At 71.9% G+C, this 56,241-nt stretch carries 55 protein-coding genes and 1 pseudogene (2 of these 56 only partly in view); 39 read left to right on the forward strand and 17 right to left on the reverse strand.

From position 1 onward, the window contains the following. The 3 genes from IEZ10_RS09085 to IEZ10_RS09095 form a co-directional block, all read right to left on the reverse strand. A protein-coding gene (locus IEZ10_RS09085) for an ABC transporter permease (RefSeq protein ID WP_189246026.1) crosses the window boundary here: on the reverse strand, positions 1-653 show its 5' portion. It extends 97 nt beyond the left edge of the window; 653 of the gene's 750 nt are visible here — the first part of the coding sequence; its start codon is at positions 651-653; its stop codon lies beyond the left edge, outside the window. 35 nt (positions 654-688) lie between these two features. Then, complete coding sequence (locus IEZ10_RS09090) at positions 689-1,648, reverse strand: ATP-binding cassette domain-containing protein (protein WP_189246027.1); 960 nt, start codon at positions 1,646-1,648, stop codon at positions 689-691. 202 nt (positions 1,649-1,850) lie between these two features. Beyond that, a complete protein-coding gene (locus IEZ10_RS09095; RefSeq protein ID WP_189246028.1) occupies positions 1,851-2,381 on the reverse strand; it encodes a PadR family transcriptional regulator in 531 nt (176 codons plus the stop codon). A gap of 38 nt (positions 2,382-2,419) precedes the next feature. On the opposite strand from IEZ10_RS09095, the gene IEZ10_RS09100 reads away from it, so the two are divergent. The 6 genes from IEZ10_RS09100 to IEZ10_RS09125 all read left to right on the forward strand — a co-directional run bounded on the left by IEZ10_RS09100 (position 2,420) and on the right by IEZ10_RS09125 (position 8,640). Then, positions 2,420-2,749, forward strand: coding sequence for a hypothetical protein (locus IEZ10_RS09100; protein WP_189246029.1), 330 nt, complete (start codon positions 2,420-2,422; stop codon positions 2,747-2,749). Between the two features lie 112 nt (positions 2,750-2,861). Then, positions 2,862-3,548: an SDR family oxidoreductase gene (locus IEZ10_RS09105; protein WP_189246030.1), complete on the forward strand. Its 687-nt coding sequence runs from the start codon at positions 2,862-2,864 to the stop codon at positions 3,546-3,548. Positions 3,549-3,649: 101 nt separating this feature from the next. Then, the gene (locus IEZ10_RS09110) at positions 3,650-4,813 is read left to right on the forward strand and encodes an allantoate amidohydrolase (protein ID WP_189246148.1); all 1,164 of its coding nucleotides are present in this window, start codon (positions 3,650-3,652) and stop codon (positions 4,811-4,813) included. Then, positions 4,801-6,159 carry a formimidoylglutamate deiminase gene (locus IEZ10_RS09115; protein WP_189246031.1) on the forward strand — a complete coding sequence of 453 codons (1,359 nt, stop codon included), beginning with the start codon at positions 4,801-4,803 and terminating at the stop codon, positions 6,157-6,159. The genes IEZ10_RS09110 and IEZ10_RS09115 overlap by 13 nt, the downstream gene beginning before the upstream one ends. Positions 6,160-6,296: 137 nt before the next feature. Further along, entirely contained in the window at positions 6,297-7,469 is a 1,173-nt protein-coding gene (hutI, locus tag IEZ10_RS09120; RefSeq protein ID WP_189246032.1) for an imidazolonepropionase, read from the forward strand. Between the two features lie 232 nt (positions 7,470-7,701). Then, complete coding sequence (locus tag IEZ10_RS09125) at positions 7,702-8,640, forward strand: sigma-70 family RNA polymerase sigma factor (RefSeq protein WP_189246033.1); 939 nt, start codon at positions 7,702-7,704, stop codon at positions 8,638-8,640. Between the two features lie 401 nt (positions 8,641-9,041). On the opposite strand, the gene IEZ10_RS09130 is transcribed toward IEZ10_RS09125, so the two are convergent. Continuing rightward, positions 9,042-10,220, reverse strand: a complete 1,179-nt coding sequence (locus IEZ10_RS09130) for a cytochrome P450 (protein ID WP_189246034.1) — start codon at positions 10,218-10,220, stop codon at positions 9,042-9,044. A gap of 141 nt (positions 10,221-10,361) precedes the next feature. On the opposite strand from IEZ10_RS09130, the gene IEZ10_RS09135 reads away from it, so the two are divergent. The 3 genes from IEZ10_RS09135 to IEZ10_RS09145 all read left to right on the forward strand — a co-directional run bounded on the left by IEZ10_RS09135 (position 10,362) and on the right by IEZ10_RS09145 (position 12,244). Beyond that, positions 10,362-10,970 carry a TetR/AcrR family transcriptional regulator gene (locus IEZ10_RS09135; protein WP_189246035.1) on the forward strand — a complete coding sequence of 203 codons (609 nt, stop codon included), beginning with the start codon at positions 10,362-10,364 and terminating at the stop codon, positions 10,968-10,970. Continuing rightward, positions 10,970-11,239 carry a nuclear transport factor 2 family protein gene (locus IEZ10_RS09140; RefSeq protein WP_189246036.1) on the forward strand — a complete coding sequence of 90 codons (270 nt, stop codon included), beginning with the start codon at positions 10,970-10,972 and terminating at the stop codon, positions 11,237-11,239. The genes IEZ10_RS09135 and IEZ10_RS09140 overlap by 1 nt, the downstream gene beginning before the upstream one ends. A 183-nt stretch (positions 11,240-11,422) precedes the next feature. Further along, on the forward strand, positions 11,423-12,244 hold the full coding sequence (locus IEZ10_RS09145) for an alpha/beta fold hydrolase (protein WP_189246037.1): 822 nt from the start codon (positions 11,423-11,425) through the stop codon (positions 12,242-12,244). Positions 12,245-12,288: 44 nt separating this feature from the next. Here IEZ10_RS09145 and IEZ10_RS09150 read toward each other — a convergent pair whose 3' ends face one another. Both IEZ10_RS09150 and IEZ10_RS40385 read right to left on the reverse strand, forming a co-directional pair. Next, on the reverse strand, positions 12,289-12,669 hold the full coding sequence (locus tag IEZ10_RS09150) for a TetR-like C-terminal domain-containing protein (RefSeq protein ID WP_229811085.1): 381 nt from the start codon (positions 12,667-12,669) through the stop codon (positions 12,289-12,291). 9 nt (positions 12,670-12,678) lie between these two features. Further along, positions 12,679-12,849 (reverse strand): annotated as a pseudogene (locus IEZ10_RS40385) (TetR/AcrR family transcriptional regulator); the annotation flags it as partial. 89 nt (positions 12,850-12,938) lie between these two features. On the opposite strand from IEZ10_RS40385, the gene IEZ10_RS09155 reads away from it, so the two are divergent. Further along, complete coding sequence (locus IEZ10_RS09155) at positions 12,939-13,400, forward strand: DoxX family protein (RefSeq protein WP_229811086.1); 462 nt, start codon at positions 12,939-12,941, stop codon at positions 13,398-13,400. A gap of 58 nt (positions 13,401-13,458) precedes the next feature. After that, positions 13,459-14,346 carry a VOC family protein gene (locus tag IEZ10_RS09160; protein ID WP_189246038.1) on the forward strand — a complete coding sequence of 296 codons (888 nt, stop codon included), beginning with the start codon at positions 13,459-13,461 and terminating at the stop codon, positions 14,344-14,346. 137 nt (positions 14,347-14,483) lie between these two features. Here IEZ10_RS09160 and IEZ10_RS09165 read toward each other — a convergent pair whose 3' ends face one another. Next, on the reverse strand, positions 14,484-15,131 hold the full coding sequence (locus tag IEZ10_RS09165) for a response regulator (RefSeq protein ID WP_189246039.1): 648 nt from the start codon (positions 15,129-15,131) through the stop codon (positions 14,484-14,486). Next, positions 15,128-16,270: a sensor histidine kinase gene (locus IEZ10_RS09170; RefSeq protein ID WP_189246040.1), complete on the reverse strand. Its 1,143-nt coding sequence runs from the start codon at positions 16,268-16,270 to the stop codon at positions 15,128-15,130. The genes IEZ10_RS09165 and IEZ10_RS09170 overlap by 4 nt, the downstream gene beginning before the upstream one ends. 108 nt (positions 16,271-16,378) lie before the next feature. Here IEZ10_RS09170 and IEZ10_RS09175 point away from each other — a divergent pair, with 108 nt between their 5' ends. After that, positions 16,379-17,527 carry an alpha/beta hydrolase family protein gene (locus tag IEZ10_RS09175; RefSeq protein ID WP_189246041.1) on the forward strand — a complete coding sequence of 383 codons (1,149 nt, stop codon included), beginning with the start codon at positions 16,379-16,381 and terminating at the stop codon, positions 17,525-17,527. A gap of 105 nt (positions 17,528-17,632) precedes the next feature. Beyond that, positions 17,633-18,055 (forward strand): SgcJ/EcaC family oxidoreductase, encoded by a 423-nt coding sequence (locus tag IEZ10_RS09180; protein ID WP_189246042.1) that lies wholly within the window; start codon positions 17,633-17,635, stop codon positions 18,053-18,055. 67 nt (positions 18,056-18,122) lie between these two features. Here IEZ10_RS09180 and IEZ10_RS09185 read toward each other — a convergent pair whose 3' ends face one another. Further along, positions 18,123-19,055, reverse strand: coding sequence for an ABC transporter substrate-binding protein (locus tag IEZ10_RS09185; protein ID WP_189246043.1), 933 nt, complete (start codon positions 19,053-19,055; stop codon positions 18,123-18,125). Between the two features lie 260 nt (positions 19,056-19,315). Between IEZ10_RS09185 and IEZ10_RS09190 the strand changes: the two genes are divergently transcribed. The 7 genes from IEZ10_RS09190 (at position 19,316) to IEZ10_RS09220 (ending at position 27,715) form a co-directional block, all read left to right on the forward strand. Continuing rightward, the gene (locus tag IEZ10_RS09190; RefSeq protein ID WP_189246044.1) at positions 19,316-20,629 is read left to right on the forward strand and encodes an ammonium transporter; all 1,314 of its coding nucleotides are present in this window, start codon (positions 19,316-19,318) and stop codon (positions 20,627-20,629) included. Further along, the gene (locus IEZ10_RS09195) at positions 20,626-20,964 is read left to right on the forward strand and encodes a P-II family nitrogen regulator (protein ID WP_189246045.1); all 339 of its coding nucleotides are present in this window, start codon (positions 20,626-20,628) and stop codon (positions 20,962-20,964) included. Before IEZ10_RS09190 ends, IEZ10_RS09195 begins: the two co-directional genes overlap by 4 nt. A gap of 3 nt (positions 20,965-20,967) precedes the next feature. After that, positions 20,968-23,292, forward strand: a complete 2,325-nt coding sequence (locus tag IEZ10_RS09200) for a [protein-PII] uridylyltransferase (protein WP_189246046.1) — start codon at positions 20,968-20,970, stop codon at positions 23,290-23,292. 130 nt (positions 23,293-23,422) lie between these two features. Continuing rightward, a complete protein-coding gene (locus IEZ10_RS09205) occupies positions 23,423-26,338 on the forward strand; it encodes a sensor histidine kinase (RefSeq protein ID WP_189246047.1) in 2,916 nt (971 codons plus the stop codon). Continuing rightward, the gene (locus IEZ10_RS09210) at positions 26,335-26,757 is read left to right on the forward strand and encodes a roadblock/LC7 domain-containing protein (protein WP_179819113.1); all 423 of its coding nucleotides are present in this window, start codon (positions 26,335-26,337) and stop codon (positions 26,755-26,757) included. The genes IEZ10_RS09205 and IEZ10_RS09210 overlap by 4 nt, the downstream gene beginning before the upstream one ends. A gap of 27 nt (positions 26,758-26,784) precedes the next feature. Beyond that, a complete protein-coding gene (locus IEZ10_RS09215) occupies positions 26,785-27,147 on the forward strand; it encodes a DUF742 domain-containing protein (RefSeq protein WP_179819112.1) in 363 nt (120 codons plus the stop codon). A 10-nt stretch (positions 27,148-27,157) separates the two neighbouring features. Continuing rightward, positions 27,158-27,715, forward strand: coding sequence for a GTP-binding protein (locus IEZ10_RS09220; protein ID WP_189246151.1), 558 nt, complete (start codon positions 27,158-27,160; stop codon positions 27,713-27,715). Between the two features lie 115 nt (positions 27,716-27,830). On the opposite strand, the gene IEZ10_RS09225 is transcribed toward IEZ10_RS09220, so the two are convergent. Then, positions 27,831-28,784, reverse strand: a complete 954-nt coding sequence (locus IEZ10_RS09225; protein ID WP_189246048.1) for an SIS domain-containing protein — start codon at positions 28,782-28,784, stop codon at positions 27,831-27,833. A 125-nt stretch (positions 28,785-28,909) separates the two neighbouring features. Further along, complete coding sequence (locus IEZ10_RS09230) at positions 28,910-29,827, reverse strand: aminoglycoside phosphotransferase (protein ID WP_189246049.1); 918 nt, start codon at positions 29,825-29,827, stop codon at positions 28,910-28,912. 382 nt (positions 29,828-30,209) lie between these two features. On the opposite strand from IEZ10_RS09230, the gene IEZ10_RS09235 reads away from it, so the two are divergent. From IEZ10_RS09235 to IEZ10_RS40260, 4 genes are read left to right on the forward strand one after another with little or no spacing between them, the layout of a single operon-like run. After that, a complete protein-coding gene (locus IEZ10_RS09235) occupies positions 30,210-31,340 on the forward strand; it encodes a polyamine ABC transporter substrate-binding protein (RefSeq protein ID WP_229811087.1) in 1,131 nt (376 codons plus the stop codon). Then, positions 31,337-32,218 (forward strand): ABC transporter permease, encoded by an 882-nt coding sequence (locus tag IEZ10_RS09240; RefSeq protein ID WP_189246051.1) that lies wholly within the window; start codon positions 31,337-31,339, stop codon positions 32,216-32,218. Before IEZ10_RS09235 ends, IEZ10_RS09240 begins: the two co-directional genes overlap by 4 nt. Next, positions 32,211-32,984, forward strand: coding sequence for an ABC transporter permease (locus tag IEZ10_RS09245; RefSeq protein WP_189246052.1), 774 nt, complete (start codon positions 32,211-32,213; stop codon positions 32,982-32,984). The genes IEZ10_RS09240 and IEZ10_RS09245 overlap by 8 nt, the downstream gene beginning before the upstream one ends. Beyond that, on the forward strand, positions 32,984-34,381 hold the full coding sequence (locus tag IEZ10_RS40260) for a polyamine ABC transporter ATP-binding protein (RefSeq protein ID WP_308426254.1): 1,398 nt from the start codon (positions 32,984-32,986) through the stop codon (positions 34,379-34,381). The genes IEZ10_RS09245 and IEZ10_RS40260 overlap by 1 nt, the downstream gene beginning before the upstream one ends. On the opposite strand, the gene IEZ10_RS09260 is transcribed toward IEZ10_RS40260, so the two are convergent. Next, complete coding sequence (locus tag IEZ10_RS09260; protein WP_189246053.1) at positions 34,375-34,983, reverse strand: TetR/AcrR family transcriptional regulator; 609 nt, start codon at positions 34,981-34,983, stop codon at positions 34,375-34,377. The two genes, IEZ10_RS40260 and IEZ10_RS09260, sit on opposite strands and share 7 nt — an antisense overlap. A 127-nt stretch (positions 34,984-35,110) precedes the next feature. Here IEZ10_RS09260 and IEZ10_RS09265 point away from each other — a divergent pair, with 127 nt between their 5' ends. The 7 genes from IEZ10_RS09265 to IEZ10_RS09295 all read left to right on the forward strand — a co-directional run bounded on the left by IEZ10_RS09265 (position 35,111) and on the right by IEZ10_RS09295 (position 43,994). Further along, positions 35,111-36,391: a glycosyltransferase gene (locus IEZ10_RS09265; protein WP_189246054.1), complete on the forward strand. Its 1,281-nt coding sequence runs from the start codon at positions 35,111-35,113 to the stop codon at positions 36,389-36,391. An 82-nt stretch (positions 36,392-36,473) separates the two neighbouring features. After that, complete coding sequence (locus tag IEZ10_RS09270) at positions 36,474-37,880, forward strand: aminobutyraldehyde dehydrogenase (protein ID WP_189246055.1); 1,407 nt, start codon at positions 36,474-36,476, stop codon at positions 37,878-37,880. Between the two features lie 221 nt (positions 37,881-38,101). Then, the gene (locus tag IEZ10_RS39850) at positions 38,102-41,224 is read left to right on the forward strand and encodes a nitrate- and nitrite sensing domain-containing protein (protein ID WP_189246056.1); all 3,123 of its coding nucleotides are present in this window, start codon (positions 38,102-38,104) and stop codon (positions 41,222-41,224) included. Further along, a complete protein-coding gene (locus IEZ10_RS09280) occupies positions 41,221-41,643 on the forward strand; it encodes a roadblock/LC7 domain-containing protein (protein WP_179819103.1) in 423 nt (140 codons plus the stop codon). Before IEZ10_RS39850 ends, IEZ10_RS09280 begins: the two co-directional genes overlap by 4 nt. A 129-nt stretch (positions 41,644-41,772) precedes the next feature. Beyond that, positions 41,773-42,054 carry a DUF742 domain-containing protein gene (locus IEZ10_RS09285; RefSeq protein ID WP_373287382.1) on the forward strand — a complete coding sequence of 94 codons (282 nt, stop codon included), beginning with the start codon at positions 41,773-41,775 and terminating at the stop codon, positions 42,052-42,054. A gap of 7 nt (positions 42,055-42,061) precedes the next feature. Next, a complete protein-coding gene (locus tag IEZ10_RS09290; protein WP_179819101.1) occupies positions 42,062-42,601 on the forward strand; it encodes a GTP-binding protein in 540 nt (179 codons plus the stop codon). Positions 42,602-42,737: 136 nt separating this feature from the next. Further along, complete coding sequence (locus tag IEZ10_RS09295; RefSeq protein WP_189246058.1) at positions 42,738-43,994, forward strand: flavin-dependent oxidoreductase; 1,257 nt, start codon at positions 42,738-42,740, stop codon at positions 43,992-43,994. A 341-nt stretch (positions 43,995-44,335) separates the two neighbouring features. Here the strand turns inward: IEZ10_RS09295 and IEZ10_RS09300 are convergent, their stop codons facing one another. From IEZ10_RS09300 to IEZ10_RS09315, 4 genes are read right to left on the reverse strand one after another with little or no spacing between them, the layout of a single operon-like run. Then, positions 44,336-45,199: an ABC transporter ATP-binding protein gene (locus IEZ10_RS09300; RefSeq protein ID WP_189246059.1), complete on the reverse strand. Its 864-nt coding sequence runs from the start codon at positions 45,197-45,199 to the stop codon at positions 44,336-44,338. A 23-nt stretch (positions 45,200-45,222) separates the two neighbouring features. Beyond that, the gene (locus tag IEZ10_RS09305; RefSeq protein ID WP_189246060.1) at positions 45,223-46,014 is read right to left on the reverse strand and encodes an ABC transporter permease; all 792 of its coding nucleotides are present in this window, start codon (positions 46,012-46,014) and stop codon (positions 45,223-45,225) included. Further along, a complete protein-coding gene (locus IEZ10_RS09310; protein ID WP_229811088.1) occupies positions 46,011-46,787 on the reverse strand; it encodes an ABC transporter permease in 777 nt (258 codons plus the stop codon). The genes IEZ10_RS09305 and IEZ10_RS09310 overlap by 4 nt, the downstream gene beginning before the upstream one ends. Continuing rightward, entirely contained in the window at positions 46,784-47,773 is a 990-nt protein-coding gene (locus IEZ10_RS09315) for an ABC transporter substrate-binding protein (protein WP_189246061.1), read from the reverse strand. The genes IEZ10_RS09310 and IEZ10_RS09315 overlap by 4 nt, the downstream gene beginning before the upstream one ends. Before the next feature lie 359 nt (positions 47,774-48,132). Here IEZ10_RS09315 and IEZ10_RS09320 point away from each other — a divergent pair, with 359 nt between their 5' ends. The 5 genes from IEZ10_RS09320 (at position 48,133) to ffh (ending at position 54,481) form a co-directional block, all read left to right on the forward strand. Beyond that, on the forward strand, positions 48,133-51,261 hold the full coding sequence (locus IEZ10_RS09320) for a sensor histidine kinase (RefSeq protein ID WP_189246062.1): 3,129 nt from the start codon (positions 48,133-48,135) through the stop codon (positions 51,259-51,261). 43 nt (positions 51,262-51,304) lie between these two features. Beyond that, entirely contained in the window at positions 51,305-51,718 is a 414-nt protein-coding gene (locus IEZ10_RS09325; RefSeq protein WP_218912001.1) for a roadblock/LC7 domain-containing protein, read from the forward strand. Between the two features lie 177 nt (positions 51,719-51,895). Further along, complete coding sequence (locus IEZ10_RS09330) at positions 51,896-52,270, forward strand: DUF742 domain-containing protein (RefSeq protein ID WP_229811105.1); 375 nt, start codon at positions 51,896-51,898, stop codon at positions 52,268-52,270. Between the two features lie 10 nt (positions 52,271-52,280). Continuing rightward, a complete protein-coding gene (locus IEZ10_RS09335; protein WP_189246154.1) occupies positions 52,281-52,841 on the forward strand; it encodes a GTP-binding protein in 561 nt (186 codons plus the stop codon). Between the two features lie 83 nt (positions 52,842-52,924). Beyond that, positions 52,925-54,481: a signal recognition particle protein gene (ffh, locus tag IEZ10_RS09340; protein WP_189246063.1), complete on the forward strand. Its 1,557-nt coding sequence runs from the start codon at positions 52,925-52,927 to the stop codon at positions 54,479-54,481. A 259-nt stretch (positions 54,482-54,740) separates the two neighbouring features. Here ffh and IEZ10_RS09345 read toward each other — a convergent pair whose 3' ends face one another. Next, a complete protein-coding gene (locus tag IEZ10_RS09345; RefSeq protein ID WP_189246064.1) occupies positions 54,741-55,079 on the reverse strand; it encodes a hypothetical protein in 339 nt (112 codons plus the stop codon). A 268-nt stretch (positions 55,080-55,347) separates the two neighbouring features. On the opposite strand from IEZ10_RS09345, the gene rpsP reads away from it, so the two are divergent. The 3 genes from rpsP to rimM form a co-directional block, all read left to right on the forward strand. Beyond that, on the forward strand, positions 55,348-55,815 hold the full coding sequence (rpsP, locus tag IEZ10_RS09350; RefSeq protein WP_189246065.1) for a 30S ribosomal protein S16: 468 nt from the start codon (positions 55,348-55,350) through the stop codon (positions 55,813-55,815). Between the two features lies 1 nt (position 55,816). After that, positions 55,817-56,059, forward strand: coding sequence for an RNA-binding protein (locus tag IEZ10_RS09355; protein ID WP_179819091.1), 243 nt, complete (start codon positions 55,817-55,819; stop codon positions 56,057-56,059). Positions 56,060-56,179: 120 nt separating this feature from the next. After that, positions 56,180-56,241: the beginning of a ribosome maturation factor RimM gene (gene rimM, locus IEZ10_RS09360; protein ID WP_189246066.1), read on the forward strand. Its footprint extends 454 nt past the window's final position; only the first 62 of its 516 coding nucleotides appear in the window; the start codon lies at positions 56,180-56,182; the stop codon falls past the right edge of the window.

The following is a 56,241-nucleotide window of genomic DNA, read 5'->3' on the forward strand; positions in this document are numbered from 1 at the left end:
GAGAAGTCCCCGGCGAACAGCGCCCGGCCCGCCTCGACCGCGTAGTACAGCGGGTTGAACTTCGCGGCCGTCTGCATCCAGTCCGGGCCGAGGGAGATCGGCAGCATCAGGCCGGACAGCAGCATCAGCGGCAGCAGGAAGAACTGCACGATCTGCGACATGCCGTTCTCGTCGCGGATCGACAGCGCCAGGCCGTACGACAGGTTCGCGGCGAACAGGCCGGTGACGGCCATGAGCAGCAGCATGAGGCCCATCGCGGCCAGGGAGATCCGCAGGCCCATCAGCGAGGCCACGCCGAGGATCAGGAGCGACTGCAGGACCAGCATGATCATGTCCTTGGCGACCCGGCCGAGGACGATCGAGGGCCGCCACGCCTGGCTGACCGCCAGCCGTTCCAGCACCCCGTTCCGGGTCTCGTTGATCATGCCGAACCCGGTGAACATCGAGCCGAACAGGGCGATCATCACCAGTGCGGCGGGGGTGAACACGATGAGCGCCTCGGAGAGCGTCCCGCCCGGGGTCAGTTTGGTCAGCAGCGGGGCGAACAGCAGGAGGTAGAGGATGGGCTGCATGATGCCGAGCAGCGGCCAGGCGGGGTTGCGGCGGAGGTTGCCGAGTTCGTAGCCCAGAAAGAGCATGGTGTGCCGGAGCATCGGGGGGTTCCTTCTTCGGTCGGGGGTGGCGGGCGTCAGGCGGCGTCGCGCAGGGAGCGGCCGGTGTGCTTGAGGAAGACGTCGTCGAGCGTGGCCCGGTCGAGGGAGATGGAGTCGATCGACACGCCCCCGGCCTCCAGGGCGCGCAGCAGGGCGGGCAGGCTGTGCTCGCCGTCGTCGAGGTAGGCGCGCAGGACCTCCCCCTCCAGGCGCGTCTCGGCGATGTACGGCTGCGCGGCCAGCAGCTCCCGGGCCGCGGCCGGGTCACCGGTCCGCAGCGTGACGACGTCGCCCGCGATCTCCTTCTTCAGCCCGCCGGGGGTGCCCTCGGCGACGATCAGGCCGTGGTCGATGATGACCAGCCGGTCGCAGAGGGCGTCGGCCTCGTCGAGGTAGTGGGTGGTCAGCAGCACGCTGGTGCCCGCGTCGCGCAGGGCGCGGATCTCCTCCCAGAGGTTGGCGCGGTTCTGCGGGTCCAGGCCGGTGGTGGGCTCGTCCAGGAAGACCAGCGGCGGCCGGTTCACCAGGCCGATGGCCAGGGCGAAGCGGCGCTTCTGACCGCCGGAGAGCGTCCGCGCCGGGCGGTTCGCGACCTCGGTCAGGCTGAAGGTCTCCAGCAGCTCGCCGGCGCGGGCCAGCGCGTCCCTGCGGGAGGCCCCCGCGAGGCGGGCGGCCAGCACCAGGCTCTCCAGTCCGGGGGCGTTGTCGTCCACGCCGCCGGCCTGGCTGACGTAGCCGATCCGCTCGCGGACCTTGGCGGCCTCGGTGACCACGTCGTGCCCGGCGACCCGGGCGGTCCCGGCGGTGGGGAGGGTGAAGGTGGCGAGCATCCGGACGGTGGTGGTCTTGCCCGCGCCGTTGGGGCCGAGCGCGGCGAAGATCTCACCTTCGCCGACGCTCAGGTCGATGCCCCGGACGGCCTCGACCTCCTCGGTCTTGCCGCGCCCGCGCCGGGCGGTGAAGGTCTTGCGCAGTCCCTGCGCCTCAATGATCATGATTCTCCGTTCGGGGGATGGGGGGTCGTGCGGTGTCCCGGGGCGTTTCCCGAAGAGGGCGGGCGGGGGGCGCCCGGACACGCCGTTCCGGGGGACGTGCCCGGAAGGTTCGGAAGGCGTATCCGGAGGACGCGCCCGGATGTTTCACGGCGCGTCCGAAGAAGAGGGTGAACCCTCCAGTGGGGGGAGCCTCAACCGGTTTTCACGGCAGCTCGCCGTTCCGGACCTTCTCGACGGCCTCCTCCACCCAGGTGAGCTGGGCCTGGAGCTGGAGGACGTTCAGCCGCAGGCACTCGTCGATGTGCGGGGGGGCGCCGTAGGCCTGCTTGCCGCCCATCGCCCGCCGGACCATCTCGACGGAGAACCGGAGCTGGGCGGCCCTGGCCTCCAGCGCCGAGGTCAGCTCGGCCGGAGACAGCCGGTCCATGAAGGTGAGCGCCACCTGGAACGGGTCGACGATCGGCTTGATCTCCCACCAGTTCGACAGCAGCAGGCGGTTGAACTCCGACCGGCCGGCCTCGGTTATCGCGTAGACGGTCTTGCCGCCCCTGCCCTCCTCCACCCGCTCCAGCAGGCCCTCGTCGGCCATCTTGGCCAGCCCGTGGTAGATCGAGCCGTAGGCCACGTTGGCCCAGTGGTGGGTGCCCATGATTTCGAGGTGGCGCCGTACCTCGTAGCCGTGGAGCGGGCCGTCGAGCAGCACGCCGAGCAGGAGAACGCGGGTGGAGGACATATTCAAATTTGTATTCAAGTTTGTATAAGGTGTCAACCGTGAGAGAGATCAGACGCGACGACGACGGCGCCCTGCTGGGCTACCTGCGGCAGGCCGGGGCCGGCTGGGAGCCGCTGACCGTGTTCGGCTACCCGCTCGGCGAGGCCGGGCCCGAGGACCGGGCGGCCGAGGAGGTGCGGCGGTCCGGGCTGGAGGTGCTCATGGGGCACTGGGAGTTCCTGCGGGACGGCGAGTGGTACCGGTGCGTGATCCTGGAGGCCGCCGCAGAGGAGGTCCGGGTCCGCCCGGACGACCACCGCTACCCGCACGACGGGTACGCCCTGACCCTGGAACGGCCCGGCCCCGCGACCTTCCGCCCGTACCGGTAGCCGCACCGGTACGGGCAGGCGGGCGCCGGCCCCGGCGGCGCCGCGGAACCGGGCCGCTCACGGCCGGGAGGGGGTGACGGCGGGCGGGCGGGCCCGGAGTAACGTGGCCCGCATGTCCGCACGACCGACCGCACTGGTCACAGGAGCCTCCCGGGGAGTCGGGGCCGCCGTCGCCCGTGTCCTCGCCCCCACCCACGATCTGCTGCTCGGCGGCCGCGACGCCGAGGCGCTCGGCAAGCTGTGCGCCGAGCTGCCCGGCGCGCGGCCCTGGCCGGTGGAGCTCACCGCCGTCACCGAGGCCGACGTCGCCGGGATCGACCGGCTCGACGTGCTGGTGCACAGCGCGGGCGTGGTGACCCTGGGCCGGATCGAGGAGACGCCCGCCGAGGTGTGGCGCCGCACGATGGAGGTCAACGTCGTCGCGGTGGCCGAGCTGACCCGGCTGCTGCTGCCCGCGCTGCGCGCCGCCCGCGGCCAGGTGGTGGCGATCAACTCGGGGTCCGGGCTGCACGCCAACCCCACCTGGGGGTCCTACGCCGCCAGCAAGTTCGCGCTGCGCGCCTTCGCCGACGTGCTCCGGCAGGAGGAGCCCGCCCTGCGGGTGACCACCGTCTACCCCGGGCGGATCGACACCGACATGCAGCGCGGGGTGCGGGCCCAGGAGAACGGGGCCTACGAGCCGGAGCGGTACCTGACGCCGGAGTCGGTGGCCCGGGCGGTGCTGGCGGCGGTGACCGCCTCGCCGGACGCGCATCTCACCGACATCACCCTCCGCCCGGCGGTCCGTCCCGTCGCCTGACGTCCCGCGGGCCGCCCGCCGAAGGCTGAAGACTGAAGGCTGAGGGTGAAGGGCTCGCAAATGAATGACTCCATTCACATAATGGAGTGGTGTTCGACGAGATGTGGGGTGCCATCGAGCACCTCGGACGTGACGGCCGGACCGGCGGGTACCTCCGCGACGCGTGGTCGCCCGCCGACCGGGAACTGCGCGAGTGGTTCCGCCAGGAGGCGGAACGGCGCGGCCTCGACCTGCGGGAGGACCGCAACGGCAACCTCTGGGCCTGGTGGGGCGACCCGTCGGGCCGTCCCGGTGTCGTCACCGGCAGCCACCTGGACTCGGTACGGCAGGGCGGCGCCTTCGACGGCCCCCTCGGCGTCGTCTCCGCCTTCGCCGCCCTCGACGCGTTGCGCGCCAGGGGCGCCGAGCCCGCCCGTCCACTGGGCGTCGCCTGCTTCACCGACGAGGAGGGCGCCAGGTTCGGCGTCCCCTGCGTGGGGTCCCGGCTGCTCACCGGCGTCCTCGACCCGGACCGCGCCCGCGGCCTGACCGATGACGAGGGCGACTCGCTGGCCCAGGTGCTGCGGCGGGCCGGACGCGACCCCGGCTCCCTCGGCCGGGACGACGAGACGCTCCGGCACATCGGGGTCTTCCTGGAGCTGCACGTCGAGCAGGGCCGCGGCCTGGTCGACGCCGGAGCCCCGGTCGGCGTGGCCTCGGCCATCTGGCCGCACGGCCGCTGGCGCTTCGACTTCCGCGGGCAGGCCAACCACGCCGGAACCACCCGCCTGGACGACCGCGACGACCCCATGCTGCCCTTCGCCCGCACCGTCCTGCGCGCCCGCGAGGCCGCCGAACGCGCCGGGGTGCTCGCCACCTTCGGCAAGGTGCGCGTCTCGCCCAACAACGCCAACGCCGTACCCGGCCTGGTCAGCGCCTGGCTCGACGCCCGCGGCGGCCGGGAGGACGCCGTCCGGGCGCTGGTCGCCGAACTGGCCGACTCCTCCGGCGCCGAGGTGAGCGCCGAGTCGTGGACCCCCGTCGTCGACTTCGACGCGGACCTGCGCGACCGCCTCGCCGCGGTCCTCGGCGGCGCCCCGGCGCTGCCGACCGGCGCCGGGCACGACGCCGGGATCCTCGCCGCCGCGGGCGTTCCCAGCGCCATGGTGTTCGTGCGCAACCCAACGGGAATCTCACACTCCCCGGACGAACACGCCGAGACGTCCGACTGCCACGCGGGGGTCACCGCCCTCGCCGACGCGCTGGAGGACCTGTGCCGGAGCTGAACTACTGGTGCGAGCTGGCCTGGCTGCCCCCGGGAGAGGCGGTCAAGGGCGTGCTCGTCACCGTCGCCGACTCGATGATCTCCGACGTCGTCCCCGGCGTGGCCGAGCCGCCCGCCGGGGCCGTCCGCCTCACCGGGCTGACCCTCCCCGGCCTGGCCAACGCCCACTCCCACGCCTTCCACCGCGCCCTGCGCGGGGTGACCCAGCGGGAGAAGGGCAGCTTCTGGACCTGGCGCGAGCAGATGTACGCCCTGGCCGCGACGCTCGACCCCGACTCCTACCTCGCCCTGGCCAGGGCGGTGTACGCCGAGATGGCGCTGGCCGGGATCACCTGCGTCGGGGAGTTCCACTACCTGCACCACGCGCCCGGCGGCAGGCCGTACGACGATCCCAACGCCATGGGGCACGCCCTCGTGCAGGCGGCGCGGGAGGCGGGCCTGCGCATCGCGCTGCTGGACACCTGCTACCTGACCGGCGGCATCGGCACCCCGCTGACCGGCGTCCAGCAGCGGTTCGGCGACGGCGACGCCGAGCGGTGGGCGATGCGGGCCGAGGCCCTTCTCGCCGCCTACCGCGGCGAGAAGGACGTGGAGATCGGTGTGGCCGTCCACTCGGTGCGCGCCGTCCCCGCCGAGCAGATGCCGGTGATCGGCAGGTTCTCGGCGCACCACGCGGTCCCGGCCCACGCCCACGTCTCCGAGCAGCGCGGCGAGAACTCCGCCTGCGTGGAGACCTACACCGCCACCCCGGTCGAGGTCCTGTGCGAGCACGACATCCTCGGGCCCCGCTCGACCGCCGTGCACGCCACCCACCTGTCCGACGTCGACATCGCGTTGCTCGGCCAGTCCGGCTCCCACGTCTGCATGTGCCCCACCACCGAACGCGACCTGGCCGACGGCGTCGGCCCCGCCCGGAAACTGCGCGACGCGGGATCGCCGATCACCCTCGGCACCGACAGCCACGCCGTCATCGACCTGTTCGAGGAGGCGCGCGCCGTGGAGCTGAACGAGCGGCTGGTCAGCGAGCAGCGCGGCCACTGGACGGCCGCCGAGCTGCTGTGCACCGCCACCGCCGACGGCCACTCCTCGCTCGGCTTCGCCGACGCGGGCATGCTCGTGCCGGGCGCGTGGGCCGACCTGGTGTCGGTCCGGCTCGACTCGGTCCGTACGGCGGGCGCGCCCGCCCACGACCTGGCGGAGACCGTGGTCTTCGCCGCGTCGGCCGCGGACGTGCACTCGGTGGTGTCTGGCGGCCGCCGCGTCGTCGAGGACGGCCGGCACGCCCTGGGCGACGTCGGCGCGATGCTCGGCGAGGCGATCGCGGCGGTCCGCGGGGAGGGGGCGTGAGCGGCGTGAGCGGCGTGCGCGGTGCGGCAGGTGCGGCCGGTGGAGCGGAGCGGTTGGGCGGTGCGGCCGGTGGAGCCGAGCGGGTGAGCGGTCTGGTGGGGGCCGGGCGGTTGGGCGGTGCGGAGGGAGACGAGCGGATGAGCCGTGCGGAGGGGGAGAGGCGGAGCACGCTTTTCCATCGGATCGGGCTGCTCTACACCGGCGACCCGGAGCGGGAGGAGATCACGGACGCCGCGCTGGTCGTCGAGGACGGCCGGGTGGCGTGGATCGGAGCCTCCGGCGAGGCGCCCGCCGCGGACGAGCGCGTGGACGCCGGCGGACGCTGCGTCGTCCCCGGCTTCGTCGACAGCCACGCCCACCTCGTCTTCGCCGGGGACCGCACCGCCGAGTTCGCCGCCCGCATGTCGGGCGAGCGCTACACCGCCGGGGGCATCCGCACCACGGTCGCGGCGACCCGCGCGGCCACGGACGCCGCGCTGACCGAGCGGACGGCCGCCCTGATCGACGAGATGCTCGCCCAGGGGACCACCACCGTCGAGATCAAGAGCGGCTACGGCCTCACGGCCGGCGACGAGCGCCGGTCCCTGGAGATCGCCCGGCGGTTCACCGCCGAGACCACCTTCCTGGGCGCCCACGTCGTGCCGCCGGAGGCCCCGTCCGCCGACGACTACGTCCGCCTCGTCACCGGGGAGATGCTCGCGGCCTGCGCGCCGTACGCCAGGTGGGTGGACGTGTTCTGCGAGCGCGGCGCGTTCGACGCCGACCAGAGCCGGGAGATCCTGCTGGCCGGGACGAAGTCCGGGCTGCTGCCGCGCGTCCACGCCAACCAGCTCGGCGAGGGCCCCGGCGCGCGGCTCGCCGCCGAGGTGGGCGCAGCCTCGGCCGACCACTGCACCCACCTCACCGACGCCGACGTCGAGGCGCTGGCGTCGGCCGGGGTGGTCGCCACGCTGCTGCCCGGCGCGGAGTTCTCCACCCGCTCGCCGTACCCCGACGCCCGGCGCCTGCTGGAAGCCGGGGTGACCGTCGCCCTGGCCACCGACTGCAACCCCGGCTCCTCCTTCACCTCCTCCATGCCGTTCTGCGTCGCGCTGGCCGTGCGGGAGATGCGGATGACGCCGCTGGAGGCGGTCCGGGCCGCCACGTACGGCGGAGCCAGGGCCCTGCGCCGCGACGACGTCGGCGTCCTGCGGAGGGGAGCCGCCGGTGACCTGGTGATCCTGGACGCCCCGTCCTACGTCCACCTCGCCTACCGGCCCGGGGTGCCCCTCGTGGCACAGGTCTGGAAAGAGGGGCGTCGTCTGGTTTGAGACCCACGGGGAGGGGGCAGCGACGGGGCTTGTGACACCACGCGCGCGGACGTCCCTCTCGGGGACGGCCTCCTCCTTGAGGAGGAAATCCAAAACCATTCTTCTGGCGTACTTCTTTAGGGAATCTTTGCTCCGGTCCGAGCGTTGATCAGACAAGCGGCATGTCCGCGCACGCGGGGCGTTGAGCGAACGCGTGGGCATGCCATAAGCAGGCGGAGCGAGGTGCCATCGGATGGCAAGGCCGACGGGGAATCGGACGCAGGAGCAGCAGGTCTCGGACCGGGACCTGCTCGGAACCTACCTGGCTGAGATCGGGCGGGTCCCCCTGCTCACCGCGGAGGAGGAGGTGGAGCTCGCCAAGCGCATCGAGGCGGGTCTCTTCGCGGAGCAGTTGCTGGACAGCGGGCTGTCGGAACCGCGGATCGGGGACGCGGCCGACGAGGAGCTGGAACGGATCGCCGTTTCCGGGCAGCGGGCCAAGGACGAATTCATCCAGGCCAATCTACGTCTTGTGGTGGCGGTCGCGCGCAAATACTCCGGCCGGGGAATGCCGCTGATCGATTTGGTGCAGGAAGGAAACCTGGGCCTGGTGCGGGCGGTCGAGAAATTCGACTACCGCCGGGGTTACAAGTTCTCCACATACGCCACGTGGTGGATCCGCCAGTCGGTGGGACGCGCCATCCACGAGCAGGCCCGCCCGGTACGGCTGCCCACCCACGCGGGCGAGCAGATGACCCGGCTGATGAGGGTCCGGCGCGACATGCTGGCCGAGTTCGACCAGGAGCCGACCGACGCCGACCTGGCCAGCGTGCTGGAGCTGCCGATCGAGCGCGTCCGCGAGCTGCGCCGCTGGGCCTCCGAGCCGGTTTCCCTGCAGCTCGGCGTGGGTGACGAGGACGAGACCGAGCTGGGCGACATGATCGCCGACGAGACGTGGGCCGACCCCGAGCAGCAGGCCATGGACATCCTGGAGCGCGAGCGCCTGGAGCAGTGGCTGACCGGTCTGGAGGGGCAGACCCGGGAGATGCTCCGCTGGCGGTACGGCCTGATGGACGGCCGCGAGCACACCCTCACCGAGGTCGGCGAGCGCTACGGCATCGGCCGCGACCGCGCCCGCCGCATCGAGCGCGACGCCCTGGCCCGCCTGCGGAAGATGGCCGCGGCGGCCTGACGTTTTTCCACCGGGCCCGGTTCCTTTTGGAACCGGGCCTTTTCGCACCGGGTCGTTGTGAGGCGGGTGTCTCGGATCCGGGCGTTTCTCGGGCTTGGGCGGGTCGGTGGTTGTCGTGCTGGTCGTTTGTGCGCGTCGCGGTGGGTGTTCCGGCTGGGGCTTTTCCGATTGGGGGTGGTTCCCTGTTCGGGCGGGTCGGTGGTCGCCGGGTCGGTCGTTTGTGCGCGCTGCGGTGGGTGGGTGTTCCGGCCGGCGTTGTGGCTGGGCTCTGGTTCCGACCGGCCTCCGGCCTGGCCTCGGGCGCGACGGTTTCCGGCGTTTTGAAGCCGGCCGGAACACCCACCCACCTCCGCGCCATACCTGCCTCGTTCGTACGGCCCGCTCGCCGTAGCCTCTCCCCGTCACCTCCCCCAGGTGACGGGGAGTTCGTGGACTCCGTAGATGATCATGTCGTCGCGCAGGGGGACCTTCTCCGGCGGTACGGCCAGCCTCAGGTCCGGGAAGCGCCGGAACAGCGCGGAGAAGCCGGCCCGGATCTCGACCCGCGCGAGCTGCTGGCCGAGGCACTGGTGGACGCCGTGCCCGAAGGCGAGGTGGCCGGTCGCGGGCCTGGTCAGGTCGAGGGTGTCGGGGTCGGGGAAGCGCTCGGGGTCGCGGTTGCCGCCGGGCAGCGAGACCATGACGCTCTCGCCCGCCCGGACGAGGACGTCTTCGACCTCGACGTCCTCCAGGGCGGCGCGGATCGTCCCCGGGACGACCGGGAGGTAGCGCAGGAGCTCCTCCACGGCGCCGTCGGCGGTCTCCGGGTCGGTGAGCGCCGGGATCCGCCCGGGGTTCAGCAGCAGCGCGAAGGCGCCGAGCCCCAGGACGTTCGTCGTGGTGTCGAACCCCGCGCCCAGCAGCATGAACGCGATGTTGGTCAGCTCCTCGTCGGTCAGCCCGCCGTTCGTGACGAGCCCGCCGAGTATGTCGTCGGCGGGTTCGGCCCGCCTGCGCCGTACCAGCTCGCCGAGGTGGCCGCCGACGTCGGTCATCGCCCGCTGCCGGTCCTCCTGGGTGGCGTCCTGGCGGGTCATCTCCGTGACGTCGGCCTGGAACCGCTCGCGGTAGTCGTACGGCACGCCCAGCAGCTCGCAGATCACCAGCGCGGGAACCGGCGCGGCGTACTCCCGTACCAGGTCGGCCGGAGGGCCGGCCGCCTCCATCCGGTCGAGCTGCTCCTCGGCGATCCGCTCGACGCGGGCGGCGAGCCGTCGCATCCGGCGTACGGTGAACTGCCCGGTGAGCAGGCGCCGGTAGCGGGCGTGGTCCGGGTCGTCCATCCCGATGAACATGCCGGGCAGAGCGGGCGGGATCTCCGCGGCGTTGAACGGGCTGCCGCGCAGTTCCTGCCGGGCGCTGAACCGGGGGTCGGCGAGCACCGCGCGGATGGTCGGGTACCGGGTGACCACCCAGCCGAGCCTGCCGTCCGGATAGCGGACCCGGGCGATCGGCCGCTCACCGCGCATCGCCAGGATCTCCCGCGCCGGGTCGAACGGACCGGAGGCGGTCATCGGGAACGTCAGGGGCTCTGTCGGCATCTTCGCCGTCCTCACCGGGCGACAGGGGTCGCCCACGCCGTCATTCGGGGCCGCGGTGCTCCGGTCCCCGCGCCCTCATAGAACTACACTAAGTGTAAAAATGCAACGTGAGTAAGGATAGTTCTCATGTAAAGTAAGTGCGTGGACGAGTCCCGGCGGGAGCGCAAGAAGCGGCAGACCAGGCGGCTGATCGCGGAGACGGCGATCAGGCTGTTCGGCGAGCGGGGATACGAGCAGACGACCGTCGCCGAGATCGCAGCCGCCGCCGACGTGGCCACGAAGACGTTCTTCAACCACTTCCCCAGCAAGGAGGACGTGCTGTTCACCGGCACGCGGGAGCGCAACGCGGTCCTGCTGGAGGTGATCGCCGGCCGCCGCCCGGGGGAGAGCCTCCCCGACCTGCTGACCCGGATGTACGAGAAGCTGCTGGCCGACTACCGGGCCGAGGGCGTCGAGGCGGAGGACCCCGCCCTGATGAAGACCTACACCCGCCTGGTCATGACCGTGCCCGCTCTCCAGGCGAAGGCGCTGTACATGACGTTCGAGCTGCAGAAGGAGATCGCCGAGACCCTGGTGAAGGTCTACCCCGACGAGCTCGACCCGGTCGGCGCCGCCGCGGTGACCGGCTCCGTGCTGGGCGCCGTCCAGGGGGCCGCGCTCGCCAGCATGGACCTGGGCGAGCCGGAGGAGCGGTTCTGGGCGTCCATGCGCCGAGGCTTCGACCTCGCCCTCCGCGGCCTGAGCAGGTGATGAGCCCGGCCGGCGGCCTCTCATCTCTACAGGGAGTCTTCGCCGAGACCGCGAAGGGGAACGGGCGGCCCTTCCTCGACGCGCCGGCCGATGACGCTGTGGTCGTCGTCGAAGGCCGCGACCACAGCGTTGCGGCATCAGGGCATGACTCCCCGAACCGTTGCTGCTGGATCTTCGTCATGCGCGACGGCAAGGTCGCCGAGGCCACCGAGTACACCGACACCCAATTGATCGCCGAGGTGCTCGCTCCGCCTCCGGCGGCTCGATGACCGTCCGCCCCGGCGGAGAGGCCACCGCCGTCTGGTTCCGCCTGCCGGGCTGAGCGCCGCCGGGAGACTCCGCCGTACGGCGGGCATCTCTTCCCCCCCGGCTCCGCGCGGTGGGTTCCGCGGCGTGGGGAAAGGTGCGACCGTGGACATCCAGGTCCCCGAGAGCCCCTGCGGAGGCATGTGATGCGCATGGACGTCAACGGCGTGGAGCTGGAGGTCCAGGTCAGCGGGGAGGGGCGGGACGTCGTGCTGCTGCACGGCTACCCGGACACCCATGCCTGCTGGCGGCACCAGGTGGCCGCGCTGAACGCGGCCGGATACCGCACGATCGCCCCCGACCTGCGGGGCTTCGGAGCCTCGGCCAAACCGGACGGCCTGGAGAACTACCGCCTCTCCCGCTACGTGGGGGACCTGCTCGGGATCATGGATCGTCTCGGCGTGGAGCGGGCCCATCTCGTGGGCCACGACTGGGGGTCGCCTCTCGTGCAGCTGACCGCCGTCGCGGCGCCGCAGAGGGCACTCAGCCTCACCTGCATGTCCGTCGGCCACCCCGCCACGCTGGCGGCGGCGGGTCCCGTGCAGTGGAGACGGTCCTGGTACATGCTGCTGTTCCAGCTGCGGGGCGTCGCCGAGTGGTGGCTCAGCCGCGACGACTTCGCGACCATGCGGCGGTGGATGGGCGGGCACCCCGACGTGGAGGACGTCATCGCGCGCATGCGCGATCCCCGCGCGCTCACCTCCTCGCTGGCGATCTACCGTACGGGGCTCCGCCCCCTGCCGTCCGGCAGGGTCGCCAAGCTGCCGCCGGTGCCCACCCTGGGCGTGTGGAGCAGCGGTGACCGGTTCCTCGCCGAAAGAGCGATGCTCCTCACCCAGGAGCACGTCACCGGGCCGTGGCGTTACGAGCGGATCGACGGTGCGGGCCACTGGATGCAGCTGGAGGCCCCGGACAGGGTCAACGCGCTGCTCCTCGACTTCCTCTCCGCCGCCACCCCGCCTCGCTGACACCTTCCCCGGTCGCCGATCCTTTGCCGCGGGCCGCCCGATCCTCACCGCATGGCGCCGAGAACGAGGCGGATCATCGAGTGGGCGAGGGCCTCCGGGTCGCCGTCCGCGCTTTCCTGCAGGGAACCGCTCAGCCACAGGCCGGTGAAGCCGTGGACCAGCGACCAGGCGGCGATCGTGGTCAGCCGATCGTGTTCCGGGCTCGGCGACAGCGAGCGGGCGCTGGTGACGAGCACGTCGGCGGCGCGCTCCTGCGCGGCCTGGATGTCGGGATCGTCCACGCGGTAGAGCTCGGGCCGGAACATCACCTCGAAGTAGGGACGGTGATCGATGGCAAAGCGGACGTAGGCGACGCCGACCTCCCACACGTCGGCTGCCGCGCGTTCGAGAGCGGCGGCGAACATGGCGAAGCCCTCGGCGGCCACGGCTGTCAGCAGGCCTTGTTTGTCGCCGAAGTGGTGGGCCGGGGCGGCGTGTGAAACGCCCGCGCGGCGGGCCAGTTCGCGCAGGCTCCATCCGGCCGGGCCGGATTCGCCGATGGCCTGGAGTGCGGCGTCGATGATGACGCGCTTCAGATTGCCGTGGTGGTAGGACGGCTGGTTGATCTACCTCACCTCCGCGTTCGAGTGGCCGGCGTGACGACCTCATCTTATCTTGACGTTGACAAGATAAGGGACCTCCTTCAATCTTTCCGATGACAAGATTGGAGGACGGGATGGTTCCGTTCATCGCTCTCACGGGCGGCTTCGTCGTCCTGCGGCTCGTCGGCCTGGCCGGTGTCGACGTACTGGACGCCTGGCAGCCGGCCCTGCGTGGCGCCCTCGCCCTGATGTTCGTCTTCACCGGCGTGCCGCACTTCCTGCCCTCATGGCGCCGCGACTTCGTCGCGATGATCCCGCCGGTGTTCCCGCGGCCGGCGCTGCTGGTCACCCTCACCGGCGTCCTGGAACTGGCCGGCGCCGCCGGGCTGCTGTTTCCGGGGACCGCGCCGTACGCGGCGATCGGATTGGCCCTGCTCATGATCGCCATGTTCCCGGCCAACGTCTCGGCGGCCCGTCGCGGCCTCACCCTGGCCGGAAAGCCGGTGACCCCTCTCCCCGCCCGCACGGCCCTGCAGGTGCTCTTCATCGCGGCCGCCGTAGCGGCGGCCGCGTGAGCCACACGCCGGCGCCTCGGCTCCGCCCACATCCCAGGAACCGATCAAGGAAGATCACATGAACTCCCTGAGCCACACCGGTGACATCGACCACATCGACCACACGGTGCTCATCACCACCGACCTCACCGCGGCGTCCGCCCGCTATGAGGCCCTCGGCTTCACCCTCAGCCCTGTCTCTCCCCACCACCTGGCCGAACGGCCAGGCGGTCCGCTCCTGCCCACCTGCACCGCCAACCGGTGCGCCTACTTCGGGCGGTCGTTCATCGAACTGCTCGGCATCGTCGACCCCGCCGCCCCCGACCCCTGGGGCGTCCACCGCCTACGTCAGGCATACCGCGGCCTGCTGATGACCCTCGGCTCCCGCGACGTGCAGGCCACCGCCGAACGGCTGCGCGCCGCCGGTCTGGCCTCCACCGGAGTCCGCGCGCTGGAACGGGAGGTCGGCACTCCCGACGGCCCGCGGACCGTCCGCGCCGACAGCGTCCGCATCGACGCCCCCCACACTCCCGAGGGGGCGCTCCAGGCCACTCAGCACTTCACCCCGCAGTACGTCCACCAGCCTCGCTATCTCGACCACCCCAACGGCGCGGTCGGTCTGCACAGCGTGTCGCTGGTCGTGCCCGACGACGAGGTCGACGGGCACGAGGAGCGCTACGCCCGAATCCTGAACGCCGACGTGTGGATCGACGGCCCCAGGCGCGTGCTCCCGCTACGGCACGGCCGGGTGGAGATCATCCCGTGGTCCGCACTCGACGACCTCCTCCCCGGACACGCCGTGCCCGCCCTGCCCCTGCTGGCCGCCCACACCGTCGCCGTCCGTGACCTGGCGGTCGCACGCAAGCTCATCGACCACAACATGATCCCCACCCGAACCACCCCCGACGGCTTTTACGTCGCCGCCGAAGACGCCTGTGGTGTGCCGCTCGCCTTCACCCGGAACTGACGATCCTTCCACCTCGCTCAGGACCAGGCGGCGTCCATGGCCCGGCCCTGAGCACCGCCCGTCGCCGGGGTGGGCACCCGGCCGGACCCCTCCACCCGGGTGCGCCGAACGAGCTCCCCCGGATCGAGGACAGGCCGTCAGGCGAGGTCCGCGTCGTGCACGAGGATCGCCGCCTGCACCCGGTTGGCCAGGCCCAGTTTGGCGAGCACCCGGCTGACGTGCGCTTTCACCGTCGCCTCGGCCAGCCGGAGCTCCCGTCCGATCTCGGCGTTCGACAGACCACGGGCCAGTGCCCTGATCACGTCCTCCTCCCTGGCGGTCAGTGACGCGAGCCGATCGCGAGCGATCTCGGCGCGTGAGGGGGCCCGGTCGACGAAGGAGGCGATCAGCCGTTTGATGACGGTGGGAGACAGCATGGCCTGGCCCGACGCGACCGTGCGGACGGCGGCGGCCAGCTCCCGGGGCGGGGTGTCCTTGAGCAGGAACCCGACCGCGCCGAGCCGCAGCGCCTCGTGGACGTACTCGTCCAGGTCGAAGGTGGTGAGCATGATCACCTTGGGCGGGTCGGGCGCGGCCAGGACGCGCGCCGCGGCGGTCAGGCCGTCGGCGCCGGGCATGCGCACGTCCATCAGCACGACCTGGGGCCGGAGCCTGGCGGCGGCGGTGACCGCCTCGTCGCCGTCGCGGGCCTCGCCGACGACCGCCACGTCGCCCGCCGCCTCCAGGATCATCCGCAGCCCGGACCTGACCAGCGCCTCGTCGTCGGCGATCAGCACGCGGATCACGCGGCGGGGATCCTGACCAGGACCTGGAAGCCGTGCCCGCCCCGCGGACCGGTCTCCAGCCGGCCGCCGGCCAGCTCGACGCGTTCACGCAGGCCGACCAGCCCCAGACCGGAGCCGGGCAGGCCCCCGCGGTCCGTCTCGGCCGAAGGCCCGTTGCGCACGACGACCTCCAGCTCGGCGGGCAGGTAGCGGACGAACACGTCGGTCTCGGCGTCGCCCGCGTGCCGGTGCACGTTGGTCAGCGCCTCCTGGACCACGCGGTAGGCGGTGCGTTCCGCGGTGGGCCCGAGCGGGCGCGCCTCGCCCTCGTCGTGGCGGTTGACCGCGACGCCCAGAGCCCGGGTCTGGTCGAGCAGCCGGTCGAGGTCGGCCAGCGTGGGCTGCGGATCGCGTACGGGGGCCTGCGAGCGCAGCACGCCCAGCACCTCGCGCAGGTCGCCCAGCGCCTCCCTGCCGATGCCGCCGATCAGCGCCGCGGCCTCGGCGGTGCGGTCGTCGGGGGCGCCGACCTCCAGGGCGCCCGCGTGCAGGACCATCAGCGACACCCGGTGCGCGACCACGTCGTGCATCTCCCGCGCGATGCGGGCGCGTTCCTGGTCTCGTGCCTGCTCCGCGCGCAGCACCTGCTCGCGTCGCAGCTGCCGCGCCTGTTCGCGCACCGCGTCCAGCACCTGCCGCCTGGAGCGGACCCACAGCCCCACGACCAGGGGGAGTCCCAGCAGCGCCGCGCCGAGGAGGAGCACGTTGCCCGGGGTGCCCGCGACCACTGCCCGGTACCCGCCGCTCCACCGGGAGACGAGGCCGCCGAGCGCGTACACCGCGACGGCGACGGTCCCGTAGAGCCACAGGTGGCGGCGGTGCAGGCGCGTGCCCGCGTAGTAGGAGGCCGCGACGGCGGCGGGCCACATCACCAGCCAGACGTAGGCGACGGCGCCCACCGCGGCGAGCGGCCATGGCGAACGCCTGGCGTGGACCGCGGCCGCCCCGGAGGCGGCGGCGACGGCCGCGAGCACGGGGACGGGCAGTGTGGATCCGACCCCCATCGAGCCGGTCGCGGACGCCATGGAGAGGAGGAACACCGCCGCGCCGAGCGCCCACGGCGTGATCCGCTCGACGATCCCGGCGTCGCCGTACGTCATGATCCGAGGCTATCCGGCGATCCGGGCGGCGGCCCGCTACGAAAGTAGCGGGTGCCGGGCGACTTCCGCCGGGGACGGTACGGCAGGACCGCCCGGCAGGGTGGCGGCATGAGAAAGACGATCATCGCGAGCACGCTCGCCCTCTGCGCGTTCACCGGCGCCGGCACGGCACACGCCGCGTCGCTCACGCCCACGCCCACGCCGTCCAGGCCCACCCTGCCCGCGCCGACCCTGCCCGCGCCGACCGGCGGCCACGCCGTCGGGCGGTCGGTCGTCCACCTGGTCGACTCCGCCCGCCCCGACCCGTGGGTCGGCGGGAGGCCGCGCGAGCTGATGGTCTCGATCTGGTACCCGGCGCGCAAGGCCGTGGGGAAGCGGGCCCCGTACGTCACGCCCCGGGAGTCAGAACTGATCATCAAGAGCGTGCCGCAGCTGAAGGACGTGCCGCCGGAAACGCTCACCAGGACGAGGACGTACGCCCGCGTCGACGCGCCCCCGCTGAAGCGCAGGGGCGGGTGGCCGCTGGTGGTCATGTCGCCCGGCATGACGCTGCCCCGCGCCACGCTGACCTCGCTGGCCGAGGACTTCGCCAGCAGGGGCTACCTGGTGGCGGGCATCGAGCACACCTACGAGTCGGTCGCCACCACGTTCCCGGACGGCAGGACCGTCACGTTCGAGGCGGGCAGGGGCGGCCAGACCCCGGAACTGGGGGAGAAGGTCGCCCGGGTCCGGGCCGCCGACACGGCGTTCGTGCTGGACGCGCTGGAAGAGGACAGGCGCTGGAACCGGCTGGTCGACGAGACCAGGATCGCGATGGCAGGACACTCGGCCGGCGGGCAGAGCGCCGCGCATCTCCTGCAGGGGAACCGGCGGATCAGGGCCGCGGTCAACCTGGACGGCTCCTACAACCCGAAGACACCGGCCGAGCCCGTCCGCAAGCCCTTCATGATGATCGGCAATCCGCGGCAGGAACCGGCCACCGGTGATGAGAAGGGGTCCTGGGACCTGTTCTGGCCGCACGTGACCGGTGACTGGAAGCGCCGGCTGACCGTCACCGGCGCCGAGCACATGAGCTTCGTCGACTACGCGGTGCTCCAGCCGCAGCTGGGACTGCCGGCCGCCCCCATCGACGGCGAGCGTTCCATAGCGATCACCCGCGCGTACGTCGGCGCCTTCCTCGACCTGCACCTGAAGGGCGAGCGCCGGCCGTTGCTGGACGGCCCGTCGGACGATTATCCCGAGGTGAGGTTCTGGTAGCCGCGGAACCGCTCTCCCTGTTGACCTCAAGGTAGATCGAGGTTGTTGCATGGGTGGCGACGATCCCGTCATCGGGCGGGATCCGGCGATGAGAGAGGTATGGCCATGACCGATGACGTTCTCGTGGTGGGAGAGATCTCGCGGGAGACCCGGGCGGCGGTGACCGGTGTGGTCAAGGCGCTGGAGGAGGCGTTCAACACCAAGGACCCGATCGCGCTGAGCGAGCAGTTCGCCGAGCGGACGTCCTGGTCCAACGCCATGGGCACGCGCCTGGACGGCCGCGAGGCGATCGTCGAGTTCAGCGTTCCGGCGATGAAGGGTTTCCTGGGTGAGTCCTACGCGCGGTACGACGTCGTCAAGCTGCTGGAGATCGCCCCGGAGGTGATCGCGGTGAACGTGGCGCAGACGCCCACGGACCGTGCGGGCGAACCCGTCGAGGGCGCCCGGGGTGCGACGCTCTACGTGATCTCCAGGCAGCCGGACGGCTGGAAGATCGTGGCCGGCCAGAACACCGCCGTCCCCGCCTGACCCGCTCCGCATCTCACCGGTTCGCGGGGCCGTTCGCCTGCGGCGCCCGGCCCCGCGCCGTACGGGATCAGGACTTGGCGTACTTCTCCAGGTCGTCGAGGATCTTCCCGGCCGCGGTGACCCCGATCCCCGTCATCCAGGTCTCGTCGTCCACGTCGTGCGCCCGGCCGCCCTTGACCACCGGCAGGTTCTTCCAGAGCGGGCCCGCGGTGACGGCGGCCTGGTCCTGGGCGGCCTGGTCGCCGTAGGCGGTGTAGAAGAGGACGTCACCGTCGGCCTGGGGGAGGTTCTCCTGGCTCAGCTCGCCGAAGCGCCGGTCCGCCGCGCCGTTCAGCTGCTGGGGCTCGGGACGGCCGAAGCCCGCGTCGCCGACCACGATGCCGCTGAACGACTCGGGACCGTACATCCGGATCTTGCCGGGCATGAAGCGGATGATGCTCACCTTGACCGTCTCGGAGCCGCCCAGCGAGCGCGCCCGCGACTGGTAGTCGGCGAGGAGCTTCTCGGCCTGCGTCTTCTTGCCCAGGGCCTCGGCGTCGAGGAGGAAGTTCTCCTTCCAGGTGGTCCCGACCTTCTCCGTGAACACGGTCGGCGCGATCCGGTTGAGCTTGTCGTAGAACTGCTCCTGGCGGAACTTCGAGCCGAGGATCAGGTCCGGCTTGAGCGCGGCGATGGCCTCCAGGTTGGGAGCCTGGAGGGTGCCGACCGGCTTGGTGGCGTCCAGAGCCGAGCCGAGATACTTCGGCCACGCCTGGTTCTGGGACGCCTGGGCCGCGCCGACCGGGGAGAGGCCGAGGGAGACCATGCTGTCCAGCTTGTCGGTGTCGAGCACGACGACCCGCTTGGGCGTCTCGGGCACCTTCGTCTCGCCCATCGCGTGCTTGACCGTCCGGGTGGGGCCCTCGGCGGTCTGATCCCCGCCGCCGGAGGCGCCGCAGGCGGCGAGGGCGACGGTCGAGAGCAGAACCGCGGCGGCGGCTCTGACCAGGCGGAAGGTCATGGGTTCCCCTTGATTCATAAGGTTAGGCAAGCCTAAATATAGATGCGGTCATCGGCAGGCCAAGAACCCGCCTGCCCGAAACGCGACCGAAACACCGCGCGCCCGGGTTTCACAGGCCCGAAACACCCGTGCACGAGGTCTGAAACGGTGCGCCACCAGGCTGTGGGCCAACGTCAGTGCGCGGCCGGTCGACGAAGCCCAGAAGCGTTCACTGCGACCTGAGACGGCCATACGCCATGTGTAAGGGAGGGTCGCGTCGAATGAAGATCGATAGCGGCACCACTGCCTGGATGCTCACAGCCGCCGCCCTGGTGCTGCTGATGACTCCGGGCCTCGCGTTCTTCTACGGGGGCATGACCAGGGCCAAGAGCGTCCTCAACATGATGATGATGTCATGGGTCAGCATCGTCGTCGCGACGATCGCCTGGGTCCTCTACGGCCACTCGCTGGCCTTCGACGAGGCCGGTTCCGGCGCCGTCAACATGATCATCGGCGGTCTCGACAACCTCGGGCTGTCCGGCCTGGCGGACACCGCCACCAAGGACGACGGCACCGGCATGCCGAGCCTCGTCTTCTCCATGTTCCAGATGACCTTCGCGATCATCACGGTGGCCCTGATCAGCGGTGGGCTCGCCGACCGCGTCAAATTCGGAGCCTGGGTCGTCTTCGCGGCCGTCTGGGTGAGCATCGTCTACTTCCCCGTGGCCCACTGGGTGTGGGGCGGCGGCTGGCTGAGCAACCTCGGCATCGAGGACTTCGCCGGTGGCACGGTCGTCCACATCAACGCCGGAGCCGCGGCCCTGGCGGTGGTGCTCGTGATCGGCAAGCGGGTCGGCTGGGGCAGGGATCCGATGCGGCCGCACAACCTCACGCTCGTCCTGCTCGGCGCCGGACTGCTGTGGTTCGGCTGGTTCGGCTTCAACGCCGGCTCCGAGCTCGCCGTGGACGGCACCACCGGCCTGGCGTTCATCAACACCCAGATCGCCACCGCGGCCGCCGCCGGCGCCTGGATCGTGGCCGAGAAGCTCCGCGACGGCCACTCCACCAGCCTGGGCATCGCCTCCGGCGCCGTCGCGGGTCTGGTCGCCATCACCCCGGCCTGCGGGTTCGTCGATCCCTGGGCGGCGTTCGTCATCGGCGCGATCGCCGGCGCGGCCTGCGCCTACGCGGTCGGCCTGAAGTACAGGCTCGGCTACGACGACTCCCTGGACGTGGTCGGCGTGCACCTGGTCGGCGGTGTCATCGGCGCCGTGGCGCTCGGGTTCGTCGCGGCCTACCCGTTCGCCGACGGCCAGGAGAAGGGCGTCCTCCTGGGCGGACCGATCTCCCAGCTCGGTGTCCAGGTGCTGGGCCCGGTCGCGGTCGGCCTGTACTCCTTCGCCGTCTCGTGGATCCTCGCCAAGGTCATCGACAGGACGATGGGCTTCCGCGTCACGCAGGAGCAGGAGGTCGCGGGCGTCGACATCACCACCCACGCCGAGACCGGATACGACCTCGGCACCATCCACTCCTCCGGCGTGGCCTCCCCCAACGGCGCGGCCACCGCCCCGGTGTCCAAGAAGGTGGACGCATGAGACTCATCACCGCGGTGATCAAGCCCTTCAAGCTCGACGACGTGAAGGCCGCCCTCGAACAGTTCGGCATCAAGGGCATGACGGTCAGCGAGGCCAGCGGGTACGGCCGGCAGCGCGGCCACACCGAGGTCTACCGGGGCGCCGAGTACCAGGTGGACCTGGTGCCCAAGGTCCGCCTGGAGGTGCTCGCCGAGGAGGACGACGCCGAGGACGTCATCGACGTGATCGTCAAGGCCGCGCAGACCGGGAAGATCGGCGACGGCAAGGTCTGGTCGGTCCCGGTGGACGCCGTGGTGCGGGTGCGCACCGGCGAGCGCGGCCCCGAGGCGCTCTGACCCGTGAGGGGTGACGCCCGCTCCTACGCCGCGGTCCGCAGGGACCGGGCGGCGGACATCGACCGCTGGCTCGCGGACCTGCTCCGGTCGGCCTGCGGCACGCCGCCCGGAGCCCTCGAAGGCGTCGCGCGCGGCGCCCGGCGCGACCCCCCGCGAGGGGCCCCGCGCGGGGCGCCGGGCGGTGGAGTCCCCGAGGGCGTCGCGCTGGTCGCGGTGGGCAGCCTGGGCCGCGGCGAACTCGCCCCGGGCAGCGACCTGGACCTGGTCCTGCTGCACGACGGCCGGCGGGACGTCGCGAGGGTCGCCGACCGTCTCTGGTACCCGATCTGGGACGCGGGAGTGGGCCTGGACCACTCGGTGCGCACGGTGGAGGAGGCCGCCGCCGTCGCCCGGGACGACCTCAAGGCCGCGCTGGGCCTCATCCAGGCCCGGCACGTGGCCGGCGACCCGGAGCTGACCCGGGCGGCGCGCGAGACCGTGCTCGCCGGCTGGCGGGCCGACGCCCGGCGGCGGCTGGGCGAGCTGCGGGAGGCCGCCGAGGGGCGGGCCGCGGCGTGCGGGGAGCTGGCGTTCCTCCTGGAACCCGATCTGAGGGACGCCCGCGGTGGTCTCCGCGACGTGCAGGCGATGCAGGCCGTGGCCGCCGCCTGGGTGGCCCCGGCGCCGGGGCCCCGGTCCCGCGAGGCGTACGAGCTGCTGCTCGACGTGCGGCACGCCCTGCACCTGGTCACCGCCCGCGGGGCCGACCGGCTGGTGCTCCAGGAACAGGACGCGGTGGCCGGGGCGCTGGGCCTGCTCGACGCCGAGGCGCTGATGCGCCGGCTGGCCGAGGCGGGCCGGACGGTGGCGCACGCCTTCGACGCCACCTGGCGCGCCGCCGACCGGCTGCTCGGCGGTCCCGCCCCGCGGGGCCGCCGCCCGCTGGCCGACGGCGTCGTCGAGCACGGCGGCGAGGTGGCGCTCGCCCGGGGGGCGAACCCCCGCACCGACCCCGTGCTCGTGCTCCGCGCCGCCGCCGCGGCGGCGCAGGCGGGGCTGCCGATGGCCCCCGCCGCGGTCACCTCGCTGGCGGCCCAGTCGCCGCCGATGCCGGTCCCGTGGCCGGCCGCGGCGCGCGACGCGCTGGTGGCGCTGCTCGGCGCGGGCCGCGCGGCGGTCCCGGTCTGGGAGGAGCTGGACCAGGCGGGGGTGCTGGTCCGGCTCCTGCCGGACTGGGAGCGGGTACGGCACCGCCCGCAGCGCAACCCGGTGCACCGCTACACCGTGGACCGGCACCTCATCGAGACCGCGGCCGCGGCGGCCGCGCACACCCGGGACGTCTCCCGTCCCGACCTGCTGCTCATCGCCGCCCTCCTGCACGACGTCGGCAAGGGCTGGCCGGGAGACCACTCCGTCACCGGCGCGGTGGTGGCCCGCGACATCGGGACCCGCATCGGCCTGCCGCCCGCCGACGTCGCCGTCCTGGAGCGGGTGGTCCGTCACCACCTGCTGCTGCCGGAGACCGCGACCCGCCGTGACCTGGACGACCCGGTGACGATCTCCCGGGTGGCCGAGGCGGTCGGCTCGCGGGAGGTCCTGGATCTGCTGGCCGCGCTCGCCGTGGCCGACGGCGCCGCCACCGGCCCGGCCGCCTGGAACGCCTGGAAGGCGTCGCTGGTGGCCGACCTCGTGCGCCGGACGCGCTCGGTGCTGTCCGGCGCGCAGCCGCCCCCGGCGCCCACGCTGTCGGCGGATCGGGCGTCCCTGGCCCGGCACGGCGGCTGCGCCGTGCGGGTCGGCGGGGGAGCGGTCACCGTGGTGGCTCCGGCCGTCCGCCACAGTGCCGGGCTGCTGTGGCGGGCGGCCGGGGTGCTCGCCGCCCACCGGATGGTGGTGCGCGCCGCCTCCGCGGCCTCGGCGGGCGGCACGGCCGTCATCGAGTTCTCGGTCGTCCCCGAGTACGGCTCGCCGCCCGACCCGGCGACCCTGGAGGCCGATCTGCGGCTGGTGCTGGCGGGGCGGCTCGACATCGAGGAGCGTCTGGCCAGGAGGGCGAGATCGATGCGGCCGTCCCGGATTCCGGTGGCTCCGCCCCGGGTCGCGCTGCTGGACGACGCGTCCGCCACCGCCACGGTGATCGAAGTGCGCGCCCACGATCGCCCAGGGTTATTGTGGCGAATCGGCAGGGCTTTCGGAGACTGTGGTCTTGACGTACGCGCCGCGCGTGTGGAGACTCTCGGCGCGGAGGCGGTGGACGTCTTCTACGTCGTCGACAGGGCCGGACGCCCACTGACCGACGCGGTTCAGCGAGCACAGGTGCGGGACCAGGTGCTCGCCGCGCTGCGGTAACCGTAGCCCGATCGTTTTTTGTCACCTTCGTAACGATTAAGCCCGGTTTGTCGGCTATGCCGGTTGCGTCCCGTGACCTTGTGGTCTCATTGTGACCACGTACGTCGGTGAGGTGAGAGGTGTCGAGAGCGTGACGACGGCGACAACCGACAGCGGCCGTCCTTCGGCGCGCGACCGCGACAAGCGGGCCGGCGGGAGGTTCAGCCTGCGCAACTGGCGCGTGCGGTCACGCCTTACGGCCCTGATCCTGGTGCCCACCGTGGTGGGCGTCCTGCTCGCCGGAACCCGGGTGTACGCCTCCGTCGAGAGCGTGGCCGGTTACCAGCGGGCGGCCTCGGCCGCCGAGTACGGCAACCGGATCCGCGACCTCGCGCAGGCCCTCGGCCTGGAGCGCGACCGGCTCGCCTGGTCCTCGTTCCAGCCCGGCAACAAGGGGCTGAAGTCGAGCGCCGAGGCGCAGATGGAGGCCGTGGACGGCAAGGTCGCGAAGGTCCTGGCCGACCTGGGCGACATCGACGACTCCTACGGCCGGCGGGCCGCCGACGCAGCCAGGGACGTGCGCTACCAGCTGTCCGGGCTGAAGGAGTTGCGCGGGCTCGCCGGAACGATGCGGGTGGAACGGTACAGCACCATGGTCGCCCCGCTGCTGCAGCTCCACGAGGAGCTCACGGCGGTCAGCGACGACCCCGAGATCGTGGGCAACACCCGCGCGCTCAGCGCGCTGGCCTACGCCAAGGAGGAGATCTCCAGGCAGCGCGCCCGGCTGCTGTCCGGTTACTACGCGCCCTGGATGGTCAACGCCCAGGAGCTGGAGAAGTTCATCGCCTCCCGCTCGCGCATGCAGGAGTACGAGGCCGACTTCGCCGTCGAGGCCACCCCGGCCAACGCCCAGCTCCTGTCCAACGCCCTGATCGACGAGCGGGTGCACCGGGCCGAGCTGACCAAGGCCAGGGCGATCGTGCTGGCCAGCGACCCGCGCCACCAGGGCCGGCTGCTGACCGACTTCGACGACGTCAAACAGTGGTTCTCCGACAACGCCGCGGTCATCGACAAGATCGCCAAGGTCGAGTCCAAGGTCGCCGGGGACGTGGTCACCCGCGCCCGCGACCTGGAGGACACCGAGCAGCGCAACGCGATCATCACCTCCGCGCTCATCCTGCTCCTGCTGGCGCTGATCATCGGTCTCACCGTCCTCATCGCCCGGTCGATGGTCCAGCCGCTGCGCCGCCTGCGGGCCGAGGCCCTGGACGTCGCCGGGCACCGGCTGCCCGAGGTGGTGCGCAACCTGCGGGTCTCCGGCGACAGCCAGGCCCCCGAGGTGGAGCCCATCCCCGTCGACTCCAAGGACGAGATCGGAGAGGTCGCCAAGGCATTCGACGAGGTCCACCGCCAGGCCGTACGGCTGGCCGCGGAGGAGTCGGAGCTGCGCTCCAACATCAGCGCGATGTTCGTCAACCTGTCGCGCCGCACGCAGACCCTGGTGGAGCGGCAGATCTCGCTGATCGACGGCCTGGAGAAGGGCGAGGAGGACGGCGGACGCCTGGGCGACCTGTTCAAGCTCGACCACCTGGCCACCCGCATGCGCCGCAACTCCGAGAACCTCCTGGTCCTCGCGGGGCACGAGCCGGCCCGCCGGCGCAGCCAGCCGGCCAAGCTCGTCGACGTCGTGCGCGCCTCCCTGTCGGAGGTCGAGGACTACGAACGGGTGCAGGTCAAGGTGCACCGGACGATCTCGGTGGCCGGGATCGCCGTCAACGACATCGTCCACCTGGTCGCCGAGCTGGTGGAGAACGCCATCCAGTTCTCCCCCCGGGCCAGTCAGGTCGTGGTCTCCAGCAGCATGGTCGAGGGCGGCGCCGCGCTGCTCGCGGTCAGCGACGCGGGCATCGGCATGACCACCGAGGAACTGGTCGAGACCAACCGCCGCCTGGCCGACCCGCCGGTGGTGGACGTCTCGGTGTCGCGGCGGATGGGCCTGTTCGTGGTCGGCCGGCTGGCCCTGCGGCACGGCATCCGCGTCCAGCTCCGGCCGCAGGACGGCGGCGGCCTGATCGCCATGGTGCTCTTCCCGCCGGAGCTCATCGTCCAGCAGGTCCAGCCCACCCAGACCCCCTCGTGGGGCGGCGAGTCGCGGGCCGGGCGACACTCCTCGTTCGACCAGTCCTCCTTCGGCCAGCCGCCGGTCTCCCAGCCGCCGGCCTCGCAGCCGCCGTTCGGGCAGTCGCCGGTCTCCCAGCCGTCGTTCGGCCAGTCGTCGTTCGGGCAGTCCTCCCTCGACCGTCCGCCGTCCGGGCGGCCCGCCCCGCCGCGGAACCCGGCGGCGACCGGCGAGTACCCGCTGCCGCGGCGGCGGCCCCAGGCCGCCGCCCAGGCGCAGGCGGACGACGCGTCCTGGGGACAGGCGTCCTCCTGGGAACAGCCGAACCCCTCCTTCGACCAGCCGAACCCCTCGTGGGACCAGCCGCCCCCCTCCTGGGGGCAGGCGTCCTACGAGGAGCCGGTGAACACCCCGATGCCGGTCGTGGAGGTCTCCCCGCTCGAACCCGAGCAGGAGGAGTACCTGCCGATCTTCGCCTCCGTCGAGTCCGCCTGGTTCCGCAGGCCGGACGCCCCGGAGCCGCACCCGGCCGCCGGGGCCTCCCCGGCCGGCCGGCCCGCGCCGTACGACCCCCTGGCCGCGGGGCCCACGCCCCCGGCCGGGATGCCCGCCGCCGAACCGATCGCCGCCGAACCGGTCGCCGAGCCGGTCGCCGCCGGTGGGAGCTGGCACAGCCCCGCCGACGCCGGGTGGCAGGCGGCCAGGGCAGCGAGCGAGCCGGCTCTCGGCGGGACGACCGCGGCCGGCCTGCCCAAGCGGACGCCCAAGGCCAACCTGGTGCCGGGTGCCGCGACGAGCACGCCCGCACCGGCCGCTCCGATGGCACCGATCTCGGCCGAGCGGGTCCGCAGCCGTCTGTCGAGCTTCCAGCAGGGGATCCGGCGCGGTCGCGCCGAACTGTACGAGGACACCGCCGGAAAAGCGGCGGATAAGGAGGAGGGCTCGTGACGACCCTGAGCCATGAGGCACGCAGGTTCGACTGGCTGATCACCGAGTTCGTCCGCGGCACCCCCGGCGTCGCGCACGCGGTGTGCGTCTCGGCCGACGGACTGCGGCTCGCCAGCTCCGAGGGGTTCCCCGATGACCGCGCCGACCAGCTCTCCGCCGTGGCGGCCGGGCTGCTCAGCCTCACCGTGGGCGCGTCCCGCGTCTTCGACGGCGGATCCGTCACCCAGACGGTGGTCGAGATGGAGCGCGGCCTGCTGCTGGTCATGGCGATCAGCGACGGCTCCTGCCTGGCGGTGCTGGCCGCCGCCGAGTGCGACATGGGCCTGGTGGCCTACCAGATGACCCTGCTCGTCGACCGGGCCGGCCAGGTGCTCACCCCCGCCCTGCGGGCCGAGCTGCAGTCCACCCGGGGGCGTTGATGAACGCGCGCGTCACGGGAGAGGGCCGTGATCGGTAACGACGGGACCGGGGACGAGGAGCCCCTGTTCCGTCCGTACGCGATGACCGGCGGCCGCGCCGAGCCCCGTTACCACTTGGCGCTGGAGACGCTGGTCTCGTCCTCGTTCGTCACGGACGAGGAACTCGCCCTGCTCACTCCCGAGCAGGACGCCATCATGAGGCTGTGCCGGTCCTTCCGGTCGGTCGCCGAGATCTCCGCCCTGCTGCGGGTCCCCCTGGGCGTGGCCCGGGTGCTCGTCGCGGACATGGCGGACGAGGGCCTCGTCCGCCTGCACCAGCCGCAGCTGGAGAAGGGGCAGCCGGATCTCGACATGCTCGAAAGGGTGCTCAGTGGACTTCGCAGGCTCTAACCCCGGCGGCCTGACCTCGACGAAGATCGTCGTCGCCGGCGGGTTCGGCGTCGGGAAGACCACGTTCGTGGGGTCGGTCTCGGAGATCCTCCCGCTGACCACCGAGGCGGTGATGACCGACGCGAGCGCCGGCATCGACGATCTGGGGCTGACCCCCAACAAGACGACCACCACGGTGGCGATGGACTTCGGCCGGGTCTCGCTGGACCAGGATCTGATCCTGTACCTGTTCGGTACGCCGGGTCAGCACCGGTTCTGGTTCATGTGGGACGACCTCGTCAAGGGCGCCATCGGCGCGGTGGTGCTGGTCGACACCCGCAGGCTGGCCGACGGGTTCCCCGCGATCGACTACTTCGAGGAGGCAGGGCTGCCCTTCGTCGTGGCGATCAACGGCTGGGACGGGCGGTTCCCCCACTCCCAGGAGCAGGTGCGCGAGGCGCTGGCGCTGGCGCCGTACGTCCCGGTGGTGACCATCGACGCGCGCTCGCGCGACTCCGTCAAGCGCACGCTCATCACGCTGGTCGAGCACGTCCTGCGGGTCCGCGCGGGCCACGGCATGTCGGCCTGACCGGCTCCCGCGGCCGGAGCCGGACGCGTCGCACGGCGCGGGCCGCCCGTACGGACCGGGCGGCCGGCGCCCCGCCGGCCCGCGGGTGCGTCCCGCGGGCCCGCGCGGGCGGTCCTCAGCCGATCCACCACCGGGCGGCGACCAGCTCGGCCACCAGCGTCTCGGTGAGCAGGGCGACGCCGGGGTCGTCGTCGTGGCGGTAGCGGACGGCGTCCCGGGCGCCGGGCAGCTCGCCTCCGACGGTGAGCACGGTGGAGCCCCGCTGCCGGATCCAGTCCATGGCCTGCTCGTCGTAGGCGGAGCCGGGGAACAGGATCGCCCGGTAGTCGAGGGTCTTGGTCAGGTAGACGTCCACGTGGGCCCAGTCGCCCGTCTCGCAGGCGTCGGCCGCCCGGCGCGGGCCCTCGCGGAACATCAGCGCCGACTGCTCGGCGGACGACAGCCGCTCGGCGGGGGCGATCGTGTAGACCCCGTGCGGGCCGTCGAGCAGCTCCGCGGCCCGCTCCAGCCACTCCCCGCGCCGCTCCAGCAGGTCGGCGGCGGCCTCGGCGGCGCGGCGCAGCAGGGCCGGCACGTCCGGGCCCGAGCCGGTCAGGCGACCGTGCAGGGCCGTCAGCAGCGCGATCGTGTGCTGGAAGGTACGGCAGGACACCCCGCCGCGCTCCTCGCCGGCGACCATCGGGACCGTCAGGTCGGCGCCCTCGGTGACGGGCGAGCCGTCCCGGTTGGTCATCGCCAGGACGAACGACCGGCCCCGGTGGCGGGCGACCGCGTCGAGGGTCTCCCGGCTGCCGCCGGTCGCGGAGATCGCCACGACGAGCGTGCCGGGGTCCGGCGGGTAGGAGACGGCGGCGGAGGCGTACTCGGCGACCGCGTCGATCCCCGCCGCCCGCAGGCGAGCCGCGGCGACCCCGGCGGCGTAGCGGGAGCTGCCCATGCCGAGGAAGAGGACCCGCCGTACGGCGGGCGGCAGGGCGCCGAACGGGTCGCCCGTCTCCAGGGCGTCCGCCAGCCCGGTCAGCGCGGCGGGCTTGGCCTCCAGGTCGGCGAGGTACAGCTCGGGGTTCACGTTCTCTTCTCTCCTTCGCCGGGGGATTCCCGGGTTTCACCGGAACTTCTCGTGGGTGCGCGGGCCCGCCACGGCGGTCCCGCGCGGGCACACCGTGGCGGGCCCGGGGATGAGGGGACGGCGGCTCAGCCGTACCAGGACCGCAGGACCCCCATCGGCGCGTAGCGCCAGCGCGGCAGGTGACGGGCGGAGTAGATGAGCTCCCGGCACTCCTGCTCGATCTCGAAGGGCCGCAGCAGGGAGTCGTCCAGCAGCTCCGGCCGGCCGTGCTCGGCCAGGCGGGCGCGGTAGGCCGCCTCCAGCGCGGTGCGGGCGGCGGCAGCCCAGGCGCCGGCCGCGGCCGGGTCGGCGCCGCGGCGTCTGATCGCCACCTGGGCGACGTGGTCGACGCTGGTGGTCAGCTGGGCGAGGTCGCGGGCGGCGGGCTGGAAGGGATCGGCGCCGGTGACCGTGGGGTTGCCGTCGAAGTCGATCACCGCGTAGCCGTCGCGCCAGCGCAGGATCTGGCCCACGTGCAGGTCGCCGTGGATGCGGATCAGCGGGGTGGGGCCCGCGCCGGTCAGCGGGGCGAGCCCGGCGCGCAGCGCGCCGGAGTGGGCGGTGAGCCAGTCGCCGTCCTCGCCGCCGGTCAGCGTGAGCGCCTCCTCCAGCGCCGCCAGCGCCCGGGCGGACGGCTCTGGACTGGTCGGGGCGTGCCGTACCGGGCTGGGGATGACGGTCGAGGAGGTGGCGAGGGCCGCGTGCAGGTCGGCCGCCAGCGTCCCGAGTTCGGCGGCGAAGGCCGTTTCACCGCGCACGGCCTCGTCCACGCACCACTCCCAGCCGTCCGAGGCGTCGGGGAGGTAGGCGGTGACCAGGGCGAGGAGCACCTCACCCGCGCCTTCGCCGCCGTCGCCGCCCTCGCGCCGCGTCACCGCCGCGTACGGCGTGGCGGTGGCGGTGAAACCGACCTCGGTCAGGTGGGCGAACATCTCCGGAGCCGGTTGGGGAAGCGGGGCGGGGGGAGTGAGCCACTTCACAACCACGCTCTCGTCGATGATCACCGAGTGATTCGTCTGATCGACGTCGAAGCCCCGTTCGGCCGGGGGACACCCTCCGGAAACGGCCTCCACTTGAATAAGCGTTGAAAAGCTCTGGACATGCGTGCCGGGAAGCGGCCGGAAGTGCTTCACGGCGAACGGCGAAGGGATTTCCCTGGTCAGAGCCTTAATGAGTTCGCTACTGCGCCCATCTCCGGCGCGTGGCGGGGTCCCGAGCCGAGCCCAGATTGAACGTGGATTTAACAAACTGATCAAACTTCCCTGGGACGCTGTCGGGCAAAGTCTTGCTCAAGATATTCTTGCCTGCAACACTCCTGCTTTGGTCTGCCGTGTCCGTTACGGCCGGGCTACCCCACTTAACCTGAATTCCGAAGGAGTAGCGGCCGTGTTCCGTGCTCGGTCCCCTCGTTCCCTTCCCGCCGCCGCGCTGGTCACCGGCCTGGCCCTCGCCGTCTCCGCCTGCGGCGGAGGCTCCGGAGAGACCAGCGCCGCGGACTCCGGCGCCACCGCCGCGGCCGCGCAGCTCGACCCGAACGCCGACCTGACGAAACAGAGCGTCACCGTCACCGTGTGGGAGGGCTACACGCCCAAGGAGCTTCCCGAGAAGGTCAAGGAGAAGCTCAAGTTCGACCTCAAGGTGACGCTGCACGACACCAACGAGATCGCCATGGCCAAGCTGACCTCGGGCGCCGACAGCGGCATCGACGTGGCGTTCGTCTCCGGCCAGTACGCCCAGGCGCTCAACGAGGCCGGGCTGCTGGAGCCGCTCCACCCCGAGCTCATCCCCAACCTCGCCAACCTCTACCCCGAGGCCAAGGAACTGGCCTACGACAAGGGCAACGTCTTCTCCGTCCCCTACACCTGGGGCACCACCGGCATCTGCTACCGCACCGACCTGGTGAAGACGCCGCCGGCGAGCTGGAACGACATCCTCAACCCGCCCGCCGACGCCGACAAGAAGGTCACGATGATGACCACCGAGCGCTGGCTGGCCCTACCCGCCATCAAGGCGCTCGGCTACTCGGTCAACACCCGCAGCGACGAGGAGATGGCCAAGGTCAAGGAGAAGCTGCTGGCGGCCAAGCCCCACCTGCTCGGCTACGACGACACCACCTTCGGCGACAAGCTCAAGTCGGGCGAGGCCGTGATGGTCGAGGCGTGGGACGGCTGGTGCCCCACCACCGAGAAGAACATCAAGTTCGTGGTCCCCAAGGAGGGCAGCGACCTCTGGGTGGACACCATGGTGATCCTGAAGTCCTCCAAGAACAAGGAGGCCGCCCACGCGCTGATCAACTACATCCTCAGCCCGGAGATCCACGGCTGGGCCGCGGAGAACATCCTGTACAAGGTGCCCAACAAGGCCGCCATGGATCAGGTGGACGCCAAGCTCAAGGCCGACAACACCCCGCTGCAGATGACCCCCGCCCAGCTCCTGCAGGGTGAGTCGATCATCGACCTGGGTGAGGACTCGACCAAGTTCAGCCGCCTCCAGACCGAGGTCAAGGCAGCGAAGTGACATCTTCCACCGTCTCCGGCGCGACCGCGGGCTCGCGGTCGCACCGGTCGCGTGTGATCGGACGACTGGCCTTCCTCGGCCCCGGCCTCGCCTACCTGATCGTCTTCCTGCTGATCCCGTTGGGGATGGTGCTCAGCTACACGCTGTTCCGCCGGGGACGCTTCGGCGGTGTCGTCTACGAGGCGACCGGGGAGAACTTCACCCGCCTGCTCGACCCGCTCTACCTCGACGTGGTCATCGGCTCCCTGAAGCTGGCCGGGCTCGCCACGCTGATCGCCCTGCTCGTCGGCTACCCCACGGCCTACCTGATCGCACAGCTGCCGCGGAAGTGGAAGACGATCGCGCTGGTGGCGATCGTGCTGCCCTTCTGGACCAACTTCCTGGTCCGCATCTACGCCTGGATCGTTCTACTGAGCGGCCCCGGCCTGGTCAACTCCGCGCTGGTGAAGCTCGGCCTGGTCGACAAGCCGCTGGAGCTGCTGTACAACGAGGGCACCATCGTCACCGGTCTGGTCTACTCCTACCTGCCGCTCATGGTGCTCCCGCTGTACGCCGCGATCGAGAAGCTCGACCCGCAGCTGCGCGAGGCGTCGGCCAACCTCGGCGCCCGGCCGGCCCGCACGTTCATGTCGGTGACGCTGCCGCTGACCCTTCCGGGCATCGTCACCGGCTGCCTGTTCGTCTTCGTGCCGAGCTTCGGCAACTTCGTCATCCCCGAGCTGCTCGGCGGCGGACGCTCGATCATGGTCGGCAACCTGATCCGCGACCAGTTCCTCAACGCGCGCGACTGGCCGTTCGGCGCCACGCTGTCGCTGGCGCTGCTCGCCGTACTGATCGTCCTGCTGCTGCTGCAGGCCTGGAGTTCCCGCCGTGCGTAGACCGCGCCTGCTGTACGTGCCCTTCTGGGTGACCTACGTCTTCCTCTACACGCCGATCGTGGTGCTCGTCGCCATGTCGTTCAACGCCGGGAAGTCGCCCTACGTCTTCGCCGGGTTCAGCCTGAAGTGGTACGGCGAGCTCGCCGGCGACGCGACCATCCGCGAGGGCCTGGTCAACACGCTCATCGTGGCCACCGGGTCCACGGTGCTGTCCACCGTCCTCGGCACCCTGCTCGCGGTGGGCCTGGCCCGCCACGCCAGGTCGCGGGTGCTGGACGCGCTGGGCGTGCTGCCGGCCGTACTGCCCGACCTCGTGCTGGGCATCGGCCTGCTGGTGTTCTACGCCGCGGTCAAGATGACGCTCGGGCTGCACTCGGTGCTGCTGGCCCACACCGTGTTCGGCATGGCGTTCGTCACCGCGGTGGTCCGCACCCGGCTCACCCACGCCGACGCCTCCCTGGAGGAGGCGTCCCGGGACCTCGGCGCCACGCCGATGGCCACGTTCTTCCGCGTCACGCTGCCGCAGCTCGCGCCCGGTGTGGCCGCGGGCGCGCTGCTGGCGTTCACGCTGTCCATCGACGAGTTCGTCATCGCGTACTTCACCGCGGCGCCGACCACGCCGACCCTGCCCATCGTCATCTACTCAATGGTCCGCTTCGGGGTCACCCCGGAGATCAACGCGCTGGCGACCCTGCTGCTGGCGGTGAGCTTCACCGTGGTGATCGTGGCCCAGCGGATGACCCGACTGACGGAGTCTCTGTCGTAATGCTGCAGATCACAGGTGTCAGCCGCCGGTTCGGCGAGGTCACGGCGCTGTCGGAGGTCTCCTTGGAGATCCGGCCGGGCGAGTTCTTCGCGCTGCTCGGCCCCAGCGGCTGCGGCAAGACCACGCTGCTGCGGATCCTCGCCGGGTTCGAGAGCCCCGACTCCGGCGCCGTCACCCTCGACGGCGCCGACCTGCTCTCGCTGCCCGCGCACCGCCGCCCGATCAACCTCATGTTCCAGTCGTACGCGCTGTTCCCGCACATGACCGTGGCGAAGAACGTCGCCTACGGCCTGGAGCGGGAGCGGCTGCCCCGGGCCGAGATCCGCGAGCGCGTCGAGGAGGTCCTCGCGAAGGTCGGCCTGGCCGCGATGGCCGGGCGCCGGCCGCAGCAGCTCTCCGGCGGCCAGCGGCAGCGGGTCGCGCTGGCCCGCGCGATCGTGAAGCGGCCCCGGCTGCTGCTGCTCGACGAGCCGCTGTCCGCGCTGGACAAGAAGGTCCGCGCGGAGATGCAGCTGGAGCTGAAGCGGCTCCAGCACGAGGTCGGCATCACCTTCGTCGTGGTCACCCACGACCAGGAGGAGGCCATGTCGCTGGCCGACCGGATCGCGGTCTTCAGCGCGGGCCGGGTCGAGCAGGTGGACGAGCCGGTGGCGCTGTACGAGCGGCCCCGCACGCCGTTCGTCGCCGGTTTCGTGGGGGCCAGCAACCTCTTCGAGGGCGCGGCCCACGACGGCGGCCTGGACGGTGGCGAGCTCGGCGTCCTGCCGGGCACGGGTGACCTGCCCGAGGGGACTCCCGCACTGCTGTCCGTACGGCCGGAGCGGATCCGGCTGGAGGACTTCGGCGTGCCCGACGGGGAGCCCTCGGAGGAGCCCGCCGCGGAGACCCCGGAGGAGCCCGCGGAGGAGTCCCCGGAGAAGCCGGTGGAGTCCGCCGAGTCCCCGGAGCCGGCGGAGGAGTCTCCGAAGGAGCCGACGGCGGAGTCCGCGGAGTCCGCGGAACCTGTAGAGGACGCGGTCCCGGAGGAGTCGGCGGAGTCCGCGGAGAAGTCCCTGGAGGAGCCCGCTGCGGAGTCCCCGGAGAAGTCTCCGGAGGAGCCGGTGGAGTCCGCGGAACCCGCGGAGGACGCGGATCCGGAGGAGTCGGCGGAGTCCCCGGAGGAGCCTGCGGAATCCGCGGAGGACACGGATCCGGAGGAGCCGGCGGAGGGCCGGGGAGTGCTGCGGGGGAAGGTGGCCGACGTCAGCTTCTACGGCGGCGTCTCGCACATCTCCGTCGTCGTGCCGGGGCGCCCGGCGCCGGTCCTGGTCGCCACCCAGGGGGCCACCAGGGTCCGGACAGGATCGGCGGTGGCCCTCCACTGGGCGGCGGACGACGGGGTGCTGGTGCCTCAATGAGACGTCTTGAGCGGGTTGTTCGTCGCGGTCCGGGCGTAGGCCAGGATGAGCTCCGCCGCCTCCTCCGGGCCGATCACCGGGTGGCGGGCCGTTATGCGGTAACCGTACGCGTCCTCCAGCGCGACCAGGTTGCGCGCGATGACCAGGGAGTCGTCGGCGAGCGTGAAGGTCCCCAGGGCGGCCCCGGTCTCCAGGACGCTCTGGTACAGCGAGACCTGGCGGTCGTAGAGCGTGGTGAGCAGCAGGGCGTACATCCGGTTGCGCGGCGCCGCCCCGCCCAGCTCGTTGAGGAGCCGCACGTCGGGGTCGTCCGGCCCGTGCGGCAGGCCGGAGCGGATGGTGACGACGAGCTTCTCGACGGGGTCGCGCATGCCGGCGATCCGCTTCAGCCGCTGCTCGTAGAAGCGCTCCATCCCCGCGTGGTGGGCGTCGACCAGCAGGTCCCCGAGCTGGGGGTAGTGGTAGAGCACCGCCCCGGAGGTCAGCCCGGCCTCCTCGGCGACGTGGTTGAGGTGGACTCCGTCGGTGCCGTGCCGGATTATCGCCCGGTGCGCGGCCGCTATGAGATCGAGCCGCCGATCCGCCCGGTTCTTGCGCGTCATGATACCCCGCTCGTTGAAAAGAAAGCTGTGAGCCCGGGGTCCATGGTGACCCCTTTCCGGCGATTTAGCCAGACACAGAATTGAATCACTCTTCAAAGCCCCGAACACCACAACATACGGAGGCGTGATGTCGCTCACGATCCTGTTCATGCCGGAGAGCGCTTACGGGCCGACGAACAACTGCATCGGCATCGGTGACATTCTCCGCAAGCGCGGTCACCGGGTCGTTTTCGCAGCTGAGGCGTCCTGGAAGGGCAAATTGGAAGCGCTCGGATTCGAGGAGGACCTGGTCGACCTCGCGCCGCCGGCCGAAGAGGAGCAGGACGCCGGGCAGTTCTGGAAGGATTTCATCCGCGACACCGCGCCGGAATACCGCAAGACGACCGCCGAACAGCTGGAGACGGTGACCAAGCCGATCTGGGAAGCCCTGATCGACGGCGTGAAGTACTGCGAGCCGCGGCTGAGGGAGATTATCGAGCGGGTCAGGCCGGATGTGATCGTCGAGGACAATGTGATCACTTTCCCGGCGCTGCTGACCGCGGGTAAGCCGTTCGTCCGTATCGTCTCGTGCAACCCGCTTGAGGTCCGCGGCGAGAACATCCCGCCGGTCTTCTCCGGCCTGCCCTCCGGCGACCGCTCGGAGTGGGACGCCTTCCGCGCCGAGTACGACCGCACCCACCGGGAGCTGTGGAGCGCCTTCAACGAGTGGTGCGTCGAGCAGGGCACCGAGCCGCTGCCCGACCTGGACTTCATCCACGAGGGCGCCCTGAACCTCTACGTCTACCCGGAGATCGCCGACTACGCCGACGCCCGGCCGCTGGACGAGCGCTGGCACCGCCTGGACTCCTCGGTCCGCGAGACCGACGCCGAGTTCGAGCTGCCCGAGTCGCTGGCCTCCCGGGACGGCGCGCTGGTCTACTTCTCGCTGGGCTCGCTCGGCTCGGCCGACGTCGAGCTGATGCAGCGCGTCATCGACGTGCTGGCCACCACCCCGCACCGCTTCATCGTCTCCAAGGGCCCGCTGCACGAGGAGATCAAGCTCGCCGACAACATGTGGGGCGCCGAGACCGTCCCGCAGACCACGATCCTGCCGATGGTGGACCTGGTCATCACCCACGGCGGCAACAACACCACCACCGAGGCGCTGCACTTCGGCAAGCCGATGATCCTGCTGCCCCTGTTCTGGGACCAGTACGACAACGCGCAGCGCGTCCACGAGCTCGGCTACGGCGTGCGGCTCGGCACCTACACCTTCACCGACGAGGAGCTGACCGGCGCGCTGGAGCGGCTGCTCGGCGACACCGCGCTCCGCGAGCGCCTGGCCGCGGCCGGCGAGGAGATCCGCCGCCGCGACGGCCTGCGCAGGGCCGCCGACCTGATCGAGCGGGCCGGAGCCTCCGGAGCCTGACGTCCGCCCCGCCGGCCCCTCCGCCGTGAGGGGCCGGGCGGGACGGCCAGGAAACCCCGCACACCACCACGAGGAAACGACCATGGGCAAGTTGATCAATCCGGCGACCGGCGAACTTCTTAGGGAGGTCGCCGACACCCCCGTCACGGAGGTGGCCGCCGCCGTACGGCGGGCGCGGGCAGCGTTCGCGGAGTGGAGCGAGGCCACCCCGGCGGAGCGGGCGAAGGTGCTGCTGCGCCTGGCCGATCTCGTCGAGGCCGACGCCGAGGAGCTCACCCGGCTGGAGGTCGCCGAGACCGGCAAGCCCGCCGCGGTGTTCCGCGACGGCGAGCTGCCGTTCGCGGCCGACAACCTCCGCTTCTTCGCCGGTGCGGCCCGCTCGCTGGACGGCACCGGGGCGGGGGTGTTCAGCTCCGGCTACACCTCCGTACTGGTCCGCCGCCCGGTCGGCGTGGTCGCCTCGATCTCCCCGTGGAACTTCCCTCTCGTGATGGCGGTGTGGAAGATCGGCCCGGCCCTGGCCGCGGGCAACGGCGTGGTGATCAAGCCCGCGCCGCAGACGCCGGGCACCACGCTGCGGCTGGCCGAGCTGTTCGCCCGGGCCGGGGCGCCCGAGGGGCTGCTCCAGGTCGTCCTCGGCGACGCCGAGGTGGGTGAGGCGCTGGTCGGCGACCCGGGCGTGGACATGGTGAGCGTCACCGGCTCCACCGAGACCGGCCGGGCCGTCATGCGCGGGGCGGCCGGCTCGCTCAAGCGGGTCCACCTGGAGCTCGGCGGCAAGGCCCCGGCGCTGGTCTTCGGCGACGCGGACCTGGCCGAGATGGCGCGCGGGGTGGCCATGGGCGCCACCTACAACAGCGGGCAGGACTGCACGGCCGCGACCCGCGTCTACGTCTCCCGCGAGGTGTACGGCGAGGCCGTCGAGGCGCTCCGCGCGACGCTCGCGCAGGTCAGGGTGGGCGACCCCTGGGACGACGCCACCGACATCGGCCCGCTGGTCTCCGCCGGGCACCGGGCCCGGGTGCACGGGTTCGTCGAGCGGGCGGCGGCCGAGGGCGCCTCGGTGCTCTGCGGCGGCGCTCCCCTCGACGGCCCCGGCTCCTACTACCCGCCGACGCTGATCGCCGGCGCCCGCCAGGACAGCGAGATCGTGCGGGGCGAGCTTTTCGGTCCGGTTCTGGTGGCGCTGCCCTTCGACGGCGAGGACGAGGCGGTCCGCCTGGCCAACGACACCCCCTACGGCCTGGCGTCTTCGGTCTGGTCGCGGGACGTCGCGCGGGCGCTGCGCGTGTCGCACCGGCTCGACGTGGGCGTGACGTGGATCAACGACCACCTGCCGATCGCCTCGGAGGCGCCGCACGGCGGGGTCAAGCAGAGCGGCTTCGGCAAGGACATGAGCCAAGAGGCCGTCCAGGAGTATTCGGTCACGCGGCACCTTATGATCAAGCACCAGGACCCCGAGGCCAGGGCCTCTTTCCGGCCCGCATGACAGCCTGGTGTTTTGTCCTTTTTATGGCGATTTCGCAGCATTTACGCCATTCGAAGTGAAATAAAGGATGTGTTCAAATTGTCTGCGCCGCATCCGAATCCGGCGAGGGGTTACGTAGGCCAGTGAAGACACAAGACCGCCGGAGCCGCCGCGCGTCGAACGCCGGGAGCAGACTGCTTCCGTCGAACTGGCGAGTACGCCCGCGACTGGTCGCTCTGATCATGCTCCCCACGGCCGCCGCCGTGCTGCTGGGCGGGCTCCAGCTCACCGGCTCGCTGTCCGGCGCGACCGCGTACCGCAGGATGACCGAGGTCGCCACGCTCGTCGACAAGCTCGGCACCCTGTCCTACGAGCTGGCCGAGGAGCGCGACCTCACCGCCTGGTACATCGCCGACCGCCGCAACAGCCGCAGACTCGCCAAGGTCCGGGAGCAGCGCGCGGAGGTCGACCGTACCCGCGCCGACGTGCTCGCCACGATCGACGCCCTCAGCCCCGACCAGCCGGCCCGCGTCCGCGCCGAGACGACGCGGATGCGCAACTGGCTGCACGGCCTGCCCGGCCTGCGCAAGCCGCTCACCGAGGGCGGCGTCCTGCCGCGCGCGTCCTTCGACATGTACTCGCGCATGATCGACGACCTGACCACCCTCAACGACGACCTCGGCCGGAGCGGCGGCGACGAGCGCCTGATCGGTGACGCGCTCGCGCTGGGCGCGCTGACCCAGGCCAGGGAGCAGGCGTCCCGGCTGCGCGGCATCCTGCTCGTCGGCCGCATCGAGGGGCGCTTCGACTTCGACGACCCGGCGCAGTTCCTGGGCGCCTGGCAGAACCAGCTGAACCAGGTCGCAGCCTTCCGCGCCGCCGCCTCGCCCGCCGACGTCAAGCGTTTCGACAACGCCACCGACACCCCCAAAGCCGCCCAGGCCGACGCCGCGCGCGCCCTGGTCATGTCCCGGATGCGGGAGACCCTGGCCCTGTCCCGGCTGCGGGAGAACCGCGGTCTGCCGCGGACGCTGGGCATCAACGACTGGTTCGACAACTCCTCGGCGCTGGTGGACGGCATGCGCACGGTCGAGCGCGGCATGTCCTCCGCCGTCGTCGCCCGCAGCCAGGAGCTGGAGGCCGCCGAGCGGCGCAGCGCCATCATCTTCGGCGCGGCGATCGCCGTCCTGCTGGTCCTGATCCTGCTGATCACCGCCTGGGTGGCCGGAACGCTGGTGCGGCCGCTGCGCAGGCTGCGCGCCGAGGCGCTTGAGGTGGCCGACACCCGGCTGCCCGAGACGGTCCGCGCGCTGCGCGAGGCCGGCGACCACGCCCCGGACGTCGAGGTGCCCTCCATCGGGGTGGCCTCCCGCGACGAGATCGGGGAAGTGGCCCGCGCGTTCGACGAGGTCCACCGCGAGGCGATCCGGCTGGCGGGCGACGAGGCCCGGCTGCGGAGCAACGTCAACGCGATGTTCGTCAACCTCTCCCGGCGCACCCAGTCGCTCGTGGAACGGCAGATCGACCTCATCGACGACCTGGAGCAGGGTGAGCAGGACGAGGGCCGGCTCGCCAACCTCTTCAAGCTCGACCACCTGGCCACCCGCATGCGCCGCAACTCCGAGAACCTGCTGGTCCTCGCGGGCCAGGAGCAGAGCCGCCGGTGGAGTGAGCCGGTCCCGCTGAGCGACGTCGTCCGCGCCTCCCTGTCGGAGGTCGAGAACTACGAGCGGGTGGCGCTGCGGGTCGAGGGCGGCGTCTCGATCCTCGGCTCGGCCGTCAACGACATCGTCCACCTGATCGCCGAGCTGGTCGAGAACGCCATCTTCTTCTCGCCGCAGGACACCAAGATCATGGTGAGCAGCAACACCAACGAGACGGGCGCCGTCATCCTGGCCGTCAGCGACGCCGGCATCGGCATGAGCGACGAGGAGCTCGGCGAGGCCAACCGCAGGCTGGCCGAGCCCCCCGCCGTGGACCTGTCGGTGTCCCGCCGGATGGGCCTGTTCGTGGTCGGCCGCCTGGCCATGCGCCACGGCATCCGCGTCCAGCTCCGCCGCCCGGAGAGCGGCGGCCTGAGCGCCGTCGTCATGCTGCCCCCGCAGGTGGTGGCCCAGTCCTCGATGCCGGAGCTGGCCCTGACGGGCCCGGGCGCCTCCCAGTCGCCGTTCGGCGGCACCTCATTCTCCGACGCCTTCGGCGGGACCTCGTTCAGCGGCGCGTCCGCCGCCCCGGACTCGTTCGGCGGAACGTCCGTCGCCGATCCGTTCGGCGGAACGTCCGTCGCCTCGGACTCGTTCGGCGGAACGTCCGTCGCCGATCCGTTCGGCGGAACGTCCGTCGCCTCGGACTCGTTCGGCGGAACGTCCGTCGCCGATCCGTTCGGTGGCGCGCCCTCCGCCGATCCGTTCGGTGGCGCGCCCTCCGGCGGCTCGTTCGGCGGCACCTCCTCGATCTTCGGCACACCCGGGGACGACGGCCCCGACCCGTTCGGGGCCGGCTGGGGAGACTCCCCCCGCAAGCCCGCCGCGCCCGCGCAGCCCTCCACCCCGGAGCGGCCGCCGGCCGCCGCGCAGCCGCCCGCCGCCTCCCCGACGGCCGACCTGTGGTCGGCGCCCGTGGTCCCGGCCTCCGCGGTGGAGGACCTGTGGTCGTCGCCGCTGACGTCCGTACCGCCGGCCTTCCCGTCGGCGCGGCCCACCCAGGCGCCGGGACAGCCCTCCGGGCCGGGGCGGCCCGGAGCGGGGCAGCCGCCCCGGACTCCCTCGGCGCCCTCGGAGCCCTCGCCGTCCTGGCCGGAGATGCCGCCCGCCGACCCCTGGGCCCCGCCGCGCAGGGAGCCCGCGGAGAACACCCAGTTCCTGCCCGCGGTGGAGGTGTCGGCCACGGAGCCGGAGCCGGAGGAGTTCCTGCCGATCTTCGCGGCGGTGGGCTCCGACTGGTTCCGCAGCAGCGCCTCCGTCGAGCAGGAGTCCCCGCCCGACCTCGGCGAGGTCGCCCCGGAACCGGAGGTGACGGCGGACGACCGGCCGGAGCCCTCCGCCGAGGAACCGCTGCCCGTCCGGCGGCCCAAGCCCGTCGACAGGGCACCGTGGAGCAGCCCCGCCGACGAGGGCTGGGCCGCCGCCAAGGCGGTGAACGAGCCGTCACTGGGCGGGGTCACCGGCTCGGGCCTGCCCAAGCGGGTGCCGAAGGCCAACCTCGTCCCCGGATCCGCCGCTCCCGCCCAGGCTTCGCCCCCGCCGATCCCCCCGCTCTCCGCGGAGCGGGTGCGCAGCCGTCTTTCCAGTTTCCAGCAGGGCATCCGCCAGGGTCGTGCTGAGATGAACGAGCGGCTGAACGCCGCCGAAAGAGAGAAGCAGTGAACCACCAACTCAGTCAGGCCGCTCGGGGCTTCAATTGGCTGATCACCGAGTTCGTCAAGGAGATGCCCGGGGTCGCCCACGCCGTGATCGTCTCGGCGGACGGCCTCCCGCTGGCCTACTCCCAGGGATTCCCCAAGGACCGCGCCGACCAGCTCGCCGCGATCACCGCCGGCCTCATCAGCCTGACGCAGGGAGCCTCCAGGGTCTTCGAGGGCGGCCCGGTCGTCCAGACCGTGATCGAGATGCAGCGGGGCCTCCTGCTGACGATGTCGATCAGCGATGGGTCCGCGCTGGCCGTGCTGGCCTCGCCGGACTGTGACATGGGCCTGGTGGCCTACCAGATGACGTTGCTGGCTGAGCGTGCCGGACAGGCGCTCACGCCCGCGCTGCGGGCCGAGCTGCAGTCGGCCCAGCGATAGGGAGGTGATATGGACGCACCAGGTTGGCGCGGCCAGGGAGACGACTCTCCCGCCCCGCCCCAGGCCAAGAGCGGGCGGAACCGGCTGATTCGCCCGTACGCTGTGACCGGCGGGAGAACCGCGCCCCGGATGCAGCTCGCGCTCGAGGCACTGGTCTCCTCGGCGACATTCGTGAGCGTGGATTCGGCTACGCTCTCCACGGAGTATCAGGCGATCATCTCGTTGTCCCAGCAGGTGCGCTCGGTCGCGGAGCTGTCGGCTCTGCTGCGCATGCCGCTGGGCGTCACCCGAGTCCTGATCGCGGACATGGCGGCCGAGGGCCTGGTGCAGATCCACCAGCCGTCGCTGGATGCCGGAAAGCCGGATCTCAACTTGCTTGAAAGGGTGCTCAGTGGGCTTCGCAGGCTCTGACGCCGGAATGACGTCAACGAAGATCGTCGTGGCCGGAGGATTCGGCGTCGGCAAGACGACCTTCGTCGGCGCGGTCTCCGAGATCATGCCGCTGACCACGGAAGCGGTGATGACCGAGGCCAGCGCGGAGGTCGACGACCTCTCGCACATACCGACGAAGCGGACCACCACGGTGGCCATGGACTTCGGCCGGGTCTCGCTGGACCGCGACCTGATCCTGTACCTGTTCGGTACGCCGGGTCAGCATCGGTTCTGGTTCATGTGGGACGACCTCGTCAAGGGCGCCATCGGCGCGATCGTGCTGGTCGACACCCGGAGGCTGGCCGACAGCTTCCCGGCGATCGACTACTTCGAGGAGGCAGGGCTGCCCTTCGTCGTCGCCCTCAACGGCTTCAACGGCGCGCACATCCACGCCGAGGAGGAGGTGCGGGAGGCCCTGACGATCTCCCCGCACATCCCCGTCGTCCGGACCGACGCCCGGTCCCGGGACGCGGTGAAGGCGACCCTGATCACGCTGGTGGAGCACGTCCTCACGCTGAGGGTGTGACACGAGTCACGGGCCCCGTCCCGGACCGCCGGGCCGTACGGCTCCGCGGTCCCGGGCGGGGCCCCTGCCGTAACCCCGCGGCCCGCGGCCCCGATGACGAATGGGTTCCGGAAAACCGGCGCGAACGGGGAGAGTCATGCGCGTACTGGTGATCGGCGGAGGTATCGGCGGTCTCACCGCGGCCCTCAGCCTGCACGCCGCGGGGATCGGCTGCGTGGTCGCCGAGTCGGTTCCGGATCCGAGGCCGCTCGGCGTCGGGATCAACCTCCAGCCGCACGCGGTCAGGGAGCTCACCGAGCTCGGGCTGGGCGGCGAGCTGGCGGCCATCGGCGTCCCGACCGCCCGCCAGGTCTACGCCGACCGCTTCGGCAACGTGATCCTGTCGCTGCCCCGGGGCAGGGCCGCCGGCTACCGCTGGCCGCAGTACTCCGTCCACCGCGGTGAGCTGCAGATGTCGCTGCTCGCCGCGGTCCGCGAGCGGCTCGGCGAGCGGGCGGTCATGACCGGCCTGGTCTTCGAGGACCTCGCCGAGGGGCCGGACGGGGTCACCGCCTCGCTGCGGGACGCCCGCACCGGCGAGCCGGTACGGATCACCGCCGACGCGCTCGTCGGCGCCGACGGCCTGCACTCGGCCGTGCGGGCCAGGCTGCACCCGTCCGGCGGGCCGCTGCTGTGGAGCGGCATCCGGATGTGGCGGGGGATCACCCGGAGCCGCCCGTTCCTGGACGGCGCCACGATGCTGATCGCCGGCTCCAACCGCTCGTGCAAGTTCGTCGCCTATCCCGTCTCGCCCGACCGGACCCGGATCAACTGGGTGGCCGAGGTGAAGGTCGCCGGGGGCGGCGAGGCGGCCCCCGCGGCCGACTGGACCCGCCGGGGCCGGCCGGAGGACGTGCTCGCGCACTTCGCGGACTGGAAGCTGCCCTGGTTCGACGTGCCCGGCCTGCTGTCGGGGGCCGGCCGGATCCTGGAGTACCCCATGGTCGACCGGGAGCCGCTGCCCTCCTGGGGCCGGGGCCGGGCGACCCTGCTGGGCGACGCCGCCCACCCGATGTACCCCGTCGGCTCCAACGGCGGATCCCAGGCGGTTCTCGACGCCCGGATCCTGGCCCGCCACCTGGCGGTCCTGGGGCCCGCCGCGGGCCTGGCCGCCTACGAGGAGGAGCGGAGGCCGGCCACCACGCCCCTGGTGCTGGCCAACCGCGAGATGCCGATGGAGCGGACCATCGCGACGGTCGCCGAACGGGCGCCGTACGGCTTCGGCGACGTCGCCGAGGTGCTCACCCCCGCCGAGCTGGCCGAGATGGCGGAGGGGCAGCGGCGCATGACGGACATGGACGTCGCGTTCCTCAACGAACGGCCCTCGTGGAGCGTCGGGAATCCGGCGACCTGACCTGACGTCCGGGGAATTCCCGCGGGCCGGTGCCGGATTTCCGGCCGCCGGTTCCGCCGCCGGCCGCCGGTCGTCGATTCCGTCGTGTGCCGTGGACATTCACCGGCGGCCGGTTCGCCGCGTTTTCCGGATGACCGGCGGACATCGGATTCGTCACGATCCGGAATCAGGCGCCGGTCGGGCGGCTTAATTCAACGCCGATAGTAGAACGGGATATGAAAAACCCCGGGACCAGCACTTCCACCCCGGGGAAAGAGTTCTCTCTTTTTGAATGATCATTCAAAAGGCGCGATACGGCGCGTGCCCGTCCGGACGGGCACGCGTCCTCACCGGCCGGGCCGTCAGGCCTTCGGGGCGACGGGGGCCGGCTCGGCGGTGGCCGGGTCCAGCTCGGGAGAGTCGGCCTCCGCCTCCGCCCCCGTCTCCGCCCCCGTCTCCGCGGCGGCCGGCCCGCCGCTCCGCATGCCGCGGACCAGGCGGCCGACCTCGGCGCGCAGGTGCACGAAGTCGGGGTGCTCCCGGGTGGCGATCTGGTCGCGCGGCTCGGGGAGCTCGACCCGCAGGTCGCCGACCACCGTCGCCGGGGACTTCGACAGGACCACGACCCGGTCGCCCACGTACACGCTCTCGTCGATGTCATGGGTGATCAGCACGATCGTCATCCCGGAGGAGCGGCGGACCTGAAGCACCAGGTCTTCCAGGTCCTCCCTGGTCTGCGCGTCCACCGACCCGAAGGGCTCGTCCATCAGCATCAGGGCGGGCTTGTAGGCCAGGGCGCGGGCGATGGCCACCCGCTGCTGCATGCCGCCCGACAGCTCCCACGGGTACTTCCCGGCCGCGGCGGGCAGGCCGACCTGCTCCAGCGCCTCCATGGCGGCGGTATCGCGGGATCTGCGGTCGCCCCCCCTGCGGCGCAGCGGGAGCGAGACGTTGTCGGCCACGGTCATCCAGGGGAACAGCGAGCGGCTGTAGTCCTGGAAGACGATGGCCAGGTCGTCGGGGACCTTCTCCACCGGGCGCCCCTGCACGAGGACCCGGCCACCGGTGGGGCGCAGCAGCCCCCCGATCGACCGCAGCAGCGTCGACTTCCCGCATCCGGAGGGGCCGACGACGCAGACCAGCTCGCCCTCCGCGACGGTGAGGTTCACCCCGCCGAGGGCCTGGTACGCCCCGTAGGAGTGGGTGAGGTCGCTGATCTCCAGCATGTCCGGATTACCTCTTCTTGGTGTCAGTCGGTCTTGCGGGCGCCGCGGTGCCAGGTGAGCACGTGCCGTTCGAAGCGCAGGAACGCGGCGTTGAGCACGAAACCCAGGATCCCCAGAAGGACGATGGCGGTCCACATCGTGGGGACGTCGAGTTCGCTCTGGGCGACCAGCATGCGGTAGCCGATCCCCTCGGTGCTGCCGATGAACTCCGAGAGGATCATCATGATCAGGGCCAGCGCGACGCTGATCCGCAGCCCCGCGAAGATCTTGGGCGACGCCGCGGGGAGGATGACCCTGGTCAGCCGCCGGAACCTGGAGATCCCGAAGACCTCGCACGTCTCCAGGTACTGCCGGTCCACGTAGCGGGCGCCGTCCAGCGAGTTGAGCAGGACCGGCCAGGAGACGCCGAAGACGATGGCGGTGAGCTGGAGCGGGGTGCCGATTCCGGTCATGGTCATGAAGATCGGGATCAGCAGGGGCGGCGGCACCGAGCGGAAGAAGTGGATCAGCGGGCTGAAGACGTCGCACAGCACCGCCGAACGGCCCAGCGCGATGCCCGCCGCGATGGCGACCAGGCAGGCGCCGGCCCAGCCGGCCACCAGCCGGCCCAGGCTGGGCAGCAGGTGGTGGGCCGCCTCGTCGGTGAGGAAGACGTGGGCGGCCGGCCCGGAGAACCACAGCTCGTGCAGGCGCGCCAGGATGACCGAGGGGGGAGGGAAGTAGACGGCCTGGGCGGCGCGGGTGGACACCTCCCAGGCGACGAGGACGACCGGCAGGATCCACAGCCAGGCGATCCGCGACACGATCGTTTTCACAGCGCCTCCTCCCCGGCCCGGGCCCGGTGCCAGCGGAACAGCCGGCTCTCGGCCTTGGCCAGCAGCGAGTTGACCAGCAGGCCGATGACCCCCGTCCACAGCGTGGCGGCGAGCACCACGTCCCGGCGGTTGCCCGACGAGGCCTGGGTCACGAAGACCCCGATGCCGTCCCCGCCGGCCACCAGCTCCACGCTCACCGCGACGATGAGGGCCACCGAGGCCGCGATCCGCACGCCCGTGGTGATGAACGGCGCCGCGCTGGGCAGCGACACCAGCCGCACGACGTCGTAGGAGCCGAAGCCGAAGGAGCGCAGGGTCTCCTTGGCGAGGGGGTCGACGTCGCGCAGGCCGTACAGGGTGTTGATGAGCAGCGGCCAGCAGGACGTGTAGACGATGAGCGCGATCTTGCCCTGCTCGCCGGACAGGAACAGGAACATCGCCAGCGGCAGCAGGGCCAGCGAGGGGATCGGCCGCAGGAACTCCACCAGCGGCCGCAGCGAGCGCTCGACGGCGGGCACGGTGCCCATCGCCATGCCGAGCGGCACGGCCACCGCGACGGCGAGCAGCAGGCCGATCGCGCAGGACGAGAGGGTGACGCCGACCTGGGAGAGGAACTCGCCGTTCGTGAGGAGCCGGGCGGCGCCGGTCAGGATGGTGGAGGCGAGGGGGATCAGGTAGGGATCGATGATCCCGGTCCGGCCGAGCGCCTCCATGACGAGGAGGAACCCCGCGACGCCGAGGACGCCGCGGAGTGCCTTTCTTGCGTTCGTCACTGCGAGGGCGCCGCCACGAGGGTGGTGGCGTCGATCTTGCTCTTGGTGATCTGGAACTCGCTCAGCAGGTCGGCCACGCGCTGGATGCGGGTCGCGTTGAGCGAGGTGGAGAAGGTGCCGATCGCCATGGTCGAGGCGGCCTCGGCCGGGATCTGGGTGAAGGTCGGGATGACCTTGTTGAGCTCCTGCCGGTCGGTCGCGGCGATCTGCTGCGCCTTGCCGATCGCGCGCTGGAAGGCGGCGGCGGTCTTCGGGTACTTCGTCACCCAGTCGGCGGTGGTCGCCCAGCCGTCCAGCGGGAGGTTCTCGGTCGGGCCGGACAGGGTGTCGATCAGGAGGCGGGCGCCGAGGTCCTTCTGCGCGGCGGAGATGTAGGGCTCGGTGAGCCAGGCGGCGTCGACGGTGCCGGCCTTGAGCTGGGCGAGCTGGTCGGCGAAGGGCACCGGCACGAAGGTGACGTCGCTCGGGGCCAGGCCGTGGATCTTCAGCTGGGCGCTGACGGTGACCTCACCGAGGGCCTTGACCACGTTGACCGCGATCTTCTTGCCCTTGAGGTCCTTCGGCTCCTTGATGGGGGAGTCCTTGGTGACCATGACGCCGTTGACCCCGGGGGCGCCCTGCTGCGACTCGGCGAGCATCTTGAGCTTGGCCATGCCGGAGTCGGTGATGGTGATCAGCGAGACGTAGCTGGTCAGGAAGGCGTCGATGCCGCCGTTGAGGATCTTCGGCATCACCGGCTGGGGGGCCTGGATGGTCTCCGTCGTGATGTCCAGGCCCTCGGCCTTGAAGAAGCCCTTCTCCTTCGCGATGAAGAGAGGGGCCGAGGAGGGCACCGGGACGACGCCGATGTTGAGCTTGGTCTTCTCCAGGCCGGCGCCGCCCGCGGCGGGCTTGGCCTCGTCGGTGCCCGAACTGCCGCAGGCGGCCAGGGCGAGAGCCGCCACAAGGCCGATGAGGGCGTTACGGACGGCACGTCCGGTCCTCATGGAGTCTCCTTAGCTGAGGGGGGAATCCGCGCTCCGCTCGTATGAGGGTCATTAGAGCCCATGTCAGAGGGGGCAGCGGCGCAACGGCGCGTCAGCTTAGCGGATGGAGATCGTCACGCCCAGGGAGGACAGCTATATATGGGTATATCGGCCATTACACCTTAGGTGCATCTCGACCCTGTTCATGGGGATTATTCCTCTTTGTCCTATTTTTCGCGGACTCTTCTGCAAGTTTTGTCTTATTCGCCACATCAGTATGGCTATGCTCAAATAGGTCACGCTTGCCAGACGCCTCATTCGGCGTCTCGCGTTACACACGTGCATGCCCCCCATAGTCCGGTGAGAGGTAACCCAGGCCGGTGACCACTGAATCAGCCCCGGACGACCGCGAACCAAGCACCATGGCCGCGAGTCCCGGCGACCAAGGCGAGCCGTCCCAGACAGGCCGCCGACTGGCGTTGAAGAACTGGCGCGTCCGCACGCGCCTGGTCGCGCTGGTCCTCATCCCCACCCTCGTCGGCATCGTCCTCGGTGCACAGAGCGTGGTGTCCTCTCTCCAGCGCGCCGACCACTACCGGCAGCTCAACGAGGCGGCGACCCTGGTCAGCCGCCTCTCCGCGCTGGCCCACGAGCTCGCCCGCGAACGCGACATGTCCGCCAGGTTCATCGCGGCCGGCCGCAACGGCGACATGCTCTCCCAGCTGCGCAGGCAGCAGCAGGTCGTGGACGACGCCGCCACACAGGCCACGACGAACCTGGAGCTGAGCCGGGGCGCACTCGACCAGATCTCCGACGAGGAGTTCCAGCGCGTCGGCAACCGGATCAGGGAGATCTCCTCGCTGCGCAACGCCGTCGTCAAGACGCAGCTGGAGCCCCACCCGGCGGTCGAGACCTACTCCCGCGCGATCGTCGACCTGCTGTCGCTGCACGACAACGTCACCCAGGGTGAGTCCGACACCGCCCTGATCAGGAACGCCGCCGCCCTGGGCGCCCTGGCACGCGCCAAGGACGAGGCGTCCAAGGAGCGCGCCACGCTCGCCGTCGCCCTGCAGACCGGCCGCTTCGACACGACCGGCCTCAACGCGATGACCGCGGCCCGCGCGCAGCGCGACACCGAACTGGAGGCGTTCCGCTCCGAGGCGCCCCTGGACCTGCGCCAGCACTACGACGACACCGTCACCGGCCGGAAGATCGACAGCGCCGAGTTCACCCGGGCCCGGGCGCTCGTGCTCGGCGCGGAGGGGGCGCAGCTCCGGCGCATCTCCGCGGGCCGCGGCACCGAGGCCAGCCGGTGGTTCGACCAGGCCACCGACCGGGTGGAGAAGATGCGCGCGGTGGAGAAGGACATCTCCGACGCCGTCGTCACGCGCAGTGCCGAGCTGCGGGACGCCGAGCGCCGCAGCGGTCTGATCGCCGCCGGCGCGGTCGCCGCCCTCCTTGTGGTCGTCCTGCTGATCACCGTTCTGATGGCCCGGTCGCTGGTCACGCCGCTGCGCAGGCTGCGCAGCGAGGCCCTGGACATCGCCGGCCGCAAGCTCCCGGAGACCGTCCAGAGCCTGCGCGAGCGCGGCGAGGCGGCCGCGGCCGAGGTCACCCCGATCGGCGTGGCGTCGGCCGACGAGATCGGTGAGGTCGCCCGGGCGTTCGACGAGGTCCACCGCGAGGCCGTACGGCTGGCGGGCCAGGAGGCCACGCTGCGGAGCAACGTCAACGCGATGTTCGTCAACCTCTCGCGGCGCAGCCAGACGCTCGTCGAGCGCCAGCTCGCCCTCATCGAGAGCCTGGAGCAGGGCGAGCAGGACGAGGGCCGGCTGGGCAGCCTGTTCCGGCTCGACCACCTGGCCACCCGCATGCGCCGCAACAGCGAGAACCTCCTGGTCCTCGCCGGGCAGGAGCCCGCCCGCCGGTGGAGCCAGCCGGTCCCGCTGATCGACGTGGTCCGCGCCTCCCTGTCGGAGGTCGAGAACTACGAACGGGTCGACCTGCGGGTCTCCGGCGGCGTGTCCGTCGCGGGCACGGCCGTCAACGACGTCGTCCACCTGATCGCAGAGCTCGTGGAGAACGCGATCTCCTTCTCCCCCCGGGAGACCAAGGTCGTCGTCTCCAGCAACCGCATCGACGGCGGCGGCCTGATGGTCTCCGTCACCGACATCGGCATCGGCATGACCCCGGAGGAGCTCGCCGAGGCCAACTGGCGGCTGGCCAACCCGCCGGTGGTGGACGTCTCCGTCTCCCGCCGGATGGGCCTGTTCGTGGTCGGCCGTCTGGCCCTGCGGCACGGCATCAGGGTGCAGCTGCGCCAGCAGGACAGCGGCGGCCTGACCGCGATGATCCTGCTGCCCGACTCGCTGATCTCCCTGTCGGGCGCCCCGGCCAAGCCGGCGGCCCCGGTGGACTGGGCCGCGTCCTCGGCCTCCCTGGAGCGGTCGGCGGTGATGTCCAGCCCGACCGCGTTCGACTCGGCGGCGCCCTCGTCGTTCTCCTCGTTCTCCTCGTTCGACGCCACCCAGCGGCGGCAGCAGCCCTTCGGCTCGTTCGACTCCTCCTGGCAGTTCGGCTCGGCGGAGGCGCCGCGGCCCGCGCCGGGCGGCGACCCGGGCCGGGCGCCGCTGGACACCCCCTGGCCCGGCCACGTGCCGCCGCCGGGGTCCGCCTCCGAGTGGTCGACGACCTCCCGGGCCGACGCGCCCGTGTGGCCCGACGCCTCCGCGCGCGGCGGCGCGCCGGCATGGCCGGACGCCCCGGCGCGCGGCGGCGACCCGGCCTGGTCCGACACCTCCATGCGCGGCGGCGACTCCGTGTGGCCCGACACCTCGGCGCGCGGCGGCGACTCGATCTGGTCCGACACCTCCGTGCGCGGCGGCGACTCGGGCGCCTGGTCCGTCCCGCCCGCCCGGCCCGGCGACTCCGGCGGATGGCCGCCGGCCGGCGCGCCCGGGCCGCTCGGCCGCCGCGGCCCGGAGGAGGCCGAGAACACCGGCCCGCTGCCGGCCGTACAGGAGCACTCGCCCATGGAGGAGGCGAAGGAGGAGTTCCTGCCGATCTTCGCCGCGGTCGAGTCCGACTGGTTCAAGAAGGCCGAGCCCGTCGCGCAGGCCCCCGCGTCCGCCCACGAGCCCGCCCCCGAGTCCGCCCGCGAGCCCGAGACCGCCGCGACGGCGGACGCCTGGTCCTCGCCCGCGGACGCGGGCTGGCAGGCGGCCAGGGCGGTGGCCGAGCCGACGCTCGGCGGCCTCACCGGGTCCGGGCTGCCCAAGCGGGTGCCCAAGGCCAACCTCGTGCCAGGCGCGGTCTCGCCCGACCTCGGAGCGTCCGCCCCCGCCCCCGCGCTCAGGCCCGCCGTCTCCCCCGAAGCGGTGCGCAACAGGCTCGCGAGCTTCCAGAAGGGCGTACGGCAGGGCCGCGCGGCCGCCAGGGGCGAGGCCGGCGAGGACAGGCCGTATCCGGACTTCGGCCGGGACGTTGAAGCTAACAAGGAGGACCGGTGAGCGAGCTCATCAAGGTCGTCGAGGAGGATGACACGTGCGTGAAATGAGCCAGGCCGCCCGGGGGGTCAATTGGCTGATCACCGACTTCGTGACCAACGTCCCGGGCGTGGCGCACACGGTCGTCGTCTCGTCCGACGGACTGCCGCTGGCCTACTCCGACGGCTTCCCCCGGGACCGGGCCGACCAGCTGGCGGCGGTCGCGGCCGGTCTGATCAGCCTGACGCAGGGAGCCTCCCGGGTCTTCGAGGGCGGCGCGGTCACCCAGACGGTGGTGGAGATGCAGCGCGGGCTGCTCCTCATCATGTCGATCAGTGACGGCTCCTGCCTGGCGGTGCTGGCCGCCGCCGACTGCGACATGGGCCTGGTGGCCTACCAGATGACCCTGCTGGTCGAGCGCGCCGGGCAGGTGCTGACGCCCGCCGTGCGCGCCGAACTCCAAGCCGCCCAACCACGGTGATGACGACGACCCCAGGAGGATGCCGTGGCAAACCGGGACTGGCCGGGTGATGGGGGCCCGCTGAGCGGGCCGCCCCCCTGGTCGATGGACGACCCCCAGCGGTCGCACGGGTGGCCCGCGGAGGACCCCCAGCGGTCGCACGGGTGGCCCGCGGACGACTCCCAGCGGTCGCACGGGATGCCGCCCTCGCACGTCGTGCAGCCTCCGCCGGGGGAGCAGAGCTCCCTGGTGCGGCCGTACGCGATGACCGGGGGGCGGACCGCCCCCCGCATCCAGCTCGCCATGGAGGCCCTGGTCTCCTCGGCGACGTCCGCACATCATGATCTGTCCAACCGCACCCCGGAGTATCAGGCGATCAGCGCGCTGTGCCGGCAGGTGCGTTCGGTCGCTGAGATCTCCGCGATGCTCCGCATCTCCCTCGGCGTCACCCGGATCCTCGTCGCCGACATGGCGGCCGAGGGTCTGGTGCAGCTGCACCAGCCGCAGCTCGACGCGGGCAAGCCGGATCTCAACCTGCTGGAAAGGGTGCTCAGTGGACTTCGCAGGCTCTAACCCCGGCGGCCTGACCTCGACGAAGATCGTCGTCGCCGGCGGGTTCGGTGTGGGCAAGACCACGTTCGTGGGGTCGGTCTCGGAGATCCTCCCGCTGACCACCGAGGCGGTGATGACCGACGCGAGCGCCGGCATCGACGATCTGGGGCTGACCCCCAACAAGACGACCACCACGGTGGCGATGGACTTCGGCCGGGTGTCGCTGGACCGCGACCTGATCCTGTACCTGTTCGGCACGCCGGGTCAGCATCGGTTCTGGTTCATGTGGGACGACCTCGTCAAGGGCGCCATCGGCGCGGTGGTGCTGGTCGACACCCGGAGGCTGGCCGACTGCTTCCCGGCGATCGACTACTTCGAGGAGGCAGGGCTGCCCTTCGTCGTGGCGATCAACGGCTGGGACGGGGCCTACCTGCACGCGGAGGAGGAGGTGCGCGAGGCGCTGACACTGGCCCCGCACATCCCCATCTCGCGGACCGACGCGCGCTCGCGTGACGCGGTGAAGACCACACTCATCACGCTGGTCGAGCACGCGCTCACCACCCGGATGGCCGTTCCCGGCTGGGGACGCTGATCTCCGGGGCGTCAGTCGTGCCTCCCAGCGGATAGGCTGGGAGGTCGAGTCGCAGACCCGTAGCGCAGAGGCTGGCCAAACACGTGTTCGAGACGCTTTCCGACCGGCTCACATCGGTCTTCTCCTCCCTTCGTTCCAAGGGTCGGCTGTCCGAGGCCGACATCGACGCCACGTGCCGCGAGATCCGCATCGCGCTGCTCGAGGCCGACGTCGCCCTGCCCGTCGTCAAGACGTTCGTGGCCCAGGTCAAGGAGCGCGCCCGCGGCGCCGAGGTCTCGCAGGCCCTCAACCCGGCCCAGCAGGTCGTCAAGATCGTCAACGACGAGCTGATCGAGGTCCTCGGCGGTGAGACGCGGCGTCTCCGCTACGCCAAGAACCCGCCGACCGTCATCATGCTCGCGGGCCTGCAGGGCGCCGGAAAGACCACCCTGGCCGGCAAGCTGGCCCGCTGGCTGCGCGACCAGAACCACGTGCCGCTGCTGGTCGCCGCCGACCTCCAGCGTCCCAACGCGGTCCAGCAGCTCGCCGTCATGGCCGAGCGCGCCGGCGTGGCGGTCTACGCCCCCGAGCCGGGCAACGGCGTCGGCGACCCGATCGCGGTGGCCCGCCAGTCGATCGACCACGCCAGGCGGCAGCAGCACGACATCGTCATCATCGACACCGCCGGCCGCCTGGGCATCGACCAGGAGCTGATGAAGCAGGCCGCCGACATCCGCGACGCGGTCTCGCCCGACGAGGTCCTGTTCGTCGTGGACGCCATGATCGGCCAGGACGCCGTCTCCACGGCCCAGGCGTTCATGGAGGGCGTCGGCTTCGACGGCGTCGTGCTCACCAAGCTCGACGGCGACGCTCGGGGCGGCGCCGCCCTGTCGGTCCGCCACATCACCGGCAAGCCGATCATGTTCGCCTCCACCGGCGAGAAGCTGGAAGACTTCGACGCCTTCCACCCGGACCGGATGGCCTCCCGCATCCTCGACATGGGTGACATCCTCACCCTCATCGAGCAGGCCCAGAAGACCTTCGACGAGGCCGAGGCCGTCAAGATGGCGGGCAAGCTCACCTCGGGCGAGGGCTTCACGCTCGAGGACTTCCTCGAGCAGATGATGATGGTCCGCAAGATGGGCCCCATCAAGAACCTCCTCGGCATGATGCCCGGCATGGGGCAGATGCGCGACCAGCTCAACCAGTTCGACGAGCGCGACCTCGACCGCGTCGCCGCGATCATCCGCTCGATGACCCCGGCCGAGCGCCAGAACCCGAAGATGATCGACGGCTCCCGGCGGGCCCGCATCGCCAGGGGCTCCGGCGTGACGGTGACCGAGGTCAGCGGCCTGGTCACCCGCTTCTTCGACGCCCAGAAGATGATGAAGCGGATGGCCGGCGGGATGGGCATCCCCGGCATGCCCGGCGGGCGCAAGGCCAAGGCCGCGCAGAAGAAGGCGGGCAAGGGGCGCCGGGTCAGCGGCGACCCGCGCAAGGCGGCCCTCGGCAAGAAGGCCTCCGGCGGGGCCGACGACAAGGTTCCCGGCGGCGCCCTCGGCAACCTGGGCGCCGGTCAGCTCCCCGGCCAGCTCCCGCCCGGCCTGGAGCTGCCGCCGGGCTTCGACCCCTCCAAGTTCAAGTTCCCGGGCCAGAAGTGAGCGAAGGCCGGAACGGCGGCTTCCACGGGCGCGCCCGGTGGATCTGGGTGGTCGTCATGCTCGGCTTCATCGCGATGGCGACGCTGGAACTCCTCGGGCTCGGCCCCAGATAGCGGGCCACCGGTGAGAAGGGGGCGGCGGGGGAGACCCGCCGCCCCCTTTCCGTCCCGCCCCGGCGCCCGGGGTCCGGCGGGCGGCCGTACGGCGGCTTCCGCGCTCAGGAACCGGCGGGCGGACAGCCGTACGGCGGCTTCCGCGCTCAGGAACCGGCGGGCGGGCAGCCGTACGGCGTGACCGCCAGCGTCAGCAGCGCCCACAGCGCCGCCGGCACGTCGCCGGCCGGCGCGGCGGGCCGTACCGGAGCGGCGCCGGGAGCCGGAGTGGGGCAGTCCCCGCCGGCGTGGAAGCCCACGGCGGCGAGGCCGCCCTCCTCCCAGGCGCCGGGGGCCGCCGCCCGGGCGACCGCGTGATCCCCCCGGCCCCCTCCGGCAGGGGACGTCTCGCCCGGGGAGGAGGCGGCCCGCATCGTGAGCACGGCGCCCAGCACCGCGATCGACCCGATGGCGGTGAGCGTCAGAGACCTCAGAGTGGTTGCCACGGCGGCCATTTAGCGCAGCAGCGGGCCCCGCCCGGTGCGGCGGACACACGCGGATTACCGACTCTTGCCCCGGGCTCGCCGTACGGGATGGCCCTTTGGAACCGGGCACCCCCGCGGGTCTGGCACAATGGCATGTTGGAACATCGTGACCCTGTGGGTGCCCTCTCACCCCCGCGCGGCGCGCCTGTCCCTTGAACGGTCTTCTCCTCGTGCCCCACTCGATGAGATGCCGCTCACCCACGCTTTCGAAGCAGGAGAGACCACAGCAGTGGCAGTCAAGATCAAGCTCAAGCGGCTCGGCATGATCCGCAACCCGCAGTACCGCATCGTCGTCGCCGACAGCCGCACCAAGCGTGACGGCCGTGCGATCGAGGAGATCGGCCTGTACCACCCGAAGGAGAACCCCTCGCGCATCGAGATCGATGCCGAGCGGGCGGCCTACTGGCTGGGTGTCGGCGCGCAGCCGACCGAGCCGGTGCTGAAGCTCCTCAAGCTCACCGGTGACTGGCAGAAGTTCAAGGGCGAGCCGGCCCCGGCTCCGCTCAAGGTCGCCGAGCCCAAGGCCGACCGCCACGCCGCCTACGAGGCGGCGGCCAAGGAGGCGCTGTCGCTCGACGCCGCAGCCGCCACCACGCCGAAGAAGAAGGCCGCCAAGGCCGCCAAGGCCGACGAGACCGCCGCTGAGACCCCGGCTGAGCCGGCGGCTGCGGCGGAGAAGCCGGAAGGCGAGGCCTGAGGTGCTTGAGGAGGCCCTCGAGCACCTGGTGAAGGGCATCGTCGAACATTCCGACGACGTCCAGGTTCACGCCCGCCGCATCCGCAGCGGCCGTGTGCTTGAGGTCCGGGTCCACCCCGACGACCTCGGCAAGGTCATCGGTCGCGGTGGCCGCACGGCCAAGGCGCTGCGCACGGTCATGAACGCGCTGGGCGACGGCAAGTACGTCCGGGTCGACCTCCTCGACCTCAACGAGGCCCGCTAGGGTCCGCTCCCACCGAGCGGGCCCTCGCGGCGAAGGCACATCGAGCGAACGGGCCACCCGCCCAGCGTGGGTGGTCCGTTCGCTTGTCATCAACCATTCGGAACCACTTGGGAGGCGGGCGTGCAGCTTGTCGTAGGCCGGATCGGCCGCCCGCACGGGCTCCGCGGCGAGGTGTCCGTGGA

The organism is Streptosporangium pseudovulgare, from assembly GCF_014648055.1.
Classification (GTDB): domain Bacteria; phylum Actinomycetota; class Actinomycetes; order Streptosporangiales; family Streptosporangiaceae; genus Streptosporangium; species Streptosporangium pseudovulgare.

What these genes read in the sequence shown, in the direction of transcription:
- IEZ10_RS09090 (WP_189246027.1), bottom strand. Translation starts at nt 1,648, where the DNA reads ATGATCATTGAGGCGCAGGGACTGCGCAAGACCTTCACCGCCCGGCGC.
- IEZ10_RS09095 (WP_189246028.1), bottom strand. Translation starts at nt 2,381, where the DNA reads ATGTCCTCCACCCGCGTTCTCCTGCTCGGCGTGCTGCTCGACGGCCCG.
- IEZ10_RS09105 (WP_189246030.1), top strand. Translation starts at nt 2,862, where the DNA reads ATGTCCGCACGACCGACCGCACTGGTCACAGGAGCCTCCCGGGGAGTC.
- IEZ10_RS09110 (WP_189246148.1), top strand. Translation starts at nt 3,650, where the DNA reads ATGTGGGGTGCCATCGAGCACCTCGGACGTGACGGCCGGACCGGCGGG.
- hutI (WP_189246032.1), top strand. Translation starts at nt 6,297, where the DNA reads ATGAGCCGTGCGGAGGGGGAGAGGCGGAGCACGCTTTTCCATCGGATC.
- IEZ10_RS09125 (WP_189246033.1), top strand. Translation starts at nt 7,702, where the DNA reads ATGGCAAGGCCGACGGGGAATCGGACGCAGGAGCAGCAGGTCTCGGAC.
- IEZ10_RS09130 (WP_189246034.1), bottom strand. Translation starts at nt 10,220, where the DNA reads ATGCCGACAGAGCCCCTGACGTTCCCGATGACCGCCTCCGGTCCGTTC.
- IEZ10_RS09140 (WP_189246036.1), top strand. Translation starts at nt 10,970, where the DNA reads ATGAGCCCGGCCGGCGGCCTCTCATCTCTACAGGGAGTCTTCGCCGAG.
- IEZ10_RS09145 (WP_189246037.1), top strand. Translation starts at nt 11,423, where the DNA reads ATGCGCATGGACGTCAACGGCGTGGAGCTGGAGGTCCAGGTCAGCGGG.
- IEZ10_RS09155 (WP_229811086.1), top strand. Translation starts at nt 12,939, where the DNA reads ATGACAAGATTGGAGGACGGGATGGTTCCGTTCATCGCTCTCACGGGC.
- IEZ10_RS09160 (WP_189246038.1), top strand. Translation starts at nt 13,459, where the DNA reads ATGAACTCCCTGAGCCACACCGGTGACATCGACCACATCGACCACACG.
- IEZ10_RS09170 (WP_189246040.1), bottom strand. Translation starts at nt 16,270, where the DNA reads ATGACGTACGGCGACGCCGGGATCGTCGAGCGGATCACGCCGTGGGCG.
- IEZ10_RS09175 (WP_189246041.1), top strand. Translation starts at nt 16,379, where the DNA reads ATGAGAAAGACGATCATCGCGAGCACGCTCGCCCTCTGCGCGTTCACC.
- IEZ10_RS09180 (WP_189246042.1), top strand. Translation starts at nt 17,633, where the DNA reads ATGACCGATGACGTTCTCGTGGTGGGAGAGATCTCGCGGGAGACCCGG.
- IEZ10_RS09185 (WP_189246043.1), bottom strand. Translation starts at nt 19,055, where the DNA reads ATGACCTTCCGCCTGGTCAGAGCCGCCGCCGCGGTTCTGCTCTCGACC.
- IEZ10_RS09190 (WP_189246044.1), top strand. Translation starts at nt 19,316, where the DNA reads ATGAAGATCGATAGCGGCACCACTGCCTGGATGCTCACAGCCGCCGCC.
- IEZ10_RS09195 (WP_189246045.1), top strand. Translation starts at nt 20,626, where the DNA reads ATGAGACTCATCACCGCGGTGATCAAGCCCTTCAAGCTCGACGACGTG.
- IEZ10_RS40260 (WP_308426254.1), top strand. Translation starts at nt 32,984, where the DNA reads ATGCTGCAGATCACAGGTGTCAGCCGCCGGTTCGGCGAGGTCACGGCG.
- IEZ10_RS09260 (WP_189246053.1), bottom strand. Translation starts at nt 34,983, where the DNA reads ATGACGCGCAAGAACCGGGCGGATCGGCGGCTCGATCTCATAGCGGCC.
- IEZ10_RS09265 (WP_189246054.1), top strand. Translation starts at nt 35,111, where the DNA reads ATGTCGCTCACGATCCTGTTCATGCCGGAGAGCGCTTACGGGCCGACG.
- IEZ10_RS09270 (WP_189246055.1), top strand. Translation starts at nt 36,474, where the DNA reads ATGGGCAAGTTGATCAATCCGGCGACCGGCGAACTTCTTAGGGAGGTC.
- IEZ10_RS39850 (WP_189246056.1), top strand. Translation starts at nt 38,102, where the DNA reads ATGCTCCCCACGGCCGCCGCCGTGCTGCTGGGCGGGCTCCAGCTCACC.
- IEZ10_RS09285 (WP_373287382.1), top strand. Translation starts at nt 41,773, where the DNA reads ATGCAGCTCGCGCTCGAGGCACTGGTCTCCTCGGCGACATTCGTGAGC.
- IEZ10_RS09290 (WP_179819101.1), top strand. Translation starts at nt 42,062, where the DNA reads ATGACGTCAACGAAGATCGTCGTGGCCGGAGGATTCGGCGTCGGCAAG.
- IEZ10_RS09295 (WP_189246058.1), top strand. Translation starts at nt 42,738, where the DNA reads ATGCGCGTACTGGTGATCGGCGGAGGTATCGGCGGTCTCACCGCGGCC.
- IEZ10_RS09300 (WP_189246059.1), bottom strand. Translation starts at nt 45,199, where the DNA reads ATGCTGGAGATCAGCGACCTCACCCACTCCTACGGGGCGTACCAGGCC.
- IEZ10_RS09315 (WP_189246061.1), bottom strand. Translation starts at nt 47,773, where the DNA reads ATGAGGACCGGACGTGCCGTCCGTAACGCCCTCATCGGCCTTGTGGCG.
- IEZ10_RS09325 (WP_218912001.1), top strand. Translation starts at nt 51,305, where the DNA reads ATGAGCCAGGCCGCCCGGGGGGTCAATTGGCTGATCACCGACTTCGTG.
- IEZ10_RS09330 (WP_229811105.1), top strand. Translation starts at nt 51,896, where the DNA reads ATGCCGCCCTCGCACGTCGTGCAGCCTCCGCCGGGGGAGCAGAGCTCC.